This is a genomic window from Flavobacterium plurextorum, assembly GCF_024638035.1.
GTDB lineage: Bacteria > Bacteroidota > Bacteroidia > Flavobacteriales > Flavobacteriaceae > Flavobacterium > Flavobacterium plurextorum.
Window position 1 is genome coordinate 1 of sequence record NZ_CP100442.1, and the last position, 57,671, is coordinate 57,671.

The window sequence follows — 57,671 nt, forward strand, 5'->3', positions numbered from 1 at the left end:
ATGACTAAAACTGCTCAATCGGTATGGGAAAACTGTTTGTCCTTTATAAAAGACAATATTCAAGATCAAGCTTATAAAACTTGGTTCGAACCAATCAAATCAGTTGAGCTAACCGACAACGCATTATATATTCAGGTACCAAGTAAATTTTTCTACGAATGGCTCGAAGAGCACTACGTAAAATTATTGAAAGTTGCGCTTACCAAAGAACTGGGAAAAAACGCAAAGTTACTGTATAAAATTAAAATGGAGAACACTTATGGAAATAAACAGCCGTTTACCGAGCAGCTGCCAAGTTCCAACAGAGTGCCAATGAAACCGCAAGAGGTTGATGCTCCGTTTAAAAACTTAAATCCAGAGCTTAAAAATCCATTTGTAATTCCAGGAATTAGAAATTTAAAAATTGAGTCTCAGTTAAATCCTAACTATAGTTTTGATAATTTCCTTGAAGGAGATTCAAATCGTTTAGCTCGTTCTGCCGGTATGGCTGTTGCCAACAAACCTGGAGGAACTTCATTTAATCCTTTATTGATTTTTGGAGGAGTTGGTTTAGGAAAAACACACTTAGCACATGCTATAGGTGTAGAAGTAAAAGATAAATATCCAGAAAAAACGGTTTTATATATTTCTGCCGAGATTTTCACACAACAATATATTGATTCGGTTAAAAAGAATAATCGTAATGATTTTATTCACTTTTACCAATTAATCGATGTTTTAATTATTGATGATGTTCAGTTCCTATCAGGAAAATCAGGAACTCAGGATGTATTTTTCCATATTTTCAACTATTTACATCAAAACGGAAAACAGGTAATTTTAACTTCTGACAAAGCTCCTGTTGATATGCAGGATATTGAACAGCGTTTATTATCTCGTTTTAAATGGGGATTATCTGCTGAATTGCATCAGCCTGATTACGAAACTCGTATCTCAATCTTAAAAAACATTTTATATCGTGATGGAGTTGAAATGCCAGAAGATATTATTGAATATGTCGCTCGTAACATTAAATCTAATGTTAGAGAATTAGAAGGCGCGATCATTTCGTTAATTGCCCAATCTTCTTTCAACAAAAAAGAAGTTACTATTGAACTGGCAAAAAGCGTTGTTGAGAAATTTGTTAAAAACGTTAAGAGAGAAATCTCTATCGATTATATTCAAAAAATTGTATCTGACTATTTTCAACTTGATATCGAAACTCTTCAATCTAAAACACGAAAGAGGCACGTTGTTCAAGCGAGGCAGCTGGCTATGTTTTTTGCAAAAAAATTCACTAAAGCTTCTTTGGCAAATATTGGTTCACAAATTGGAGACCGTGATCATGCCACTGTTTTACATGCCTGCAAAACCGTTGACAATTTAGTTTCTACAGACAAACAATTCAAAAAATTTGTCGAAGACATCAACAAAAAACTAACGCTATAAACGCGAATCATGCCAGTAAAAATTTTAATGGTTTGCTTAGGGAATATTTGCAGATCTCCTTTAGCCGAAGGAATATTAGCTTCAAAATTGCCTAATGATAAATTCATCGTTGATTCTGCTGGAACAGGATCATGGCATGTAGGCCACTCACCAGACAAACGGTCTATTGCTGTTGCTAAAAAAAACGGCTTACGTATTGACAATCAAAAAGGAAGACAATTTAAAACTTCAGATTTTGACGAATTTGATTACATCTATGCAATGGACAGCTCAAATTTACGTGACGTCCTTCATCTTGCCAAAACTCCTGAGCACAAAAACAAAGTTCATCTTATTCTAAATGAATTATTTCCAGATGAAAATGTAGATGTTCCAGATCCTTTTTACGGAGCTGTTAACGGATTTGACAGTGTCTATGAAATGTTGAATGAAGCATCAGAAATTATTGCCCAAAAACTCATCAAAAAGCATTCATAATATAATTTGTATTTTAGTTATTTATAAATAATTAAAATACATTTTTTGTTTTAAACTATAAAATATCACAAAATGAAACTTCTAGGAAAACTATATTTAATTCCAACTACAATGGGCGAAAGCGACCCTATGGCTGTTTTACCTCAAACAGTTAGAAGAAGTATCGAACTTATAGATCACTATATTGTCGAAAATGACAAAACTGCAAGAAAATCCATAAAAGCAGTTTATCCTGAAAAAAAACAATCAGAATTAGTTCTTTTTACCCTTAATAAACGTACTGAACCAAGCGAACATTTAGACTTCATAAAACCTTTATTAGAAGGAAAAAACATGGGTTTAATGAGCGAAGCAGGATGTCCTGGTGTTGCTGATCCTGGTGCTGTCATTGTAAAATTGGCACATGAAAAAGGAATTCAGGTTGTTCCATTGGTTGGTCCTTCTTCTATTTTATTAGCGATGATGGCTTCGGGAATGAACGGACAAAGTTTTACTTTCAATGGTTATTTGCCCATTGATAAAGACGAGAAAAAATCGGCATTAAAACATTTTGAGAAATTATCTCAGGATAAAAACCAATCGCAGATTTTTATTGAAACCCCTTACAGAAATAATAAATTGATCGAAGATCTTGTACAGATTTTAAATCCATCAACACATTTGTGTATTGCTGCAGATATTACTTTGCCAACAGAATTTATTAAAACAATGAAAATTTCTGATTGGAAAAAATTAAAAGTAGATTTACATAATCGACCGACGATTTTCATTATTCATAAAATGTAAGTTAACCTTAAAGTCATCGTAATGAAAAAGCTTTTAACCCTGATTTTGCTATGCTGCCTGCAGACTGTGTTTTCTCAAAACACTAAACAAGTTTCTAAAACAAAAGCTTCAGAAACAAAAAAAGCAGAACCTGTTATAGTTGAAGATAAAGATCTTTATTTCGATTCACATTTAATTATTGACGAAAACGTTCCGACGAATAGTGATAAGACAATTTACAATACTGCAGGAATAGACATTAAACCAATTTTTCCGGGAGGCTTTGAGAAATTCTATAAATTTGTAGAAAATAATTTCAAAAATCCTGATGAAGGTATTGACTTCAAAGGAAAAAAAATCTACGTAACTTTTATAGTTGAGCAAGATGGCGCATTAACTGATATCAAAATCCTTAGAGATGCAGGCTTCAATACAGGAGCTGAAGCAATTCGAGTTTTAAAAAAATGCCCTAAATGGTCTCCAGGAGAAAAAGACGGTAAAAAAGTCAGAGTTTTATATTCACTCCCAATAACTTTAAAATAGTTAAATTCAATCCGTTTTTTATATCACACTCAACAGTTTTCCCAAATCAAACTTTATCATGAGTAAACTTCCAAACGTAACCACAAGCATTTTCACGGTAATGTCAAAAATGGCATCCGAATATAATGCAATAAATCTTTCTCAGGGATTCCCAAATTTTCCTGTTGATGAAAGGTTGACAGATATAGTGGCAAGATTATCAAAGGAAAACGTGCATCAATACACACCAATGGCAGGTTATCCGCCATTGATGAACAAAATTGCAAAGCTGACTCAGAGTTCTTACAACAGAACGATTAATCCTGATTTAGAACTTTTGATTACTGCGGGTGCAACACAGGGAATTTTTACATCGATTTTGGCTTTGGTAAAAGAAAATGATGAAGTAATCATTCTTGATCCAAGTTATGATTCGTACGAATCACCTGTTTTACTATGTAACGCAAAACCTGTTCGTGTGGCGCTAAACGATAATTATACGCCAAATTGGAAAACAATCGAAAAAGCGTGTTCGGATAAAAGCCGAATGATTATCATCAATAATCCGCATAATCCGACAGGAAAAATATTAAACGAAGCTGATTTTGATCAATTAGAAAAAATACTTTCAAAATTTCCAGATCTTTTGGTTTTATCTGATGAAGTTTATGAATACATTACTTTTGAAGAAAAACATATTTCAGCACATACCAAAAATTTCCTTTTAGATCGTTGTATTATAGTTTCCTCTTTTGGAAAATCATTTCATATTACAGGTTGGAAAATTGGCTACACCATTGCTCCTGAACATTTAATAAAAGAAATCAAGAAAGTACATCAGTTTTTGGTTTTTAGTGTAAACAGCATTTCGCAAGCTGCGATCAGCGAATATTTAGACGTTGTTGATGTAAATTTACTTGGAAAATTCTACCAAGAAAAAAGAGATTATTTCCAAAAACTACTTCAAAACAGTCGTTTCGAATTGAGACCATGCGAAGGAACTTACTTTCAAGTCGCTTCTTATGCTGCCATTTCAGATGAAGATGATGTAACTTTCTGTAAAAATTTAATTATTAATCATGGTGTCGCTGCGATTCCTATTTCAACTTTCTACTCTGATCATAAAGATCAGAAATTAATACGTTTTTGCTTCGCTAAAGACAATTTCACTCTAGAAGCTGCCGCAAAAAAACTGTGCGAAATATAAAGTTTATCAAAATTTTACAACTTTATTATGCGTGCATCCTATTTTTTTAATTAATATTGTAAAAAAAGAAAAGTATGAGCTATACAGATAAAATGTTACGTGATGACGCTTTGAAAGGAAAAGTTATCGTTGTTACAGGCGGCGGAAGCGGCTTAGGAAAAGCTATGACAAAATATTTTCTAGAATTAGGCGCTCAAGTCGCGATAACTTCTAGAGATTTAGAAAAGTTAAAAACAACTGCAGCAGAGCTTGAAAGTGAAACCGGCGGAAAATGTTTACCTCTTCAATGTGATGTTCGTCATTATGAAGAAGTAGAAAATATGCTTCAGGAAACCTTAAAAGTTTTTGGAAAAGTAGACGTTCTTTTAAACAATGCTGCTGGAAATTTTATTTCTCCAACAGAACGTTTGTCTGCAAATGCATTTGATACTGTTATAGACATTGTACTTAAGGGTTCTAAAAACTGCACATTGGCTTTTGGAAAACACTGGATCGACACTAAACAAACATCGGCAACGATTTTAAATATTGTAACGACTTATGCTTGGACTGGTTCTGCATATGTTGTTCCAAGTGCTACTGCAAAAGCAGGAGTTTTGGCAATGACAAGAAGTCTTGCTGTGGAATGGGCAAAATACGGAATTCGCTCTAATGCTATTGCACCAGGACCATTCCCAACAAAAGGTGCATGGGACAGATTATTACCAGGAGATCTTGCCGAAAAGTTTGACATGGCTAAAAAAGTGCCTTTGAAACGAGTTGGAGATCACCAAGAATTAGCCAATTTGGCGGCTTATTTAGTATCTGATTTCTCCGCTTATGTAAATGGAGATGTTATCACAATCGACGGAGGCGAATGGCTGAAAGGTGCGGGACAATTCAATTTATTAGAAGCAATCCCTGAAGATCTTTGGGATCAGCTTGAGATGATGATAAAAGCAAAAAAGAATAAATAATTACAAGTGCTTACTAAATTCAGAATATTTTATCAAATCTATACTGATTGCACAAAATCCCGAAGGTTTTACTTTCGGGATTTTTATTTTTTTTACTATATGAATGATATTAGTTCAATCAAGTAAGATTTTGTTTAAATATCTGTCGGCTTAAATTTACTTACATTACTTATATGGTTAAATTGCATAATATGTTTAGAACATCACTTAAATTATTATTTTTGTCGAACAAATTATAATATAAATTTTATGCTCATTATTGGACTTGCAGGAGGAACAGGAAGTGGAAAAACAACAGTAGTACACCAAATCATGACCGAATTACCAGACACTGAAGTTGGTGTAATTTCTCAAGATTCGTATTACAAACAAACCGATAATTTATCTTTCGATGAAAGAGCATTAATTAATTTTGATCATCCAAGATCTATTGATTTCGAACTTTTAGTAAAACATCTAAAAGCTCTAAAATCAGGAGAAACTATTGATCAACCAGTTTATTCTTTCATACAGCACAACAGAACAGATGATACTGTGTCAACACATCCTAGAAAAGTAATGATCGTTGAAGGGATTTTAATTCTAACAAATCCAGAATTACGTGAACTTTGCGATATCAAAATTTTCGTTCATGCCGATTCTGATGAAAGATTAGTTCGTCGTTTAAAAAGAGATATTTCAGAAAGAGGACGTGATATCGACGAGGTTTTAAACCGTTATCAAAACACTTTAAAACCTATGCATGAGCAATTTATAGAACCTTCTAAAGCTTTTGCTGATATTATTATACCTAATGACAAATACAATACTGTAGCAATTGATGTAGTTCGCGCTGTAATTAATCAGAGAATTTCATAATTTTTATTGTAAATTTAAACCATTAAAAAATGATCTGATCCTGATGTAATCGGGATCAGTATAATAGGTAATTAAAAGTAAAATGAAAAATCCTTATAAAGACAAAAAATGGTTTAAACTCCTAGGCAATAAATATGTTTGGGTACTTCTCTTTTTTGTTATCTGGATGTTGTTTCTAGATAATTATTCCTATTTTGATCATCGTTTTTTAGACCAACAGATCAATGAACTGCAAGACAATAAAAAATACTATCAGGACGAAATAAAAAAAGATCAAGAACAGATTAAGCAGTTAAAAAATCCTGAACAAATAGAAAAATATGCTCGCGAAAAGTATTTTATGAAAAAAGACAGCGAAGATATTTACATCATTCAATTTGAAGGAGATACTATTCAAGATAAAGAATAATCAGAAAAAAGCAACTAATGGCTAATACACTATTCAACGATTTTAATCCGATTTCATCCAAACAATGGAAACAAAAAATTCAGTTTGAATTAGATGGAGCTGATTATAATGAAACGATGATTTGGAATTCGCCTGAAGATATTCAGGTAAAACCTTTTTATCATCATGACGAGTTCACAAAAGCAGCATCGGTTACAACTCAAGCTTCTAATTTTCAAATCTGTCAAAATATCTTTGTACATGATATCGAAAAATCGATTAAACGTGCAATTGATACAATCGAAAGAGGCGCAGAAAGTCTTCGTTTTACTATTCAAAACGAAAATACTGATGTTCAAAAATTACTAGAAAATCTTCCTTTAGAAAATAAAACTGTTTACTTCAATTTAAGTTTTATCTCAATCGATTTCGTAAAATTATTAAACGCAATTTCTGTTGAGAAAAAAGCTGTTTTTTATTGTAATTTAGATCCTATCGGACAATTGGCCCGTGACGGAAATTGGTTTACAACTTCAGATAAAAATAATTTTGAAACACTTGAAAAAATTTCAAACGAGGCAAAAGATCTTTCATTGCTAAGTATTGATTCAGGTTTATACCAAAATGCAGGAGCAAATATTACGCAGCAAATTGCATATAGTTTAGCACACGCGAATGAATATTTAAATCGTTTACCAAGTATTACAAAACCAATAGTTTTTCAAGTTTCGGTTGGAACAAATTATTTTTTTGAAATTGCGAAACTTCGAGCTTTACGAATGCTTTTTAAATTAATTGCAGCTGAATACAGTTCTAATTTAGATTGTCATTTATTGGTTACACCAACGAAACGGAATAAAACTATTTACGATTATAATGTCAATATGCTTCGCACTACAACCGAATGCATGTCGGCAATCCTAGGCGGCGCAGATGCTGTTGCTAATTTACCTTATGATTCTTTGTACCATAAAGACAATGAATTTGGTGACCGAATAGCCCGCAATCAGCTTTTAGTTTTAAAACACGAAAGCTATTTTGACAAAGTAGATAATCCTGCTGACGGAAGCTATTATATTGAAAGTCTAACGATGCAGCTGGCTGAAAAAAGTTTAGCGCTTTTTAAAGATATTGAGGCTAATGGAGGCTTCTTAAAACTTCTAAACGACGGAACTATCAAAAAGAAAATTCAGGAAAGTGCCGCTAAGGAACAAGAACTATTCGACTCGAAAAAGGAAGTTTTATTAGGCACAAATAAATACCCTAATAAAGAGGACAAAATGAAGCATGATTTAGAATTGTTTCCTTTTGTAAAAATCAAGCCTAGAAAAACATTAATTACACCTATTATAGAAAAAAGATTAGCAGAAAAGCTGGAACAGGAAAGGCTTGAGGTTGAATAAATTTCTTTATCTGTAATTAATAAAACAATATAACGAAGCGTCTCCATGATAAGAAAAGACCTTAAACATATTAAATTAGATGTTAAAAGTGAGAAGTTAGACGAGCTAACGCGTAACTCTCAACCTATAACTCCTAACTTCACAACAGCCGAAGGAATCGAACTCAAAAAAAACTATTCTGAAAAAGAAATAGAAGATTTAGAGTTTCTTGACTTTGGAGCTGGTTTTGCACCTAATTTACGCGGACCATACGCTACGATGTATGTTCGTCGTCCTTGGACAATTCGTCAATACGCTGGATTTTCAACTGCAGAAGAAAGTAATGCTTTTTACAGAAGAAATCTTGCCGCAGGTCAAAAAGGGCTTTCAATTGCTTTTGATTTACCTACTCATCGTGGTTACGATTCAGATCACGAACGTGTTGTTGGAGATGTTGGAAAAGCAGGCGTTGCCATCGATTCTGTTGAAGATATGAAAGTATTATTCGATCAAATTCCGCTTGATGAAATGTCAGTTTCAATGACCATGAATGGTGCTGTTTTGCCTATTATGGCATTTTATATTGTTGCTGCTGAAGAACAAGGTGTTGAACTAAATAAACTTTCAGGAACTATTCAAAATGATATTTTGAAGGAATTCATGGTTCGTAACACTTATATATATCCACCGGCGCCATCCATGAAAATTATTGCTGATATTTTTGAGTTTACGAGCAAAAAAATGCCTAAATTCAATTCTATCTCTATTTCAGGATATCATATGCAAGAAGCTGGAGCAACGGCAGATATTGAATTAGCTTACACTTTAGCAGATGGATTAGAATATATTAGAACGGGGTTATCAACTGGAATGACGATTGATGAATTTGCTCCCCGCCTTTCTTTCTTTTGGGCGATTGGAATGAATCATTTTATGGAAATTGCAAAAATGAGAGCGGGTCGAATGATTTGGGCAAAACTGCTTCAACAGTTTAACCCGAAAAGCGACAAATCATTAGCATTAAGAACACATTGCCAAACCAGCGGATGGAGCTTAACGGAACAAGATCCTTTTAATAATGTAGCGAGAACTTGTATTGAAGCAACAGCAGCTGCGTTTGGAGGCACACAGTCTTTACACACAAATGCACTTGATGAAGCGATCGCATTACCCACCGACTTTTCGGCTAGAATTGCTCGCAATACGCAAATATATTTACAAGAAGAAACAAAAATAACCAAAACTGTAGATCCTTGGGGCGGCAGTTATTATGTAGAATCGCTTACAAATGAAATTTTAGAAAGTACTTGGAAACTGATTGAAGAAGTTGAAGAACTGGGCGGAATGACAAAAGCGATCGAAGCTGGAATTCCAAAATTAAGAATTGAAGAAGCAGCTGCTAGAAAACAAGCTAGAATCGACAGCGGTCAAGACATAATAGTTGGTGTTAATAAATTTAGATTAGATAAAGAAGATCCTTTACATATTTTGGATGTTGACAACCAAATGGTTCGTAAACAACAAATTGAACGACTTACTGAAATAAAAGAAAAAAGAGATTCACAAAAAGTAAATCAATCACTTGAAAAATTAACGCATTGCGCAAGAACCAAAGAAGGCAACTTATTAGAAATTGCCATCGAAGCTGCCAGAAATAGAGCTACTTTAGGCGAAATAAGTGATGCTCTTGAAAGTGTTTTTGGAAGGTTTAAAGCGCAAATTAAATCATTTAGCGGTGTGTATAGTGCAGCAATAAAGAATGACGAAAATTTCGAAAAAGCGAAACAGCTTGCTGATGCTTTTGCGAAGCAAGAAGGAAGACGTCCAAGAATTATGATTGCCAAAATGGGACAGGACGGTCATGACCGAGGTGCAAAAGTAGTTGCAACAGGTTATGCAGATGTAGGTTTTGATGTTGATATAGGACCTTTATTTCAAACTCCAGCGGAAGCTGCTAAACAAGCTGTTGAAAATGATGTTCATATATTAGGTGTTTCTTCTCTTGCTGCGGGTCATAAAACATTGGTTCCGCAAGTTATTGAAGAGCTTAAAAAACACGATCGTGAAGACATTATGGTAATTGTTGGCGGAGTAATTCCTGCACAAGATTATCAATTTTTGTTTGATGCAGGTGCCGCAGCAATATTTGGTCCCGGAACCAAAATAAGTGAAGCTGCCATTAAAATTCTAGAAATACTAATTGACTAGATTATAAAAAAAATATCCCGATTGCTCGGGATATTTTTTTTTAATGTTAATCGTTTATTGTTGCATTACTATCTGCTTCAATAAAAGAAAGATCATAGCCGCCAAAATCACGCATGTAACTTTTTAATGAAGTTCCAAAAGCATCTCTAAAATGTCTATTGCCATTATTTTTAAAAAAGTTTTTTACTGATCCAGCACCACCTAAATGCGCTGCCGCTAAAATACCTGATTCGGTAATTTGAATACCACTAACAACTTTTCCTTCATACTTTTCAATTTCATTACGCAAAATCCATTTGTTTTTAGATAATAATGCTAGAAAAGCTTTTTCCTGTAAGGCAGGATCTTTTAGAAATTCTTTTTCATTGCTGACTCCGATAGCACGTAATGCTTTAGAACCAAATTGATATTTTCCCATATATCCTAGAGAATTTACCATTCGGTATTTTCCTTGAGACTCTTTAAAAGCAACTGCTTCTTTAAAACCAATAAGACGATTTCCTGTATATGGGACGTTTAGACTAATTTTAGGATAATCATCCTTTTCTGTTGATGGAAATATATACTCAGATCCATCTGTTTTTTCTGTTAAAAACCAAGGTTTGGTTTCCAAAGTAAAGGGTTTAAAACCCAAACTTAAAAATGTAATAATAACGATCAAACTCGCATAAAAATACCACTTCTTTATCATAAATTGTTTTTCTTCAAAACGCTGTCACCTTTTTGAAATTTCTACGCTGCAAAGATAACGAATATTAAACAATGCTGCAAATCAGTACTTTACGAGTTTTTAAGATTTTTAAAATTTAGTCTAAACCCTTTAATCACGCATTATTAGAGCTTATTTTTTCAAAATGAATAAGACTTAAAAAAGGGGAAAAACTAATTCAATAAAACGTCATTTTTATCAAATTTTTATCAAATTTGTTAAAATAGACAGATTAAACTTACCATTTTATATAGTTTTTAACGTGAATAAAAACTTCAATTATAAAAATCGAGAAAAAATTATAGAGAAAAAATAAGATTTTCATCAGATAAATTTCAATTCTTGAAAAAACTATTTCAAATCTAATTTTAATGCTGTTTGCATCTAAATTTTACTAAAATTGTAATTTTAAAATAAGAAACTAATAATTCTGCATTTTAAACTCAAAAAACTTTAAATTGAAAAATTAGTTCTATTCAAAACATAAAAAAACCGAAGTAAAAACTTCGGTTTAATATCTTACATTTTATCAAAAAAAGTATTGTACTTATTTATCTGGTTACACCTTGACTTGCAATCCAGTCCGAATATTTTTTTGCGTTTACGTTATGTTCTGCTAAAGTTGAAGCAAATTCATGATAACCAAAACGATCGACACTAGCACAGAAATAAATGTAATCGTTTTTCTCAGGGTTCAAAACAGCTTCTAATGCTGTTATATCTGCCATTGCAATAGGTCCTGGAGGAAGTCCAGTATTTACATAAGTATTGTAAGGTGACTTCATAACCAAGTCATTATAAAAAACTCTTTTGATTACTTGATCAAAATTATTATCTCGCAGTTTTAAAGCATAAATAACTGTAGGGTCTGCTTGTAATGGCATATCTAAACGTAATCTATTTAAATAAACACCCGCAATACGTGGACGCTCATCTTTTTTAACTGATTCTTTGTGAACTATAGATGCTAAAATAGATACTTGAACTGGAGTTAAACCTTGTTTTTTAGCTTGTTCAATTCTTTCAGGAGTCCAAAAATTATGATATTCTTTAATCATTTTATCACGGAACTTTTCTGCAGATGTATTCCAGTATACTTCATATGTATTTGGAATAAACATAGCAAAAACATTATCCTCGTTGAATCCGTTTGCTGCTAGAAAAGTAGAGTCTTTAAATGCTTTCATTAAAGACAAACTATCTGCTTCAATTTCAGAGCCAACTCTTCCAGCAAAATTCTCTAAACGTTCTTGATTATTAAAAGCCAATTTTACAGGAACATTTGAACGCATAGCACGAACTAAGTCAATATTGTTCATGTCTTTTTTAAGAAGAAAACGTCCAGATTTTACATTCTCTGGGTAACTTCTTTTGTTTGCCACCATTTCAAAATTATCAAAGTTTTTGATATAGGGTTCTAATATCTTTTTTACATCAGTATAGTTTGCGCCAGTTGGAACGTAAACATAAACCTCTTTTTCTTGAAATTTTGTATTGGCGCTGAATATTTGGCTAATTAATATAAAACCGTAAACTATTAAAACAGAAATTACGGCTACAGCAGTTATTGTAATGATTTTCTTTAGATTCAAAGCTATAAATTTAAATGTTCTTTATTAATTAATTGAAAAATTGCTTCGTCATAATAGTGACTGTTTAACAAAATCCAATCTTTTTTAATTCCAATTTTCTCAAAACCAAATTTAGTAAAAAGAGCTATACTTGCGTCATTACTTGTACTAATATTTGCATAAAGCTGATGCAGATTCAAATTAAAAAAAGAATAATGAATCAGCAGTTCTAATGCCTCAGAACCAATGTTTTTACTTCTATTTTCATTTTTTTGAATCACAATACCTACTCCTGCTCTATTATTTTTTGGATCAAAATCGAATATATCGATCAAACCAATTGCTGGAAAATCTTCATCCTGACAAATTGCAAGACGCAATTGCTTTGCTTCATAAATATCTTGCTGAGCATTCTCGAGATATTGGCGAATTAAAAAACGACTATAAGGTGTATGGGTATTGCTGACTTCCCAGATACTCTGATCATTTTCCATAGCATATACAAACTCTAAATCATTAGGTTCTAATGCGCGCAGATAAATTGTATCGCCTTTGAGTGTAATCATTATAAGTTTTAGATTTCGATTGTTCCTTTAAAAACAAATTTTGCAGGTCCAGTTAAAAAAACATTTGTAAAATGCTCCCCTAGTTTATCAAAAGAAACATTTAATTTTCCTCCTTCAACATTTAAATCAATCGAAGTTTTATCAGTCTGACCAGTGGCATTCATTGCAATTGCAACTGCGGTGGCTCCAGTTCCACAGGCCAAAGTTTCGTCTTCAACTCCTCTTTCATAGGTACGAAGTGAAAAAGTTTGATCGTCAACTTTTTTTACAAAATTAACGTTGCTTCCTTTTTCTCCGTACAATTCTCCATAACGAATTGCTGCTCCGTTTTCTTTCACATTATAATGCTCTAAATCATCAACTAACTGAACATGATGTGGCGATCCTGTGTTTAAAAAAGTATAGGAATCGTTTTTTTTCACTTCATCAACATCAATCATTTGCAATGAAACAATTGCATCATTATTTACTGATGCATGGTGCAAACCGTCTGTTGCTATAAAGGTTGTTTTGTTATCTATTACTCCCAGTTGATTTGCAAAAGCTACTAGACAGCGTCCTCCATTTCCACACATTGAACTTTGGTTTCCATCAGAATTATAATAAACCATTCTGAAGTCAGTTTCTTGATCATTTTCTAACAAAATAAGACCGTCAGCTCCAATACCAAAACGTCTGTCGCATAAGCGTTCAATCAATTTTACATCGTCTTTTGGGAAAAAATTTGTACGATTATCAATCATGACAAAATCATTGCCAGTTCCTTGATATTTATAGAATTCTATTTGCATTTTTTAGTCATTAAGTAATACAAAAGTACGAACTAATAATTAATGAAATGTTAATCATTGTTAAAGAGCGTTAAACCACTTTACAAAATATTTTTTTGCTTTATTTTTACATTAAATAACTTAAACAAAATTGTAATTATGAAAAGATTTTCGTCCTTATTTTTAGTGTCACTTTTAAGTGGTGCTATTACCCTTGGAGCTTACAAGTTATTATTTGAGAGTAACAATTCTTTTTTTGGAAAAGGAAACTCTGTTGTTACACTTGCGCCCAATTCATTAGGAAAAAATGTCGCGCTCTCTGCTGAAACTGTAGATTTTACAGAAGCTGCGGACAAAACAATTCATACCGTTGTTCACGTTAAAAATGTCAGCAGGCGAACTGTAAGTAATCCTATGCTTGAATTTTTCTATGGTTATGGAGGGCAACAGCAGCAGGAACAAGTAGGAACAGGATCTGGTGTTATTATTTCTGAAGACGGCTACATTGTCACAAACAATCACGTTATTAAGAATGCTACTGAAATTGAAATAACATTGAACAATAAAAAGTCTTATAAAGCAAAACTTATTGGTACGGATTCTAAAATGGATATCGCACTTTTAAAAATTAATGCTGACGAAAAATTACCTTATACTCCTTTTGCAAATTCTGACAGTGTAAAAGTTGGCGAATGGGTTTTGGCAGTAGGAAATCCGTATAACTTGACCTCGACTGTAACTGCAGGAATTGTTTCGGCGAAAGCTAGAAATTTAGACCAAAGCGGTATTCAGTCCTTTATTCAAACCGATGCAGCAGTGAATCCAGGAAACAGCGGCGGGGCATTGGTAAACACAAGAGGTGAATTAATTGGAATTAATACTATGATTTCGTCGACAACAGGATCTTATGTAGGATATTCGTTTGCGGTTCCTTCTAATATTGCTCGAAAAATTATTGAGGATATAATGGAATTTGGAAATGTTCAAAGAGGGATTTTAGGCGTTGAAGGTGGAGAACTGAATAGTGCTGTGGCTAAAGAATTGGGAGTTAATGAAACTCAAGGTTTTTATATTAGTAAGGTTTCTAAAAATTCTGGAGCCGAAAAAGCAGGTCTTGGCAAAGGAGACATTATTATAAAACTTGATGAACAAAATATTTCAACTTATGCTGATCTATCAGGCTATATTAATACTAAACGTCCAAGTGATGTTATTAAAGTTACCTATATCAGAGAAGGAAAAACTAAAACTGTTCCCGTTACTTTAAGTAAAAATGAATTTTTTAGTACCGAATATAAAGGTATGGAATTAGAAAATATTGATGTTTCAGACAAAAAGAAATTCAGAATTGATTATGGTGTAAAGATTAAAAATATTACAAACGAGAATTTAATGCAGTACCAAAACGAGCTGCAGGGTAATATCATTTTAAGTATAGACAATGTAAAAGCAACAAATGTTGAAACTGTCTCTAAACTTTTGAATAAAAAAGACGAGGGACAAAGTGTAAGAATTGAAATGATAAACAAAAATGGTGAGATTTTTAGAATCATAATCTAAGTCTCAGTTAACAAAAATCACATTACTAAAAGCCATCTTAAATAATTAAGATGGCTTTTTTTTATTTAATGAAAAGAAAAAGCTATTATATTAATTTCAAAAATAAATGCTAAAATAGTTTACGAAATCGATTGAAATGGATACTTTTGCGCAAAATTTTAAAATAGTGAGCATTTTATTTTTTTAATTTAATCAATTATGAGCAAAAAATCTTTGTACCAAAAAGAGGTATCATTACAAGTCGACCGAAGAAGAGCTGGTGTCGAATTAATCAAAGTAATAAGTGATTTATGGTACGACAAATCCATTGAAATGGTTTTATTCAAAAACCAATTACTGGATAAAAATGTCAGTGACATTATCAATCTTCATCAATATGCAGGTGAATTTGTAGGCAAGCCGATCACAATTTTTGATTCGGTAGAAATCGCAAAAGTTGTTTTATCATTAGATCTTCCACCAGCAAAGATAGATCTTGGTAAACTTACCTATGAATATCGTTTAGAAGATGAAAAATATCCTGATGCAAGATATTTTGTTATCGAAAAATTAAAAAAGGCTAAATCATCAAAAGAAATTCAGCCTAAAGATGTTGTTCTATACGGATTTGGAAGAATCGGACGTTTATTAGCGAGAGAATTAATGTCTAAAACAGGAAAAGGAAACCAATTGCGACTAAGAGCAATTGTTACTCGTGATAAGAATGACGCATCAAGTTTAGAGAAGCGAGCTTCTTTACTTCGATACGATTCAATTCATGGTGATTTTCAAGGTTCCGTAATTGCTGATCCAAAAAATAATGCATTAATAATCAATGGAACTACAGTTCATATTATTACAGCTAATTCTCCTGAAGAAATTGATTATACTCAATACGGAATTAATGATGCTTTGGTAATTGATAATACTGGAGCGTTCACAACTGAAGAGGCTTTAAAAAGACATCTAACTTCTAATGGAGCAAATAAAGTTTTACTTACTGCGCCAGGAAAGGGAGTTCCAAACATTGTACATGGTGTGAATCATAATGAATATAATCCAGATGAAAATAATATTTTCTCTGCGGCTTCATGTACTACAAATGCAATTACACCAATTTTAAAAGTTGTTGAAGAAACTTTAGGTGTAGTAAAAGGTCATTTAGAAACTATTCACGCTTATACAAATGATCAGAATTTAGTTGATAACATGCATCGAAAATACCGTCGCGGCAGAGCTGCTGCGCTAAACATGGTAATTACCGAAACAGGTGCAGGAAGCGCAGTTGCTAAAGCTTTACCATCTTTAGAAGGAAAATTAACTTCAAATGCTATTCGCGTTCCTGTTCCTAATGGATCACTTGTAGTTTTAAATTTAGAGGTTAAAAAAGCCACTTCAATTGCTGCGATTAATAAAATCATGAAGAAATATGCACTTGAAGGAGAATTAGTTGAGCAAATAAAATATTCTTTGAATAATGAATTAGTTTCATCTGATATTGTTGGAACTTCTGCTCCTTCAATATATGACAGTAACGCAACTATTGTATCAAAAGACGGCAAAAACATCGTATTATATATCTGGTACGATAACGAATACGGCTATAGCCATCAGGTAATTCGTCTTGCAAAATATATAGCAAAAGTAAGACGATTTACTTACTATTAACTAAACCTAACCAAAACCAAATTTTCTAAAAACCATCAAGTTCTCTTGGTGGTTTTTTCTTTTTAAACTGGTAAAACTGTAGTGCTTTTGACTTCAGAAATAACAAAAACAGTATTTATCAGAGATACTTCCGGCAAGATAGAAAGTTTTTTTTGATGAAAATGATGATAGCTTTCCATATCTGGAATTATAATCTTTAGCATATAATCAAAATTTCCAGATACATAATTGCATTCCACCACTTCTGGCAGATTCAAAATTGATTGATTAAAACCTTCAGATGTATCATAAGTCTGTTTAGTGAGTGTCACTTGACAATAAACAGTCAAATTATTCCCCAGTTTTTTCTTATCTAATATAGTTACATATTTCTCTATAATTCCATCTTTCTCAAGTCGTTTCACTCGATCATGAACAGGCGTTAAAGACAAATTTATTTTGTTTGCAATATCTTTTAAAGTGTAATGTGCATCTACTTGTAAAAGACGTAAGATTTTTTTGTCTATTTCATCTAAAGCCATAACGAAAACGTTGTATTAAAATTTATGAAATTTAGTTTTTTTTTCTCTTTGAAGATTTAATCTATCATTTAAAAAGAATAATTTTCTGTAAAATTAAAAAATAAAATAATATTTTCTTATTTATTACCCTGTAAACCATAATTTATTCTCTATCTGTAGATTTGTAAAACAATTTCAATAAAAACAAAAAAATATAACAAAATGATAATAGGTGTTCCAAAAGAAATAAAAAACAACGAAAATCGTGTAGCATTAACTCCAGCAGGAGTTTCTGAAATGAAAAAACACGGACACGTTGTTTACGTTCAATCTACTGCAGGTTTAGGAAGCGGTTTTGCTGATGATGAATATACACAAGCCGGAGCGGTGGTTTTACCAACGATTGAAGAGGTATATGCTATTGCTGAAATGATTATTAAAGTAAAAGAACCAATTGCATCAGAATATCCATTAATCAAGAAAGATCAATTATTATTTACTTATTTCCATTTTGCTTCGTCAGAACCATTAACTCATGCTATGCTAGAAAAAGGTGCAGTATGTTTAGCTTACGAAACAGTTGAAAAAACAGACCGCAGTTTACCATTATTAGTACCAATGTCTGAAGTAGCAGGTCGTATGGCAATTCAACAAGGTGCAAAATATCTAGAAAAACCATTAAAAGGAAGAGGAATTCTTTTAGGAGGTGTTCCAGGTGTTCCGCCAGCTAAAGTATTAGTTTTAGGTGGAGGAATCGTAGGAACTCAAGCTGCAAAAATGGCTGCTGGATTAGGTGCTCAAGTAACAATTATGGACTTAAGTCTGCCTCGTTTACGTCAATTAGACGATATTATGCCTGCAAATGTAAATACAGAAATGTCTAACCATTATAATATTACAAGAGCAATTAAAGATGCAGACCTAATTGTTGGTGCGGTTCTAATTCCAGGAGCAAAAGCACCTCACTTAATTACTCGTGATATGCTTAAATTAATGCGCCCAGGAACTGTTGTTGTGGACGTTGCAGTTGATCAAGGCGGGTGTATTGAAACATGTACTCCAACTACTCACGAAAATCCAACTTTTATTATTGATGATATTGTTCATTACTGTGTAGCAAATATGCCAGGAGCAGTGCCTTATACATCTACTTTAGCTTTAACTAACGCTACTTTGCCTTATGCTGTACAATTAGCAAATAAAGGATGGGAAAAAGCTTGTGCAGAAAATGAAGAATTGAAAAAAGGTTTAAATATTGCAAACGGAAAAATCCTTTACAAAGGGGTTGCTGAAGCATGGAACCTTCCTTACAATGAAGAATTAGTATTGGCAAACGCATAGACCAATTTAAAAAAATACTTACTAAGCAATAAAGAAAAAAGGCTTTTCGTAATGAAAAGCCTTTTTTTAATCCTAAAAAAACCTTTTCTTTCAAAAACAGGTTTTTTTTATACTTTTTTATTAATTACTTTTTCTTTTCATCTAAAACTTCCTGTAAGACCTTTGCTTCAGTTCCGTTCGGAAAAGTAACCTTAATTTTTTGCGCAATTGTTGGTGCTATTTCGGTAATTGCTTTTTTATCGTAAGATTCTCCTTTTTTAATATGCCAGCCATAGAAAATAGCAGGTACATGAGTATCATAACTGTAAATCGTACCATGAGAAGTTCCTGTAGTAGAATATTCAATATCTCCAGGTTTGTCAACAATTACTAAATCTCCATTTTGAGTAACGTCATAACCTTTAGCTACAAAATTTAAAGAATAATCATTTCCTCCATTTGCTAAAATTTCCTCTTCAGTATAAACTTTTTTCACCTGAGGCTGCGAAATCAGAAACTCTTTAAAAGCTTGCTTAACTTTCGCTAATTCTAAACGTTTATCTTTTATGATTTGTCTATTAAAGAAAACATTAAAATTTGAATAATTTAAAATCAAATCAACTCCAAAAGTCTTTGTTGAGAAATCCTGTAAGCTTTTCTTAACTTGCTTAGAAGGATAATTATCTACATTATACTTACGATTTTTTAAATAAATAACATTTTCAGCACCAGCATGATCAGCCGTTAGAAAAAGTAAATAATTTCCTTTCCCAACTGTTTTATCCAAGTAAGCTAAAAAATCAGCAATAGTCTGATCCAATCTTAAATAAGTATCTTGAAGTTCCATTGATCTTGGTCCAAGTAAATGCCCAACATAATCAGTAGATGAAAAACTAACAGTTAAGAAATCAGTTATATTATCTTTTCCAAGTTCTTCTTTTTCAATTGCTCTTTTTGCAAACTCTGCTAAAAGATCATTTCCATAAGGAGTTGCACGAATAACACCAGCATCATTCTTCTCATACATTGATTTTAAATCATATGGAAAAACGGGAGCCGCACTTCCGTACAATTTCCCTTCATAAGGATTATTATCTGGAAGACTCTCATTATACACTGAAGCTGGCTTGTATAAATCCCAGCCTTTATTAATGTATTTTAAGTAGTTTTTTTCATTATTAAATTCAGAAACCCATTCTGGTAATTTCTCACCATAAAAAGTACTAGAAATAAAAGATCCTGTCTTACTATACCAAAATGCCCAATTAGCAAAATGTCCTGCAGGTAAAATTGCACCACGATCTTTAAGGCTCATCCCAATAACTTTTCCATTAAAATTGGTTGCCATTCTAACTTCATCAGTAATCGTAGTACTTTGAAGATTCTTAGGAGACATTGCTCCTTCATCTGCAGTTCCGTCACCAACAGTTTTCACGTCAGCGTCATCAGTACAATACATTTCTTTTCCAAGAGTTCTACTGAACCACTCGTTACCAACAATACCGTGTGTAGCAGGCGTTGTACCAGTATAAATTGAAGCATGCCCTGGAGCAGTATAAGTTGGCATGTAATTGTAATGCATATTCTGAAAAACATATCCATTATTCATTAATTTTTTAAAACCATTCGGGGAAAAATCATCAGAAAATCGATATAAATATTCCATTTTCATTTGATCAACTACTATACCTACAACTAATTTGGGACGTTGTTGTGCACTAAGATTTGTAATAACAAAAAGTGTCAACAGTAAAATACTTTTCTTCATGTTTAAATAAATAATTTAAAGACAAAAATACTCATTCAAATCCAAAAATTCTAAAGTATTAATACCTAAGACTAAACAAATAATCATAATTTAACAAAATTAAACTACACACTATCATTGAATAAAAGAAATACTTATTTAAAAACTCTGTTTTCTAGAATAAATAAAACATTATAAGAAGTAAATAAAGAACCTTACACTAAAACCAAAAAAATCCTCATCAAATAAATGATGAGGATTCTTAAAAGAAAGGCGACGACATACTCTCCCACATAACTGCAGTACCATCTGCGCAGGCGGGCTTAACTACTCTGTTCGGGATGGGAAGAGGTGAGCCCCGCCGCAATAACCACCTTAAGAAGTTATAATTGCTTTGGGCAACTTTTAATTGTTAATTATAAATTATTAATTATCAATTAAATAATATCTTAACATACTGAGATAAAGAAAAGTACTTTTATTTACTATTTTAGAAAGTTTCTTCCCCGCCGAAGCGGGGAAAAGGGTGTACATAAGCTTACGGATTATTAGTACTACTCGACTATGACATTACTGCCTTTACATCTATAGCCTATCAACGTGGTCATCTTCCACGATCCTTAAAAGAAATCTCATCTTGTGGTGGGTTTCGCGCTTATATGCTTTCAGCGCTTATCCCTTCCCAACGTAGCTACTCTGCGGTGCCCCTGGCGGGACAACAGATACACTAGAGGTTAGTCCAATTCGGTCCTCTCGTACTAGAATCAGATCCACTCAAATTTCTTGCGCCCACAGTAGATAGAGACCGAACTGTCTCACGACGTTCTGAACCCAGCTCGCGTGCCACTTTAATGGGCGAACAGCCCAACCCTTGGGACCTTCTCCAGCCCCAGGATGTGACGAGCCGACATCGAGGTGCCAAACCCCCCCGTCGATATGAGCTCTTGGGGGAGATCAGCCTGTTATCCCCGGCGTACCTTTTATCCTTTGAGCGATGGCCCTTCCATGCGGAACCACCGGATCACTATGCTCTACTTTCGTACCTGATCGACCTGTATGTCTCTCAGTCAAGCTCCCTTATGCCATTGCACTCTACGCACGGTTACCAAGCGTACTGAGGGAACCTTTAGAAGCCTCCGTTACTCTTTTGGAGGCGACCACCCCAGTCAAACTACCCACCAAGCAATGTCCCCCACAACGCGGGGTTAGGCCTCAGATAAACAAAGGGTTGTATTTCAACAATGACTCCACAACGCCTGGCGACGCCGCTTCATAGTCTCCAACCTATCCTACACATCATTTATCCAAGGTCAATACTAAGCTATAGTAAAGGTGCACAGGGTCTTTTCGTCCCACTGCGGGTAAACGGCATCTTCACCGTTACTACAATTTCACCGAGCTCATGGCTGAGACAGTGTCCAGATCGTTACACCATTCGTGCAGGTCGGAACTTACCCGACAAGGAATTTCGCTACCTTAGGACCGTTATAGTTACGGCCGCCGTTTACTGGGGCTTCAATTCAATGCTTCTCCGAAGATAACATCTCCTCTTAACCTTCCAGCACCGGGCAGGTGTCAGGCCCTATACTTCATCTTACGATTTTGCAGAGCCCTGTGTTTTTGATAAACAGTCGCCTGGACCTCTTCACTGCGGCCAGCATTGCTGCTGGCGACCTTTCTCCCGAAGTTACAGGTCTATTTTGCCTAATTCCTTAGCCATGAATCTCTCGAGCACCTTAGGATTCTCTCCTCAACTACCTGTGTCGGTTTACGGTACTGGTACTAATTACCTGAAGTTTAGAGGTTTTTCTTGGAAGCCCTTAGGCGCACTATCTCTTTGTCCGAAGACTCCGAGTACTATCGTATTTCACCATTCTCTACGGATTTGCCTATAGAGAATATAGCTAGGTACTTCAACGAACTATTCCGTCAGTTCGCGGCGCTTTCATCACTCCGTCACCCCATCACAGTAATTAGTAGTACGGGAATATTAACCCGTTAGCCATCGACTGTCCCTTTCGGGTTCGCCTTAGGACCAGACTAACCCACAGCTGATTAGCATAGCTGTGGAAACCTTAGTTTTTCGGTGTGCGGGTTTCTCGCCCGCATTATCGTTACTTATGCCTACATTTTCTTTTCTAACCAGTCCAGCATACCTTACGATACACCTTCAACCCTGTTAGAATGCTCCCCTACCACTTAGAGTAAACTCTAAATCCATAGCTTCGGTAATATGCTTATGCCCGATTATTATCCATGCTCGTCCGCTCGACTAGTGAGCTGTTACGCACTCTTTAAATGAATGGCTGCTTCCAAGCCAACATCCTAGCTGTCTGGGCAGACAAACCTCGTTCTTTCAACTTAGCATATATTTGGGGACCTTAGCTGATGGTCTGGGTTCTTTCCCTCTCGGACTTGGACCTTAGCACCCAAGCCCTCACTGTTAGTGAACATTATATAGCATTCGGAGTTTGTCAGGAATTGGTAGGCGGTGAAGCCCCCGCATCCAATCAGTAGCTCTACCTCTATATAACTTTATAACTAACGCTGCACCTAAATGCATTTCGGGGAGTACGAGCTATTTCCGAGTTTGATTGGCCTTTCACCCCTACCCACAGGTCATCCGAAGACTTTTCAACGTCAACCGGTTCGGTCCTCCACTGTGTGTTACCACAGCTTCAACCTGCCCATGGGTAGATCACACGGTTTCGCGTCTAACACTACTGACTAAAGCGCCCTATTCAGACTCGCTTTCGCTACGGATCCGTGACTTAATCACTTAACCTTGCCAGCAACGTTAACTCGTAGGCTCATTATGCAAAAGGCACGCCGTCACCCCACGAAAGGGCTCCGACCGCTTGTAAGCGTATGGTTTCAGGATCTATTTCACTCCGTTATTCACGGTTCTTTTCACCTTTCCCTCACGGTACTGGTTCACTATCGGTCTCTCAGGAGTATTTAGCCTTAGCGGATGGTCCCGCCAAATTCAGACAGGGTTTCACGTGCCCCGCCCTACTCAGGATACCACTATCTATTACATTTATTACCCATACGAGGCTATCACTCTCTATGGCCCGACTTTCCAGTCAGTTCTGGTTCTGCATGCATAAAATGTCGTGGTCCTACAACCCCAACATTGCCGTAACAACATTGGTTTGGGCTAATCCGCGTTCGCTCGCCACTACTTACGGAATCACTTTTGTTTTCTTCTCCTCCGCCTACTTAGATGTTTCAGTTCAGCGGGTTTGCCCACCTATCGGTGTACTATGTCTTCAACATAGTGGGTTGCCCCATTCAGGTATCTGCGGATCAATCGGTGTGTGCCCGTCCCCGCAGCTTTTCGCAGCTTATCACGCCTTTCATCGCCTCTGAGAGCCTAGGCATCCCCCATACGCCCTTATTTTGCTTATTGTACCAATCATAAAATTAATTATGACCGTTTTTTTTTGTCTTTTATTATTCGTATTACTACTATAACAAAAAACGCTTTCTACTTTTTATTATTTTCTTATCTCAATATGTCAATGAACTTTATTTCGTTTAATCGTTAAACCGTAAATTCGGTTAACCGCTTAAACAAATCAACGATTAAACGTTGAATTGTGGAGAATAACGGAGTCGAACCGTTGACCTCCTGCGTGCAAGGCAGGCGCTCTAGCCAGCTGAGCTAATCCCCCATTTTAATTAAAAATCAAAAATCGTGAATTAAAAATTATGAACTTTTTGATTCTTAATCTTTCAACTTCTAAAATTTCCTTGTAATTAAGTTAAAAGAGTAGTCCCGGGCAGACTCGAACTGCCGACCCCTACATTATCAGTGTAGTACTCTAACCAGCTGAGCTACGAGACTCTGTTTTACTTAATTTTCATTTTTTTTTAAATTAACAGCAAAAGTAATACAATCTCCAATTCAGAATCCTATAAATAATCATCTTGTTTCCTCAACGTGTGCAAGCACTAACATTTGAGGCTCTAGAAAGGAGGTGTTCCAGCCGCACCTTCCGGTACGGCTACCTTGTTACGACTTAGCCCTAGTTACCAGTTTTACCCTAGGCAGCTCCTTGCGGTCACCGACTTCAGGCACCCCCAGCTTCCATGGCTTGACGGGCGGTGTGTACAAGGCCCGGGAACGTATTCACCGGATCATGGCTGATATCCGATTACTAGCGATTCCAGCTTCACGGAGTCGAGTTGCAGACTCCGATCCGAACTGTGACCGGTTTTATAGATTCGCTCCTGGTCGCCCAGTGGCTGCTCTCTGTACCGGCCATTGTAGCACGTGTGTAGCCCAAGGCGTAAGGGCCGTGATGATTTGACGTCATCCCCACCTTCCTCACAGTTTGCACTGGCAGTCTTGTTAGAGTTCCCGACATGACTCGCTGGCAACTAACAACAGGGGTTGCGCTCGTTATAGGACTTAACCTGACACCTCACGGCACGAGCTGACGACAACCATGCAGCACCTTGTAAATTGTCTTGCGAAAGATCTGTTTCCAAACCGGTCAATCTACATTTAAGCCTTGGTAAGGTTCCTCGCGTATCATCGAATTAAACCACATGCTCCACCGCTTGTGCGGGCCCCCGTCAATTCCTTTGAGTTTCATTCTTGCGAACGTACTCCCCAGGTGGGATACTTATCACTTTCGCTTAGCCACTGAGATTGCTCCCAACAGCTAGTATCCATCGTTTACGGCGTGGACTACCAGGGTATCTAATCCTGTTCGCTCCCCACGCTTTCGTCCATCAGCGTCAATCAATTAGTAGTAACCTGCCTTCGCAATTGGTATTCCATGTAATCTCTAAGCATTTCACCGCTACACTACATATTCTAGTTACTTCCTAATAATTCAAGTTCAGCAGTATCAATGGCCGTTCCACCGTTGAGCGATGGGCTTTCACCACTGACTTACTAAACCGCCTACGGACCCTTTAAACCCAATGATTCCGGATAACGCTTGGATCCTCCGTATTACCGCGGCTGCTGGCACGGAGTTAGCCGATCCTTATTCTTACGATACCGTCAAGCTGCTTCACGAAGCAGTGTTTCTTCTCGTACAAAAGCAGTTTACAATCCATAGGACCGTCATCCTGCACGCGGCATGGCTGGATCAGGCTTGCGCCCATTGTCCAATATTCCTCACTGCTGCCTCCCGTAGGAGTCTGGTCCGTGTCTCAGTACCAGTGTGGGGGATCTCCCTCTCAGGACCCCTACCCATCGTTGCCTTGGTAAGCCGTTACCTTACCAACTAGCTAATGGGACGCATGCTCATCTTTTACCGTTGTGACTTTAATAGTACTACCATGCGGTAGAGCTATACTATGAGGTATTAATCCAAATTTCTCTGGGCTATCCCTCTGTAAAAGGTAGATTGCATACGCGTTACGCACCCGTGCGCCGGTCTCTATATCCGAAGACATATACCCCTCGACTTGCATGTGTTAAGCCTGCCGCTAGCGTTCATCCTGAGCCAGGATCAAACTCTTCATCGTATATTTTAATATTATATTGCGATGATGATCTATCGGTTCTTTTCGAATCTTACGATTCTATTACTCTTATTCTTTTGTTTTGAAATCTCTTTCAAAACGGCTGTCAATTCAATATGTCTACGAACGTGTATTTCTTTATTTTCTACGCCTTAATTTGTTTCTCAAAGCGGGTGCAAAACTAAAAATTTATTTTGTTTCCTGCAAGAAAAATTTAAAAAATTTTGAAACTTTTTTTTCGTCTCATTTTCTCATTTTCCTTACCAGTCTTTCAAATAACTTTCCGCATTTTGCGGGGTGCAAATGTAATATCCGTTTTCCATTCTCACAAGCTTTTCGCAATATTTTTTTGAAAATTTCTTCTCTGCTTATTTGCCTTGCTTGTCAGTATTTCGGTGAACGTTTATCGCTGTTGCGGGTGCAAAAGTACACAACAATTCCACTTAAACAAGCCTTTTTAGAAAGTTTTTTTATTCTTTTTTTACTTTATTTCTTAACTAACTGATAACGGATTCTTTACAAAGCAGCTTTTCACAATCTATTGTAAGGGTTTTCTCCATTACAGTGCCGTTTCTTTATTTTACACGCTTTTAAACCCCCTGCTTTTGCAGAGTTTTCAGCGTTTTTCTTATTCTATAGTGAAGAATCTAAGATTTACAATCTCTTTTTAAAGCTTATTGGCTCTTTAAAAGAACTTATTTCTTCTTTTCCTCCTCTTATTTCCTTTAATAGCTCATTCTCCAGCCCCGATAGAAGTGGAAATCCCTTTATTTGGGGGTTCAAAATAAAAGATTGAAACGAATAGCGGGAAAAAGCTGCCAAAAAATACAAAACCTAAATATCTTTTGACTGCTATCCCTTTTTTTACTCTTATATAGTATAGCAGCATTTTCAATTTACAAAACACAACACTAAACCTTACTTATATATAATAGCAATCTTATACATATATATATTGTATGTATTTTTGTAATCACTTATATTTGCATTCACAAAATTATAAACAATGATCAAGATTACTTTACCCGATGGGTCAATTAGAGAGTTCGCTCAAGGCGTAACTCCAATGGAGGTCGCTAAAAACATTAGCGAAGGTTTTGCACGAAATGTGATTTCTGCATCTTTTAATGGTACAACTATTGAAACCGAGACTCCATTAACGACGGATGGTAATCTTATATTATATACCTGGAATGATGCTGAGGGAAAAAAAGCTTTCTGGCATTCGACTTCACACGTAATGGCCCAAGCTCTTGAGGAATTGTATCCTGGAATTAAACTAACTCTTGGACCTGCAATTGCTAATGGATTTTATTATGATGTAGATTTTGAAGATCAAAAGATCTCTGAGGCTGATTTTAAAAAGATCGAAGATCGTGTTCTTGAAATTTCAAGAGGAAAACACGAATTTAAAATGCGACCTGTTAGTAAAGCTGACGCATTAGAAATGTACAAAGACAATGTTTACAAGACTGAATTAATCTCTAATCTTGAAGACGGAACTATTACTTTTTGCGATCATTCTACTTTTACTGATTTATGTCGTGGAGGCCACATTCCGAATACTGGAATTATCAAAGCCATGAAAGTGATGAGTGTTGCTGGTGCTTATTGGAGAGGTGACGAAAAAAACAAGCAATTAACTCGTGTTTACGGAACTTCTTTCCCTAAGCAAAAAGATTTAACAGAGTATCTTGAACTTCTTGAAGAAGCGAAACGTCGTGATCATCGTAAACTAGGAAAGGAATTAGAATTATTTGCTTTCTCACAAAAGGTTGGTCAAGGTTTACCTTTATGGTTACCAAAAGGCGCAGCACTAAGAGAACGTTTAGAGCAATTTTTAAAGAAAGCTCAAAAGAAAGCAGGTTACGAGCAAGTTGTAAGTCCGCATATTGGTCAAAAAGAACTTTATGTTACTTCTGGTCACTACGCTAAATACGGAGCTGATAGTTTTCAACCAATTCATACTCCAGCAGAAGGTGAAGAATTTTTATTAAAACCAATGAACTGCCCTCACCACTGCGAGATTTACAATGTTAGACCTTGGTCTTACAAAGACTTACCAAAGCGTTATGCTGAATTTGGTACAGTATATAGATATGAGCAATCTGGTGAATTACATGGTTTAACTCGCGTAAGAGGTTTTACTCAGGATGATGCACATATTTTCTGTACTCCGGAACAATTGGATGAAGAGTTCAAAAAAGTAATTGACTTAGTATTATATGTATTTGGTTCGTTAGGTTTTGAAAACTTTACAGCTCAGATTTCTTTAAGAGACCAAGAAAATAGAGAGAAGTACATTGGTACAGATGAAAACTGGGAAAAAGCAGAAAACGCTATCATCAATGCTGCTGCAGACAAAGGATTAAATACTGTTGTTGAATATGGTGAAGCTGCATTCTACGGACCTAAGCTTGACTTTATGGTTAAAGATGCCTTAGGAAGACAATGGCAACTAGGAACTATTCAGGTAGATTACAACCTGCCAGAACGTTTTGATTTAACATACAAAGGTGCTGATAATGAATTACATCGCCCAGTTATGATTCACCGAGCTCCTTTTGGATCTATGGAACGTTTTATAGCAATTTTACTAGAGCACACTGCAGGAAATTTCCCGCTTTGGCTTATGCCAGAACAGGCTATTATCTTGTCTTTGAGCGAGAAATACGAAAATTATGCTAAAAAAGTTTTAGATTTGCTAGAAAATCACGAAATTCGCGCCCTAATTGACAACCGAAATGAAACTATCGGTAAGAAAATTAGAGATGCAGAAATGCAAAAAATCCCGTTTATGCTGATTGTGGGCGAGGAAGAGGAGAAAAACGGTACAATTTCTATACGTCGCCATGGACAAGAAGGAAAAGGTAATATTACAGTTTCTATTGAAGAATTTGCTTCTATAGTAGACGAAGAAATAAAAAAGACACTAAAAGTATTTACAGTTTAACTTAAATTATAAAGTCATAGCAATAAAAAGTAACAGAGGTTTTCAACCTCGAGTAGAAAAAAAAGATGCACACAGAATAAACAATAATATTCGTGGTGTACAAGAAGTAAGGTTAGTAGGCGAAAACATCGAACCAGGTGTATTTAAGCTTGCAGAAGCTTTACGTCTAGCAGATCAGTTCGAATTGGATTTGGTTGAAATTTCGCCAAATGCTGAGCCGCCGGTTTGTAAAATCATGGATTACAAGAAATTTGTTTACGAACAAAAGAAACGTGATAAAGCATTAAAAGCTAAGTCTTCACAAGTTGTTGTAAAGGAAATTCGTTTTGGTCCTCAAACAGATGAGCATGATTATGAATTTAAAAGAAAGAATGCTGAGAAGTTCTTAAAAGAAGGTTCTAAGTTAAAAGCATTCGTTTTCTTTAAAGGGCGTTCAATCATCTATAAAGATCAAGGACAAATTTTATTATTACGTTTGGCTACGGATCTAGAAGAACATGGTAAAGTTGAAGCTATGCCAGTTCTTGAAGGAAAGAGAATGATTATGTTCATTGCTCCTAAGAAAAAGAAATAAGTCTTAAAGTCGAAAGCCTTAAAGTCGAAAGTCTTAAACTGACTTTTGACTTTTGACTTTTGAACTTTCTGACTCAAGATATAAGTAAGTAAGAATAAATTAAAACACTAGGAAAAATGCCTAAAATGAAAACTAAATCTAGCGCTAAGAAACGTTTTAAAGTTACTGGTTCTGGAAAGATTAAAAGAAAGCATGCTTTTAAAAGTCACATCTTGACTAAAAAATCTAAAAAACGTAAATTAGCTTTGACACACTCAGCGCTAGTTCACTCAACAGATATGAAAAGCATCAAACAACAATTAAGAATTATCTAATAATTCTTTAGGTTAAAAAATTATTTATATAACCTTGGAGTATGGCTTTGAAGTTCCTTTGATTTAATTCAGGACGCCTGCTACAAAAACACATTAAAATTATGCCAAGATCGGTAAATTCAGTTGCTAAAAGAGCAAGAAGAAAAAAAATAATGAAGCAAGCCAAAGGTTTCTTTGGTAGACGTAAAAACGTTTGGACAGTTGCTAAGAACGCGGTAGAGAAAGCAATGAGCTATGCTTACCGTGACAGAAAACAGAACAAAAGAAATTTCCGTTCATTATGGATTCAACGTATTAACGCTGGAGCTAGATTAGAAGGAATGTCTTATTCTCAATTCATGGGGAAAGTTAAAGCTAACGGAATCGAATTGAACCGTAAAGTTCTTGCTGATTTAGCTATGAACCACCCAGAAGCTTTCAAAGCAATACTTAATAAAGTAAAATAAACGTTTTATAAACTCAATTTAGATTACTTACTTATCATAAAGAAACCATTCGTTAATTCGGATGGTTTTTTGTTTTTACAACAATCTGCTTTACCTTTAAGACTCTTTTAAAAAACAACCACAAAATGTTTACTCCTCTATTTGACCACATACAGAAATTTGTAACACTTGAGCCTTCAGAAATTGACACCCTTGAATCATGCTTGAAACTCTCGAAAATAAAAAAGAAAGAACATCTATTACAAGAAGGGCAAGTTTGCAATACACTATATTTTATAATAAAGGGCTTTGCAAGGCAATACATAATTAACTCAAAAGGTACGGAACAAACTTTGCAATTTGCAATTGAAAATTGGTGGATCACTGATTATTTAAGTTATCACAACACTACTCCATCACACTTCTACATCCAGACAGTTGAAAACAGCGAACTAATTGCTATTGAAAAAAGTACTTTAGAATCTCTATTAATCGAAATTCCGAAGTTGGAACGATACTTTCGAATCGTTTCTCAAAAATCATTTGGAGCTGCGCAAATGAGAATTAAATTTCTATTTACAATGTCGGCGGAAGAGAGATACCATCATTTCAATAATCTAAACCCTGATTTTGTACAACGTGTTCCTCAGTATATGCTTGCCTCCTACCTAGATTTTTCAGCTGAATTCATGAGTAAAATCAGAGCAGGAAAAGTATAAACCAAATTTCTTGAAGTAGTTCAAGTTTTTTAAAGCATTCATTACTGACCTTTGTATTGAACTTTAAAACATATAAAATGAAATCAAGAATCCTTATCCCAGAAGTTGCCCCGCAAGCATATCAAGCATTACTAAATTTAGAAAAATACATCTCAACGACTTCATTAACATCAACTCATAAAGAGCTAATCAAAATTCGTGCATCACAAATAAATGGCTGTGCTTTTTGTATTAATATGCATACTGCAGATGCAAGAAAACAAGGTGAAACTGAACAACGTATCTATTTAACCAGCGCTTGGCGCGAAGCTGATGTTTACACTGAAGAAGAAAAAGCAATTTTAGCTTTAACTGAAGCTGTAACCTTAATTGGAAATCATGTTTCGGATGAAGTGTATCAAAATGCGGCAAACCTATTTGACGAAAAATACTTAGCTGAAATTATTCTTGCAATCATCACAATTAACTCTTGGAATAGATTAGCAATTACAACAGGATTAAGAGCAGTCTAGTTTTACAAAGATAAATCCTGCAAAATTATCATAGCCAAAAGCCCTCTGTCTTGAGGGCCTTTTTGTATATGATTGCAAATGAGAAATAGAAAATTAGTTTTATTCTAAGTTTTAAAAATACCGTATATATACTCTTTCAAGGGGATTTATTTTTTTTATTTTTGGCGCATGAAACAAAAATACAAGATAATATCCCTTTACATAATTCTAATATTTATTATTTTATTTTCGTGTCAAAAACAAGAATCTTTTAAAGCTGTTACTAATAATACTAAGGAAAAAACCGAAAAACTAATTGCATTAGGAGATCGTTTCTATGATAATCAAAATTTTGACAGTGCCTTTTTTTACTATAATAAAGCAAAATTTATTTGCAACCCAAAAACTGAAACTGAAATCTTTGTCAGCACATTAAATTCTATGGCTGAAATCCAAAGATCGCAAGGAGACAATACTGGCAGCGAATCAACTCTTACGGAAGCTTTGCCTTACCTTAAGCACATAAAAAATCCCAACTACATTTGGAACACTTATATAGAATTAGGCACCAATTATCTGCTTACTTATGATTACAACAATGCTTTATCCTACTATAAAAAAGCATTAAGTTTAAATACAAGCGAAGGGAGAAAATTAAGCACTCAAAACAATATAGCACTGGTTTTATTAAAACAGGGCAAATACAATGAAGCTTTAAAAATTTTCATTTCTTTGACTGACAAAAAAGAAATTCTTGAAAATCGAGAAAGTTTTATAAAAATACTAGACAATATAGGTTTTTGCTATTTCAAAATTGGAGACGACCGCGCACTTTCATACTTTACTAGAGCATTAAAAACAGCGGACGAAACAAAAGATTATCTTTCTAGCACTAAGATTCATCTGCATTTGGCCGAATTTTATGAAACAAAAAATCCTTCGTTATCAAAAAAATATGCACAACTTAGTTATAAAAACTCAGCTCTCAAAAATTATTCAGAAGGCAGAATGTCTGCTCTAAAATTACTAATAAACAGTTCTGCAAACAACGAGCTAAAAAATTACTCTCTTTTATATATTAAACTTAATGATAGTCTAACCGAAATACGACAGAAAGCAAAAAATCAATTTGCCCGAATTAAGTATGACACAAAAAAAGAGCGGAACGAAAACCTAAAACTGAAGACCAATAAAATTGAAAATGAGCTGCAGTTAGAGCGACAAAAAAATCGAAATATAATCTCTTACATCATTATTATATTAAGTTTAAGTTTAATATTAACGTTGTACTTTCATTTAATATCTAGTGCAAATAAAGAAAAAATTGAAGCAACTTATAAGAGTGAAACAAGAATTGCTAAAAAACTGCATGACGAGTTAGCAAATGACATCTATCATGCAATGGCTTTTGCCGAAAACAGAAACCTTTCTGTATCCGAAAATAAAGAACAATTGATCAAAAATCTAGATGTAATATATGCTCGAACTTGGGATATATCAAAAGAAAACGGCCCAATTATAACATCTGAAAAATATATTTTATTTTTAAAAGAAATGATCACAGGCTTTAATACTCCCAATATTAATCTTCTACTAAATGGCATTGAAAACATTCCTTGGAATGAAGTTGAAAAGAACAAAAAAACAACGACTTATAGGGTGTTACAAGAATTACTTGTAAACATGAAAAAACATAGTAACGCTACACTAGTTGGTATTAATTTAAAAAAAAGTGATAGAAATATTACGGTTACTTATACCGATAATGGAAAAGGCGTCAATTTAAATTCTATGACTTTTAAAAATGGCCTTTCTAATGTAGAGAATAGGATTAACTCAATAAAAGGAGAAATTAAATTTGATTCCTCACTTAACAATGGGTTTAAAGTAATCTTTAAATTCTCAATTTGATTACAAAAGCAATGAAGTTCATTAAGAATCGATTTTTCTTAAAATATTTTTTAATATTCTTAACAATATTAATAGTTGGGGCAATATTTCTATTGCAATCTAAGAGAAACAAAAATGCTGAATCTCAGCAAAAGACAAAGGATAACGCTGTAGAAATTAAAAGCATAATAGATAAAGCAGATCTGTACTTTGACGACGACAATAGAGAACTGGCAATTCTAACATATAATAAGGCTATAAAACTCTGTGATCCAGAAATCAATACAACAGATTATGTGTATTCACTGTATTGTATCGCAGATCTACACTACTCAAGCTCTGATTATATTTCCAGCGAAATTGCAGCTACAAAAGCATTACCATATTTAAAGTTAATTAAGAACCCCAGATATTCTTGGCTTATTTACAATGTACAAGGACAAAATTACTTAAGTACTTATGACTTTACCAACGCGGAACTTTATTTTAAAAAAGCGCTAAGACTAAAAACAAGTTTATGGAGAAAGCGTGTTGCTTTAAATAATATCGCGGCTACTTATAAAAACAAAAATGAATATGACAAAGCAATAGAGATTTATCAAATCCTTGCTTCTAATGTCCACGCTTCTAAGCATAAACATTTAGACGATAGCAATTATGCTTTTGTACTAGACAATATGGGATACTGCTATTATAAAAAAGGAAATAATGACGAAGCTCTAAAATGTTATTACAAGGCTCTAGAAATTCGTTTACACCCAAAAAGCAGTGAGGGTTTAGTGAACAGCTATCGTCATCTTTCTACATATTTTCAAAAAAAAGATCCTCAATTAGCAAAAAAATATGCCACAGAAGCATTAAAAACGGCTACAAAGATGAAATCTGTAACGGAAATTGTTCTCAGCTTATCTGTCGCAATAGAATCCAGCGAAGGAAATGAACTAAAAAAACATATCAAAAAGTACATTCATCTTACAGACAGTATAACAAAAGCAGGGAAAATGAATAAAAATCAATTTTCCACAATGAGATATGAATCTAAAGTAGATAAAGAGCAAAATTTACAACTCAAAGCAGAAAAAACAGAAAATGAACTGCAATTAGAACGACACAAAAATCGGAACATCATTTCGTATATTGTAATTGTTTTCATAATAGGATTTTTTGTAATTCTAGTATTTTACTTATCTCTAAAGGGAAAAAAAGAAAAAAAAGAAGCTGTGTTTGAAAGTGAAAAAAGAATTTCAAGAAAATTACATAACAAACTTGCTCTTCAAGTCTACAATACTTTGTCTTATGTTAAAGAAACCGACCTAGAAACTGTCGAAAATAAAAACAAACTATTGAACAATCTTGAAAAAATTTATTCTCAAACACGTACGATTTCGAGAGAAAACAGCATTATAGAGACAAATGAGAAATATGAATCTGGTCTTAAAGAAATGATTTCAGGTTTTAAAACATCTCAAATAAGTATTTTAACAAATGGCTTGAATGACATTAATTGGACCAAAATCGATAGAAATAAAAAAATAATTGTTTATCGCATTTTACAAGAGTTGTTTCAAATCATGAAAAGCAGCAGTAATGTTTCTCTAGTAATAGTTTCCTTCAAAATAATCCAAAAAAATATTACTGTTACCTATAGTGATAACAGGGTTGAAACTGAAAACGAAAAAACAATTTTAAAAAATACGCTGCAAAATGTGGAAAACCGTATTAAAACAATAAATGGAACTATTAATTTTGACCATAATCTAGAAAAAGGTTTCAAGATAAATTTCACTTTCCCTTTATAAAGTAAAGTATTATGTTTAAAAAAGTTTTAGTTGCAGAAGATCTAGACAGTATAAGTATAGCGGTTATTCAGGCGCTTGAAGATTTACAGATACCCACAATTCATCATGTAAAATACTGTGATGACGGATTATTAAAAATAAAGAAAGGTTTAAAAGATAAAGAACCATATGATTTGCTAATTACGGATTTATCTTTTAAAATAGATCATCGCGAAACTATTTTAGAAAGTGGAGATGATCTTATAGAGGCAATTAATACAATACAACCTAATATAAAAAAAATCGTATTCTCGATAGAAGACAAACCTTACCGAATTAAAACTCTTTTTAATGATTTAGGAATTAATGCTTATGTTTCGAAAGGAAGAAACAGTATTCATGAATTAAGAAATGCTATTGAAAAAACGTATAACGATGAAGAAAAAATACTATCATCAGATTTAAACTTTAGTTTTAATGACAAATCGTTGATAGAAATTGAGTCTTATGATATTTCAATTCTAAAACTTCTAGCTCAAGGTCATATATTAGAAAGTATTTCAAATGAGTTTAAAGTAAATGCAATAACTCCTAATGGAACGAGCAGTATTGAAAAACGAATAAATAAATTAAAAATTTATTTCAAAGCAAACAACAATGTACATTTAATTGCTATTGCGAAAGATTTTGGACTAGTTTAATTTTCCTGTTCTTTTTACGGATTCCCGTAAGGAAATGCATTTTTATAGACATAAGTTTGCTATAACCTACGAATCTACCCAATGAAACCAAAATACAAATTCAATTTATTTGCAAAAATAAATACAACCAATAATAAAATTATTATGAAAACTATGATCTTGTGCCTATTTCTTTCCCTGACTTTTGCTCTAGTTTCCGAGAAAACAGGATGGCTTGAAGTTGATTGGAAAATTGTCTTTATACCTGCGCTTCTTGTTTTACAAATAATTATTATTGGAACTGCATTGAAAAACAGATATAAAAAACACTAAGCTCATTAGAACAAAATAATATCTAAATTGAAGTTATTAAAAGTGAGAGAAAAACTCAATTGCTTATATTTGATATTTTATATAAGCAAATGAAAAACATTCTAATATACGTTCTCTTACTATTTACAGCTCAATCATTTTCTCAAACCAAATTTCTTTCTTGGAATTTGGAAAATTTCGGCAAATCAAAAACTCAATCCAGCTTAAATTTCATCGCTTCTACCGTTCAAGATTATGACATTATTGCAATTCAAGAAATTGTTGCAGGATATGGAGGTGCACAAACTATTGCTAAACTATCACAATTATTAAATGTAAAAGGTTCAAAATGGGATTATACCATTAGTGAACCAACCAGCGGTACAAGTTACAAAACAGAACGTTATGCTTTTCTTTGGAAAACCAGCAAAGCTAAACTAATAGGAAAGCCTTGGCTTGAAAAAAAATATTCACTTGAGATTGACCGAGAGCCTTATTTTGCAACATTTGAAATTGATAAAAAAACAGTAACTCTTGTTAATTATCATGCAATTACAAAAAAGAAACAACCTGAAACTGAAATTAAGTATTTTAAATTTCTACCTCAAGAATATCCAAATTTAAACTTAGTTTTTGCAGGCGATTTTAATTGTCCTGAATCACATACCGTTTTCAATCCGCTAAAAAAGGCTGGATACTCACCCATATTACAAAAGCAAAAAACCACTTTAAAACAAAAATGCAAACATGACGAATGTTTAGCGTCTGAATTTGATAATATTTTCTACAGTACAGCGAAATTTAAAAATACTCGATCAGGAGTAATTTTGTTTTACAAAAAATTCGATTCTCTTCAAGAAGCTAGAAAAATATCAGATCATATTCCGATTTGGTTCGAATTTTCACTCAATTAAGTTTTTAGTTTTTTCTTTTTTGCGGCAGGAAATAAAACATTGTTTAAAATTAAACGATACCCAGGAGAATTCGGATGTAAATCTAAAACTGTAGGTGGATCGCCAACTTGATGCTGGTAATCTTCAGGATCGTGACCTCCAAAAAAAGTAAACATTCCTTTTCCTTTTTCACCATGAATGTACCTGGCTTCACCATTTATTTCACAAGTTCCCATAACCAGAACATTTGATTTTACCAAAGTTTCATTAAACGAAGTTGTCTGTCCCATAAAACCTTTTACCAATTGGGTATGATTCTGGCATAACATACTAGGAATTGGATCCCACTTTGCCGAAAATTCCATTAAAGTAAAATAATCTTTATCCATAGGAACTCGGCGTACTGATGTCATATCAATATCAGAAAACTCATAAACTTCTGGTCTTCGTTCTAAAATGAAGTTTTTGAATGCAAATGAATTCCCGTAATTTAATTTTGATTGATAATTAGATTCACTTGGATCTCCATCAAACATGGTTTCACAAATATCAACTCCGTCAGCGGCAAGAGCAATATCAAAACTATCAGTAGCTGAACACATTGCAAACATAAAGCCGCCGCCAATTACAAAATCTCTAATTTTTTTTGCAACTGCTCCTTTTTCTACTGAAACTTTAGGATAACCAAGTTTCGCAGCTAAGGCTTCGGCATCTTTCTTTTGTTCAATATACCATGGCGTATTTTTATAAGCAGTATAAAATTTTCCATATTGCCCGGTAAAATCCTCATGATGCAAATGAAGCCAATCATAAAGCAATAATTGATCACTTAAAACTTCTTCATCATAAATTGGTGTAAATGGAATTTCGGCATAAGTCAAAACCAGTGTTACAGCATCATCCCATGGCTGTTTCCCTTTTGGAGTATAAACTGCAATTTTTGGTGCTTTTTCAAGAATAACCGATTCCATATTTTGAGATGGACTCGAAATATCATTTAATATAGAAGCCTCTTCACTATCAGAAAGTATCTCAAAACTTACGCCTCTAATTTTACATTCTTTCCTAATTTCCTCCGCATCAGGCAATAAAAATGAACCACCTCGATAATTAAGCAGCCAGCTTGCTTTATAATCTTTACTTAAACACCAATATGTAATCCCGTATGCTTTTAAGTGATTCTGCTGAGTGGTTTCATCCATTGGAAGCAGTATAAATGAAGCTTTAGCTTGAAATGACAGCAGCACAATAAATATATATAGGAAGTTTTTTTTCATCAGAAAATTATTTTAGTAAAGATATAAGGATACGTGCAAAAACACAAAAGATATAAATGTTTTATAATTAAATAAAACGTTAAAAATCAATATACAAAAATGAATTACAGTAATAGAAAAACACGTATAAACACGTACTCTTTAAATGAAAAAACTACTTACATTTGAAATCCCAAATCATCAAACTAATCAATGTAAAACCATAGCCATGAAGTTTAATGATAGTAACAACCAACCAAAAGGACTTAATGTAATACAAAAAATAGGTCTTTGTTTACTTGTATTTACAATAATACTATATTACGTATTATCAATTCATTTTTTAACCAGCTAAAATTTATGGGGTCAAAACTGCGATTTCGTTTTGAATAGCGTATACTACTAAACCAGCAATATTTCTAGATTCTGTTTTTAGCAGTAAATTGTTGCGATGCCCTTCTACCGTTCTCGGACTTAAAAAAAGATGCTCTGCAATTTCTGTAGTTGTTTTTTGTTGACAAATAAGCTGAAGAATTTCAATTTCACGAGGTGAAAGAAAACTCGTTTCTAAACTTCCTTTAGAATTTTTCGAAGAAACAATTGTTTCTTGAATTGTTTTTAGAACACTTTCGTTATAATAAAATCCTTTTGCATAAACTTCATTAATGGTTTTAATTAAATCTTTTGGAGTAGTATTTTTAATTAAATAAGCAACGGCTCCAACCTGAATCATATTTGCAATGAATGATTTAGAGTCATAACTCGTAAGTGCAATAATTTTTATTTGAGGGAAAGATTTTCGAATAATTTTTGTTGCTTCAACACCATTTAAAACAGGCATTTTCAAATCCATGATGATAATATCTGGTGTATTATCATTCTCTTCCAGCTTTGAAATTAATTCTTCGCCATTTGAGGATTCAAAAACAATTTCAATATTAGCTTCTCTTTGCAATAAAAAAGCTATTCCTTTTCGAAACAAAACTTCGTCATCGACTAAAGCAATTTTTATAACGGGATTCATTTTTTCTGTTTTTGGTCATTTGGTTTCCCGAAATTACAAAATTTGAACCAAAAAAAGCTCTAAACGCCTATTAAATTGGTTAAAATCTAGTTTTAAAACACTATCCCCAACTAAAAAGTAAAAACAACAGCAAGTCCTTTACCAATTTCAGACTTTAATTTAATTGTTCCGTTCAAGAAAGATATTCGAGAATCAATATTTTTCCAACCAAGTCCCTTTTGATTTTCGGCATTCTTGCTGTCAAACCCTACTCCATTGTCTTCATAAAAACAAGTTGGAATTTCATCAACTAACTTAAAGCTAATCCAAATTTCAGCAGCTTTTCCATGACGGACAGAATTATTCATTAACTCTTGTAGAATTCTAAAAACATGCAAGTGACGATCAATATCATTCTCGTCAAAATCAATCTCGTTTTCATAATGCGTCTGCACCGATTTTCCACTTTCAAATTCTTCACATAATTCTTCAACTCCTGCATTAAGTCCAAACTTTTCAAAAACTGGAGGCAATAAATTATGCGTTATTTTTCTAGAATTCTCGAGTGCCTTTGCCGTCAGTGAAATTATATTATCGGTTATTTCACTTATCTCCTGTTCAGTTAAATTTGGAGAAGTAAGCAAATGACTATTTAGTGAAACTATATTCAGCTTAGAACTGATATCGTCATGTAAATCCTGAGCAATTCGTTTTCGTTCTTCTTCTTGAGTAACAATTATTGCATGCAGTTGGTCTTTTTGATGTTGAATTTCTAGATTTTTATTTTCAATTTCTTTTTGAATAATTTTCTTTCTAGAGAAGTAAAAGAATATAATCAACACAACTGCAACAATTATAAAGAAAAGTGAAATATATAAAATTATGGCAACAAGTTCTTTTTCAGGAATTGAGTTCGTTCTCATATTAAGTTAATCTTTATCGCAAGTTTTTCAATTAAACTAATGAACCTTTTTTTGGATTGCTTTTAATCCAATCGTATAAAATAAAAAGCTGATAAACTACGATTAAAAAAGCATTCAACATCCATGTTATATATTTTAGATCTAAACTTAATTCGGACGAAAGATTACCTACCAAAAACAGTACTGTACTGGTTAGCAAATAAAAAACAATCCCAATGCTGATATAATAGTATTCTTTATTATCTGTCAGCATATTATAGAAATGAATTAGAGCAAAAACAACAATCAGCAAGGATGTTAATGTGATTTCGAATAAATTAAATTTAAAAAATTGATTTGGATCCATAATAAATTGTACTCCTAAAACCAATAAAGCAATTATCAAACTAGTTTTTACAAATAACTTTTGTGTTTTTATGTGCATTAATGAATTATAAAATAACCCTAATAATATCATTTGTCCTACAAAGAATATATTAATAGCAAGCAAATTATTCCCTCTTAGGAAATAAATAATCTCCATATAGATTTGCAGTAAAAATGAAAAAGCTAAATAAGAAACAAAAAAAACATTAGCTTTTTCCTTTCGGAAAAAGCTATATGAATATAATATAAGATTTAATAATAAAATCAAATAAGCTGAATAAATTAAAAAATCATCCACTTTGTAGTTTTTTTAAAATCAATATGGAGGGCAAGGGCGAGCACCATCATAAGCATCTTCATCTTCACCTGGACCTGAATCTTCGGCATTTTTTGGCTGAACAGGAGGCCCATAAACATCTACATAGGTATCTGTTTCTTTATCATATCTTGCTCCAACAAAAATTAACGTCCTTTCGTTTTGATCATTAATTCCAATATGTGCACGAACAGCAACAGTATTAAGCTTTAATACCATTTCTAAACTTTCTCTTGGTATTAAAAAAGCTTTTACTTTTTTATTACTGTCTTCAATTGTGGTATCTTTTTGATATTTTTCCTCCCATTTTTCAGCAGTCGCTTTTGTAATTTTAATAGGTCCTGGAAAGTCTTCTTCTCTCATGGTTTTTCGATTTAAATTAGTTAATAGTATTTAATTTGTTAATTGGATTTGCTAAACTACCGAATTAATTTTATATAAGAAATATTATTAAGCAAAATTGCAGATCGTTAAGGAACTGCTGAACAAAAAAAAATCTTCATAAGTATTTAACTTACAAAGATTTATTTATTTTATTGTCTCTTTTTTGAATTAAAAAGGAACATCACTATCATCATCATCGTCATTCAAATTACTTCCAAAAGCTTCATTTGCCGAAGGTAGATTTTTAGTAATAAACGGATTATCATCATGATTCATTTTTGATGGTAAATCATCATAACCACCTGAAAAATCATCAAGGTTGTCAAATTTACCTAAATGTCCAATAAATTTCAATCGAATGTTTTCAATACCACCATTACGGTGTTTTGCGATCATAATTTCTGCCTGACCTGTTGTTGGCGATGCTTCATCATCATCCCATTCTTCAATTTTATAATATTCTGGTCGGTATAAAAATGAAACAATATCAGCATCCTGCTCAATAGCTCCAGATTCACGAAGATCCGAAAGCAACGGACGCTTACTTGATCCACGCGTTTCAACGGCACGTGACAACTGCGAAAGTGCAATTACGGGAACATTTAACTCTTTTGCTAAGGCTTTTAAGTTTCGGGAAATTGTCGAAATTTCCTGCTCACGATTTCCTCCTCCTTTATTATTTCCTCCAGCAGTCATCAATTGCAAATAATCAATGATTATAATTTTGATACTATGTTGAGAAACCAAACGACGGCATTTTGCACGTAAATCGAATATCGAAAGTGAAGGTGTATCATCAATAAACAAAGGTGCTTTTTCCAAATCTTTTACTTTAGTACTCAGCTGTTCCCATTCGTGTTTTTCTAATTTTCCTGTTCTTAGTTTTTCCGATGACAATCCTGTTTCTGAAGAAATAAGCCTTGTAATCAACTGAACTGATGCCATCTCCAAAGAGAATAAAGCTACTCCATGTCCGTATTGAATAGCAATATTTCTCGCCATCGAAAGTACAAATGCTGTTTTTCCCATCGCAGGTCTCGCCGCAATAATAATTAAATCGCTGGGCTGCCATCCTGAAGTTAGTTTATCCAGATTATGAAAACCGGTTTCAACACCACTCAAACCTTCTTTACCAGCAATTTCCTCGATTTTTTTCTTTGCTTGCAAAACTAAACTCTGAGCTGTTTCGGAACTACGTTTAATATTTCCTTGTGTTACTTCGTATAATTTTGACTCGGCTTTATCCAACAAATCAAATACGTCAGTACTTTCGTCATATGATTCTTCGATAATTTCAGACGAAATTCTAATCAAACTTCTTTGAATAAATTTTTGAAGAATAATACGGGAGTGAAATTCGATATGGGCAGAAGACGCAATCTTTTGAGTAAGCTGAATTAAATAAAAATCTCCTCCTGCTAATTCTAATTTTCCATTTTTCTTTAACTGACTCGAAACCGTTAACAAATCTATTGGCTGCGTTTCTGTAAAAAGCTGTAAAATAGCCTCGAAAATATGTTTATGCGACTCTTTGTAAAAAGCATCGGGCTGTAAAATATCAATTACATCATCAACTCCTTTTTTATCTATCATCATTGCCCCAAGAACCGCTTCTTCCATCTCTATTACTTGTGGCGGTAACTTACCTTTTTCCAGATTAATAATAGTGGTTTTATCGACTTTTATAGGGTTTACGTTTTTGAAATTTTCCATATAGCGAAAGTAACAAAATTTAAAAAAAAATTGTTATCTAGTTATAACTATTGTGTGTTTATAAATAAGTTTTTTTTGTTGATAACCAAAAAAAAATCCGAAACCGCAGGGCTTCGGATTTAAAATAATATTTTAGGAATTTACTCTTTATACTCACCCATATTGCTGTATTTGTCCATTCTTTGGGCAATTAGCTCAGCTGTTGATAAGTCTTTCAATTCATTATATCCTTTGGTAATATATTCTGCTACTGTTTTAAAAGTAGTTTCTCTGTCGTAGTGTGCTCCACCAAGTGGTTCAGGAATAACATCATCAACTAATTTTTGTTTTTTCATATCAGATGAAGTCAATTTCAAAGCTTCAGCAGCACGTTCTTTGTACTCCCAGCTTTTCCATAAAATAGACGAACATGATTCTGGTGAAATTACAGAATACCAAGTATTTTCTAACATATAAACTTTGTCTCCAACACCAATTCCTAAAGCACCTCCAGAAGCACCTTCACCAACAATAATTGTGATGATTGGCACTTGTAAACGAACCATTTCGAAAATATTTCTAGCGATAGCTTCTCCTTGTCCGCGTTCTTCAGCTTCAAGTCCTGGATAAGCACCCGGAGTATCTACTAAAGTTACAACTGGAATTCCAAATTTCTCTGCCATTTTCATTAAACGCAAAGCTTTACGGTATCCTTCAGGATTTGCCATACCAAAATTACGGTATTGACGTGTTTTAGTATTAGTTCCTTTTTGTTGACCAATGATCATATACGACTGTCCGTTTATTTTGCCAAGACCGCCAACCATTGCTTTATCATCTTTAAAGTTTCTGTCTCCATGAAGCTCTAAAAAAGTATCACCGCAAATTGCTCTGATATAATCTAAAGTATAAGGCCTATTTGGATGTCTTGACAATTGTACACGCTGCCAAGCAGTAAGGTTTTTGTATATTTCTTTCTTAGTCTCTACTAATTTCTTGTTGATTTCTTTACAAGTAGGCGTAACATCAACGTCAGATTCTTTTCCAATTATAACGCACTTTTCTAACTGTTCTTCAAGTTCTTTTATTGGAAGCTCAAAATCTAAATATTCCATGGATTTTTGAATTTTGTTTTTAAATCGAACCGCAAATATAAAAATATTATATCATTGGCGTAGTTAATTGTTATTAAAGTATCAAATTGTAATTTAAAAATAAGTAAAACTTTACAGTTTTTTCTTGTTTTGGTAATGTTTAAAAACGCCGTTTAAAATAACTGTAATTACAATTATTAAAGCGCCAATATAAAATTCTGTACTCATTTTTTCTTTTCCTCCAAGAATAAAATAAGCCAGCATAATTCCGTAAACAGGCTCTAAATTAGTCGTTAACATTACCGTATAAGGCGTTAATCGCTGCATCACTTTCACCGAAGCTGTAAATGCATAAGCAGTACAAACGGAAGCTAAAACCAATAATAAAACCCAATTGTTTAATGACATTACAAAAAAGTCAGCATTGAATTTTCCTAAAACCAAAAAATAAATTGTGATAAAAAAAACTCCAGCCCCAAATTCATAAAATGTAATTAAAGATGGTTCATGATCTGATATAAGTTTGCCATTCATTAGAGTGAACAAAACTCCTAAAATTATTGATATTAAAGCATAATAAACGCCCGTTAGGTACTTTATTTCTACTTGAAGTATTAAGGCCAAACCTGCGATAATAACTAATCCAAAGAAAACCTCATACCACAGAATTTTACGTCCATAAAAAAGCGGTTCTAATAAAGAAGCAAAAAAAGCTCCGAGCGAAAAAATAGACAATGTTATTGAAACATTAGAAACATGAATCGCTTTGAAGAAAAAAATCCAGTGAAGCGCTATCAATAATCCAACAAAAATGAGCTTAGCAAAAGATTGTGCAGATATAGCAAAAGACTGTTTTTTGTAGACAATAAATCCGCCCAGAAAAATTCCAGCTATCAACATTCTAAACCATACTAAATTCTCGGCATCAATCGTTATTAAGGCGCCTAAAATGGCCGTAAATCCCCAGATAAAAACAATTAAATGAAGATTTAGGTAACTTTTTAAATTATCGTTTCGCATTACGTAATAAGTACACTGCTAAAATTCCGAAAACAATATTCGGGAACCAAACAGCTAAAAATGGTGAGAAAGTAGATTTTTCGGCAAGTGTACCAAATATTTTATCAAAAAATACAAATGAAAAGGCAATTGCAATTCCAATCGCAAGATTCGTTCCCATTCCACCACGACGTTTCATAGAAGAAACTGCAACCGCAATAATAGTTAGGATAAAGGCCGAAACCGGTACACTGTATTTTTTATAAAGAACTACTAAATATATATTAATATTACCAGAACCTCTCTTTTTCTCTTTGTCGATAAAATCAATCAGCTTTCCTAAAGTAAGTGTTTCTGCTATATAAACTACAGGAGTTAAATCTGCTAGTTCAAATTTGAATTTGACATTCTTTTCAGGAACCTTTTCGATTACATCATTCAATTCGCCTAAAGTTCTTTTTGTATAATCATACAAAATATAAGTTTTCAGTTTTGGATCCCACTTAATACGACTGGCAGTAATTTTATAAGTCAATTTCTCTTTCTCAAAGTGCTCTAATGTAAAATTAAATGCTGTTTTTGACTCCTCATTAAAACTATTTACAAATATAAAATCATGATCATTTATCTGTCTGTAAACATTTGTATTTTCACCCCGCATAAGTTCTTTACCATTTCCTTTTAAATAAGTATACCTAAAATTATTATAGCCTTCACTTGCAGCAGGAACAATGAAAAAACCCATTAACAAAACAAAAATGGAAACAATTGTAGCACCAATAATATAAGGACGCAAGAATCTTGTATACGAAATACCTGAACTTAAAATCGCAATAATCTCTGTATTATTTGCCAATTTTGACGTAAACCAAATTACGGACAAAAACAGGAATATCGGAAATAAGGAATTTATAAAGTAAATAGTAAAATTGTAATAATAGAGCGCAATATCCATAAACGGAATCTTGTTTTCCAGCATCTTATTAACTTTCTCAGATACATCAATTACAATTCCAATTGGCGCAAACAAAAGCAGCATCACAGAAAAAGTTCCAAGATATCTTTTTAAGATGTATTTATCTATTATTGTTAACATATAAATTTTGTTTCAAATTTAAAAACTTCAGGTTTCACGTTTCAAGTTTCAGGTTGCTATTCGAAACTTGAAACTAATAAAACTTGAAACTCTTTATTTATAGTCTTTGACTCATGTTTTTAACCATCATTTCTTTCCATGGTCTAAAATCGCCGGCTAAGATATGTTTTCTAGCTTCACGAACCAACCACATGTAAAAACCAAGATTATGAATCGTCGCAATTTGTTTTCCTAAATATTCGTTAGCTGCAAATAAGTGACGTAAATATGCTTTTGTGTATTCTGTATCTACAAAAGTATGTCCCATTTCGTCGATAGGAGAAAAATCAGCCTCCCACTTTTTATTTTTAATATTGATTGTTCCATTTGCAGTAAACAACATTCCGTTTCTCGCGTTACGCGTTGGCATAACACAGTCAAACATATCAATACCTAACGCAATATTTTCTAATATATTTATTGGAGTTCCAACTCCCATTAAATAACGTGGTTTATCTTCTGGAAGTATTTCACAAACTACTTCAGTCATTGCATACATTTCCTCTGCAGGTTCCCCAACTGACAATCCTCCAATTGCATTTCCCTGTTGACCAGCGTTTGCAATGTATTCTGCAGACTGGCGACGTAGATCTTTATATGTACTTCCCTGAACAATTGGAAAAAATGTCTGCTCGTAGCCATATTTATATGGCACTTTATCCAAATGATTAATACAACGATCTAACCAACGGTGTGTCATATGCATTGATCTTTGTGCATATCTATAATCGCAAGGATACGGAGTACACTCATCAAAAGCCATAATAATATCAGCACCAATTGTACGCTGAATTTCCATTACACTCTCTGGTGAAAAAAAGTGATATGAACCGTCGATATGCGATTTAAACTTTACTCCTTCTTCCTTAATTTTTCGATTGTTCGAAAGAGAATATACTTGATATCCACCAGAATCGGTCAAAATATTACGATCCCAATTCATGAATTTATGTAATCCACCAGCTTTTTCAAGAATTTCTGTCTGTGGACGTAAATATAAATGGTATGTATTTCCAAGAATAATATCTGGATTAATATCATCTTTCAATTCACGCTGATGCACTCCTTTTACAGAAGCCACCGTTCCAACAGGCATAAAAATAGGCGTTTCGATTACGCCGTGATCTGTAGTTATACTTCCCGCTCTCGCTTTAGACTGCGGATCTTTTTGTAATAAATCGAACTTCATTTGTTTCTTTTTTCAGTCGGCAAAGATAGGCTAATTTCAGGAAAATTTAATTAATTCGATAATTAGAAAATTTGACCATTCGATAATAAAGCAAAACCAAACAGACTGAAACAAAAAGATGTGACATTTTAATAAGATTTTTTTAAATTTGAATAAAACCCAGAAATAAAACACTGCTTAATCTGCATCTCGACAACAATCGCGACTATACACAAAAAAAACAAATTAATGAACTTAGCTCAAAAACTTGGATATCCCGAAAACACCAAATTATTAATCATTCATGCCGACGATGCCGGATTATCACATTCCGAAAATCAAGCCACTATAAAAGCACTTCAAGATGGATCTGTAAACTCCTACAGTATAATGGTGCCATGTCCATGGTTTCATGAAATGGCGACATTTGCTAAAAACAACCCAAATTATGATTGCGGAATTCATTTAACACTGACTTGCGAATGGGAAAATTACAAATTCGGACCAGTTCTTCCCATATCTGAAGTTTCAAGTTTAGTTGATCAAAATGGATACTTTTACAAAACCAGAAAAGATTTCCAAAACAACGCAAAACCTTCTGAAATTAAAAAAGAGCTTACTGCTCAAATTGAAAAAGCCTTACAATTTGGCATTATTCCCACACATCTAGATTCACATATGTGCAGCGTTGGCGTAACTCCCGAAATTTTAGAAATTTACAAAGAGTTAGGAAAAACATACAACTTACCTGTTTTCATTAATAAAGACTTTGTAGAATCAATTAGTTTATCAAATGAAAAGTATGATTTCACAAATACTCTTCTAGCAGATAATCTCCTAATTGGATACTACACAGATTTTGAAAAAGGAGAACTCAGAAAATCATATAAAAAAGCTTTAGACAACGTTATTCCGGGATTTAATGTTTTCTTACTTCATCCCGCTTTTGATGATTTTGAAATGCAGGGCATTACAATTAATCATCCCAATTTTGGATCAGAATGGCGCCAAATTGACTTTGATTTTTTTACTAGTGATGAATGCAAATTAAAGCTTAAAGAAAACAACATTCAATTAGTCACATGGAAAGAGATTAGCAAAATCATATAGTTTATCAACTTTTGGCCATCCTATAATCATTTCTATTTGCATCGAAAATTTCACACACGATCTTAAAATTTTTCTATTTCATACTTTATCTGGAAAAAAGCGGTATAATTTAACAATTGCGACAAACTAAAGCAAAAAATCATTTGTCAGCCCGCAAAATAAAAATTACTTTTGCTCCAGTTTAACTTTTACATATAAAATGAAGCCTAACACACAACAATTAAGCGATTTAACGATCCAAGTAAGAAGAGACATTCTTAGAATGGTACATGCTGTCAACTCAGGTCACCCAGGTGGTTCATTAGGTTGTACTGAATTTTTGGTAACTCTATACCAAAACATTATGGATCGTAAAGAAGGTTTTGACATGGATGGAATTGGAGAAGACATCTTCTTTTTATCAAACGGTCACATCTCGCCAGTATTTTACAGCGTTTTAGCTCGAAGCGGTTATTTCCCAATCTCAGAACTTGCTACTTTCAGATTATTAAACTCTCGTTTACAAGGACACCCAACAACTCACGAAGGATTACCTGGAGTTCGTATGGCTTCTGGATCATTAGGACAAGGTTTATCTGTAGCTCTTGGTGCTGCTCAGGCTAAAAAATTAAATAACGACAATCATTTAATCTATACTCTTCACGGAGACGGAGAATTACAAGAAGGTCAAAACTGGGAAGCTATCATGTATGCTTCTGCTAAAAAAGTAGACAACCTTATTGCAACAATCGACGTTAACGGAAAACAAATTGACGGAACAACTGATGAAGTTCTAGCAATGGGAAGTCTTCGTGCCAAATTCGAAGCTTTTGACTGGGATGTTCTTGAGATCAAAGAAGGAAACAATATCGATGCAATAATCGCTGGTTTAACTGATGCAAAATCAAGAACAGGAAAAGGAAAACCAGTTTGTATTTTATTACATACAGAAATGGGTAACGGGGTTGACTTTATGATGCATACACATGCATGGCATGGAAAAGCACCAAACAATGATCAATTGGCAAGTGCTTTAGCTCAAAACATTTCAACTTTAGCAGACTATTAAATTAATTGATTGATGAAAAAACATTTTGCATCTTTATTTTTTTTAATTCTGTTTCAAAATGTTTTTTCTCAAGAATATCATTTTGATTATTACACCCTTTACAAATTTGACAAGGATTCTTTAACTGGTAATAATAGTCAATTCGAATACAATTATTCTAATTCAAAAGACAGCACATATATCCTTAAAATAACCAAAATTAAAGATACTATATCAAGTGCCATATTGGTTGATCTAGCAAGAGGGAAAAATTTCATATATAAAGATGAGTCTCATAAAAACACAGTAAATGATATAAGTTTATTATCCAGCTCCATTTCTTTTCCTTATAATACTGATTATTGTAAATTGCAAAAAAATGGATATTTCTATGAAGTTTTATATTTTTTGAAAGACAATGTAAAAAACATCAACATCAAACAATTCAAAAACGATAGAAAAAGAAAATTAGTTAATGAATCATTTTATGAAACTGCCTCATCTGAAATTTCAAAAAATCAACATTTTAATTTCAGAATCCTAGCATCTCCTTTATGGTGTCAAAAATTTAGATTAAAAAATAATGAAGTTATAACTAGCTCTTATTTTATTGAAAAAGGAAAGAAAATATATTTTCGTAAACTTTTAAAAATTGAAGAAATAGATTTTAGCTTAGACATTAAAAACAAAAATATTACAGCAAATTAAAGCTATGAAAAAATACGAAAATACAGGAAGTAAAGATACTCGTTCTGGTTTTGGAGCGGGAATGACTGAACTAGGTCAGAAAAACGAAAACGTTGTGGCATTATGTGCCGATTTAATTGGATCATTAAAATTTGATGATTTCAAGAAAAATCATCCTGAGCGTTTTTTCCAAATTGGAATCGCTGAAGCTAACATGATCGGAATTGCTGCTGGTTTAACAATTGGAGGTAAAATTCCTTTTACAGGAACTTTCGCTAACTTCTCAACAGGAAGAGTTTACGATCAAATCCGTCAATCTGTTGCTTATTCTGATAAAAATGTAAAAATCTGTGCATCTCATGCTGGTTTAACATTAGGAGAAGACGGTGCAACTCACCAAATTCTAGAAGACATCGGATTAATGAAAATGCTGCCAGGAATGACTGTAATTAACACTTGTGACTACAACCAGACGAAAGCCGCTACTATTGCATTAGCAGATCACCACGGACCAGCTTATTTACGTTTTGGACGTCCAGTCGTAGCTAACTTTACTCCTGCTGACGAACCATTCGTAATTGGAAAAGCAATTTTATTAAACGAAGGAACTGATGTAACAATCGTTGCAACAGGTCACTTAGTTTGGGAAGCACTAATTGCTGCTGAAGCTTTAGAAGCAAAAGGAATTTCTGCTGAAGTAATCAACATCCACACGATCAAACCTCTTGACGAAGAAGCTATTCTTAAATCGGTTGCTAAAACGAAATGTATAGTTACTGCTGAAGAGCACAACTATCTTGGAGGTCTTGGAGAAAGCATTTCAGGAGTATTAGCTTTAAACAATCCTACTCCACAAGAATTTGTAGCGGTACAGGATAGTTTTGGTGAATCTGGAACTCCAGAGCAGCTAATGGAAAAATACAAACTAAACAATCAAGCAATTGTTGAAGCTGTAGAAAGAGTTATCAAAAGAAAATAATTTTCAATTTTCTTAAACATAAAAAAAGCCTCGAAATTTACATTTCGAGGCTTTTTTATATGTACTTATTACAGATTTAATTCTTTTAACATTGTAAGTTTATCTAAAAAAAAAATCAGTCTTGAATTCACTCTATAATCATCTTCAATAGATTTTCTTGAATTATTATATGACTGAAAAGTAATTCTTAATTCCCTTGAACATAAAAAAAACCTCGAAATTCACATTTCGAGGTTTTTCATATATTTCAATAAATCTAATTCTTTTGATATGGATAAGTTTTATCCAAATAAATTCTTAATCTTGGATTTGCCTTATAATCGTCTTCAATAAATTTTCTAGGATTATTAATTGATTCCGGTTTCGAAGGATCTGTAAGCGCTCCTGTTGGCCTTCTAGGCACACCATAAAGCTCCGTTTCATCTACATTTGGTGTAGCAGGATCATCTCCAATAGGATTCCAAGGATAATACTTACTTATACCTGTATTAGGAGCATCTGCTGGTTTCGTAACCTCAAATCTAGTACTAAAACCATCTCCATCATCATCAAGATCTAAGAAATCAGAAATTCCATCACCATCTGTATCATCAGCAAAATTAGCTGGAGGATTAGGATATCTTACTTTATCTCTAACATCATAAAGATAACCATCACCATTAAGATCTTCTAAATAATCTGGAACACCATCACCTACAGTAACTGTTGTACCATTTGATAAAGTTGTGTACTCATGATCCAACCTTTGAAGATCATATAATTTAAAACTAAAAACTAAAGGAGCATATGCTGGTATTTTTCCTGAAGCAGGAGGATTGGCATAATACGCAAGTCCTGAAGGCAAAAACATAACTCCTGCACCATAATTTTCATACGTAACAACACCTTGATCAGACGTTTTTGAAGTACCCGTTTTAAACTGAGGAAAAATTTCACCCCAGCCATCGATAGGAGCTCCTAAGGCTTGATACAAGTACAACTCAAAATCTCTTGCAAGCCCATAAGAATCATCAAAAACAGTTCCATTTAACAAACTACCTCTATAAGCGGTAAAAATTTTATCGGTATTACATGGCGCTTGACCTGTCCCTTTTCTTAAACTTAAATAATAAACAGTGTAATTAACATCACGATTATAAACAGGTCTAGTTTGCAAAGGATACTCTTTTTGATCCCAAATAGACACTTGTGTCCCTCCTGCTGGAATTTTTTTAATTGTAATATCCAAATCAGGTGTTACATTATCAATATAATTAGTCTTTAAATATTTAATAATAGAATCATTATCTGCTTTATACTGTTCAGCATAATCTCTTACTGGCACCACCACCACATCCTCATCATCGTCCTTTTTAGAACAGGAAACCAAAGAAATACCTGCAAGCAATAAAATAAAATAATATTTAAATTTGTTCATTATTGTCATTTTTTTAGGTGCGCAAGATACAATATTGATTTATTTTTGTAAAGAATTTAACTTTGATTTTAGAAAAATTATGCGAATAGATAAATACCTGTGGTGCGTTCGGTATTACAAGACCAGAAATATGGTTACCGAGGCCTGCAAAAAGAACCATATTACTGTAAATGGGCAGGTTGCAAAGCCTTCTAAAGAAGTTTTTCCTACTGACCGAATTACCTTTAGAAAGGATCAAATCACTCAAATTATAACTGTACTTGATATTCCTGAAAATCGTGTTGGAGCAAAACTAGTCGATATATATCGTAAAAACGAAACTCCTCCCGAAGCTTACGCTCATCTTGAACTGTTAAAACTCTCCAAAGAGCATTACCGAAAAAGTGGTACAGGAAGGCCAACCAAAAAAGACAGAAGAGACATTGACGAATACGGAAATGACATTATTGATGAAGATGAGGAAAATTAAATTCTCATTTTTTGGAATTTCAAATTCCAAAATTTACTTCCTATAAAACCATACTATATAAACTCAAAACCTCAACCATGTAATTTAAAACTTCCTTTCACAAAATTGGAATTTGGATCTTTTATATTGGACTTTAAATTAATTATATTAGCAAAAAAAATAAATCATGAGCAAAAACATCATTTTAACCAATCAGGAAATCGAACATAAAATAAAACGTATCGCATATCAAATTTACGAGACATTTGTTGACGAAAATGAAGTTGTTATCGCCGGTATCGCATCTAACGGATCTATTTTTGCTCAAAAAATTGCTTCAGCTCTAAGTGAGATTTCAACACTAAAAGTTTCTCTATGCGAAGTTAAAATCAATAAACAAAATCCGCAGTTACCTATTCACACTTCTTTATCAAAAGAAGAATACGAAAATAAAGGACTAGTATTAGTTGATGACGTTTTAAATTCGGGCACAACTTTAATCTACGCTGTTCGCCATTTCTTAGACGTTCCATTAAAAAAATTCAAAACAGCCGTCTTAGTTGATCGAAATCACAAGAAGTATCCTGTAAAGGCAGATTTTAAAGGAATATCACTATCTACTTCTTTACTGGAGCACGTTCAGGTTGTTTTTGACGAGAACAACGGCGATTCAGCCTTTTTAAGCTAGAATCTTCAAAATATCCTCAACAGTTTCTTCGACAGTTTTATCATCAACCACAACCTTAAATTGCGCGTGGTTGTAGTAAAAACTTCTATCGAACAAATGTTTTGCGATAAACTCTTTCATTTCCCCTTCATTCATATCAGCTATCAAAGGGCGTTTACTCTTATTATGTACTAATCTATTATGCAAAGTATCTATAGACGCCTTTAAATAAATTGAAACAAGATCCTGATTCTGCAATAATAAATGATTATTCGCATAACATGGAGTTCCTCCACCCAAACCTATAATATAATTTTCTGGCGATTGCAGCAATTCTAAGAACATTTCATGCTCTAATTTTCGAAAATAAATTTCTCCATGCTGCTCAAAAATCTCTTTTATAGACAAATTTGCCTTTTTTTCGATGCAAACATCTAAATCTAAAAACGGAATTTCTGTAATTTTTGATAAGTTTTGGGCAATTGTTGACTTTCCGCAACCCATATATCCTAATAATACAATCTTTTTCATTTTAATAATAACCTATAAATTAAGGCGTTGTAAATTTTGATTAAAAAAAGACAAATTTATAATAAAAATGCTTGCAAATAATAAAATAAACTCCTTATATTTGCACCCGCATTCAAGGAAAGAATATGACTCGATAGCTCAGTTGGTAGAGCACATCACTTTTAATGATGGGGTCCTGGGTTCGAGCCCCAGTCGGGTCACAAACTTTGTGATTTAACAAAACACTTTCCTTGATAGCAATGACTCGATAGCTCAGTTGGTAGAGCACATCACTTTTAATGATGGGGTCCTGGGTTCGAGCCCCAGTCGGGTCACAAAAAAGGTCGAGTATTAATTTACTCGACCTTTTTTCATTTTAGGCCATGTGGAGAAACGGTAGACTCGCCATCTTGAGGGGGTGGTGCTCGCAAGGGCGTGAGGGTTCAAATCCCTCCATGGTCACAAGAAAATTAAAAAGCCTGTAAAATATTGATTTTACAGGCTTTTTTATGGTTTCTCCTAAATCACCCATAGATTTGCTTTATCAAAAGAATATTGTATTTTTTGAATCCATTACTTCAAATCATTTATTTTTAACTTAGATGCTATGTTATGAAATATCTACGAGTATTTACTATATTCAAAATTTAAAAAAGACTTTAAGACAGCTTCTTTTTTAGTCAACACCCGTTTTCGTTACATGGCTTTATTTTACTTTAATTACAACTTTACCCTTCGTACGACCAGATTCAACATATAACATTGCATCGTTGGTTTGTTCAAAAGAAAATATCTTATCAATAACCGGTTCTATAGCCCCAGATTCGATTAACTGGGTAATTTGCTTTAACTGACTTCCTTCAGCTCTCATAAACAAGAATTTAAACATTGTATTTGTCTTCTTTGCTTTTTTCTTAGCACTGAAACTTAATAACTTTGTTACTAATTTTAAATACCACGGCAAACCTATTTCTTCTGCAAACTCAGGAGTAGGCGGTCCAACCAGAGAGATTAATTGTCCGCCGGATTTTAATACCGCGAGTGATTTTTCAAGAATTTTCGGGTCACGATTGCTATGTAACACCAAATCGTAATCTTTCAATTTTGTTTCAAAATCTTCTTTTTTGTAGTCAATCACTAAATCAGCACCTAGCCTTTTTACTAAATCTATATTAGTTGTACTCGTTGTTGTTGCCACAAAAGCTCCCAAATACTTCGCTAATTGAATTGCAAAAGTGCCTACACCTCCAGAGCCAGCTTGAATGAAAACTTTTTGTCCTTTTTTAATATTACCAATTTCAACAAGAGCCTGCCAGGAAGTTAATCCAACTAATGGAATAGAAGCGGCTTCCTCCATTGTCAAATTTTTTGGCTTAATTGCTAAATCACTTTCATGTACAGAAATATATTCAGCAAAAGTACCTATTCTATAATCATCGACTCTTGAATAAACTTCATCTCCAATCTTAAAATTCTTCACACCCGAACCAACTCCAACCACAGTTCCCGCCATATCATGCCCGTTTATGAGCGGAGTTTTATAAGGCAAAAAGATTTTAAATTCTCCTCGTTTTATCATAGAATCTAAAAGATTGACACCTGCTGCGTGAATTTGCACCAAAACTTCATTTTCTTTTGCAATTGGCTTCGATACTTCGGTAAGTTGCAGTTTTTCTTTTTTACTGTATTTTTTTATAATAAATGCTTTCATTTGTTTTGGCTGTAGTTAGAAAAATTATTTAAAATTTTGCCTTATTTATATTCTTTATGATAGCTTTTTCAAAAGTTTTATATGCGAAAAGCTGCAACCCAACTAATATTGATGCTCCTTTTCCAACGGGATGACTAAACTTCGGATCTTTATCGCTAACCAATTTTAGTATAGCATTTATAACAGGAGTCGGCTCAGGCGCTTTATCGAATAAATCTTTAGTATATGCTTCAAGTTTGCTTCGGTATGTGTTGTAATCACTTATTTTATTTGAAGCAATTCTAGAGTTTGTAACTATATTACTTTTGAAACCCATTGGCTCTACTAAAGATACCTTTATATTAAACTCATTAAGTTCAAAACGTAAAGATTTAAAATAACCTTCAAGAGCATGCTTGGAAGCACCATAGTAAGCACCGCCAGGAAGACTGATTAATCCCATGATAGAACCAACTGTGATTATTTTGCCAAAGCGTTGTTTTCTAAATTGAGGTAACAGCTCATTTGTAAGTTTTACAGTTCCCCAAAAATTTGTTTCCAATTGTTTCCTTCCTTGCTCAATAGTTGTTTCTTCAGCAAGTCCTGACAAATAAAAACCAGCATTGTTTATCAATACATCTAATTGACTAATATGATTGAATAATTCCTTGCCAAAAGAGTAAATTGATTTATCGTCATCAATATCTAGTTTTAGCAGTTTAAATGGAACTTTTGATTGAAATTTTTCTGGATTCCTGCTTGTACCAATTACTAAATTACCACTTTCATGGAGTTTATTAGCCAACAGAAGCCCAAAACCTGATGATGCGCCTGTTATCAAAATTGTTTGCTTCATTTTATCTGTATTAAAAACTTATTTGTAAATTTGCTTGCGTTTTGCAAGTACAAATATATTATTTACTTGCAAAATACAAGTAGTTTTTAAAATTATTTTTATGAAAGAAGTAAAAAAAAGGTCAGAATGCCCTATTAGCTGTACTTTAGACGTGTTTGGAGATAAGTGGTCGTTTCTAATTATTAGAGATTTGATGTTTGCAAAAGAGTGTACTTATGGAGATTTTTTAAAATCTGCTGAAGGAATTGCTACAAATATATTGGCCAGCAGATTGCTTATGCTGGAGGAGAATAAGGTAATTGAAAAATTAGAGCATCCAAAAAGTAAAGCAAAAGTATTATACAAACTGACAAGAAAAGGAATTGATCTGCTGCCCGTACTAATTGAAATGCATTTGTGGTTTGAAAAACATTTCCCTATTTCAGAAGAAAAAAAAGCAATGCTTGAAATAATAAAAAAAGATAAAACTGGGTTTATAGAGAATCTTACTAAAAATCTTGAAAGTTGATAGTAGATTAAACAATTTATTATACTCATCTCGAATAAGCGCTTAAGTGGAAATGACTTTTATAATTAACCCGTTGGACGTAATTAGGTTTTAAAGTTAAATTTTCGTCAGTTTGAGTGATTTAAAAAAAAATATATGGAGAAGTAAAAAATTTAGCACTAAAAACTGGTTCTCAATCTATTTTTTATCCCATTTCATTAGACAAAAAAAACTTAAACAGACGGTTTTAATAATAACTCCCAACGACTTATAATTACATTAATATTGTACTCAAAAGATTCAAATCTTCTAACAAGAGGATTGAATTCTGTATCGTGAAGATCACTTAAAAAAGTAAAA

The 57,671-nt window shown here is 33.5% G+C and carries 52 protein-coding genes, 5 tRNA genes and 3 rRNA genes (1 of these 60 running past the window's edge); 34 read left to right on the forward strand and 26 right to left on the reverse strand.

All coding sequences use genetic code 11. From position 1 onward, the window contains the following. The 10 genes from dnaA (at position 1) to scpA (ending at position 10,191) form a co-directional block, all read left to right on the forward strand. Complete coding sequence (dnaA, locus tag NLG42_RS00005; RefSeq protein WP_065451227.1) at positions 1-1,428, forward strand: chromosomal replication initiator protein DnaA; 1,428 nt, start codon at positions 1-3, stop codon at positions 1,426-1,428. Between the two features lie 9 nt (positions 1,429-1,437). Then, positions 1,438-1,905 (forward strand): low molecular weight protein-tyrosine-phosphatase, encoded by a 468-nt coding sequence (locus NLG42_RS00010; RefSeq protein ID WP_089059438.1) that lies wholly within the window; start codon positions 1,438-1,440, stop codon positions 1,903-1,905. A 72-nt stretch (positions 1,906-1,977) separates the two neighbouring features. Further along, positions 1,978-2,691, forward strand: a complete 714-nt coding sequence (locus NLG42_RS00015) for an SAM-dependent methyltransferase (protein ID WP_257682672.1) — start codon at positions 1,978-1,980, stop codon at positions 2,689-2,691. 21 nt (positions 2,692-2,712) lie between these two features. Then, the gene (locus NLG42_RS00020; RefSeq protein WP_257682673.1) at positions 2,713-3,213 is read left to right on the forward strand and encodes an energy transducer TonB; all 501 of its coding nucleotides are present in this window, start codon (positions 2,713-2,715) and stop codon (positions 3,211-3,213) included. Between the two features lie 58 nt (positions 3,214-3,271). Beyond that, positions 3,272-4,399: a methionine aminotransferase gene (locus tag NLG42_RS00025; RefSeq protein ID WP_257682674.1), complete on the forward strand. Its 1,128-nt coding sequence runs from the start codon at positions 3,272-3,274 to the stop codon at positions 4,397-4,399. Between the two features lie 74 nt (positions 4,400-4,473). Continuing rightward, the gene (locus NLG42_RS00030) at positions 4,474-5,355 is read left to right on the forward strand and encodes an SDR family oxidoreductase (RefSeq protein ID WP_257682675.1); all 882 of its coding nucleotides are present in this window, start codon (positions 4,474-4,476) and stop codon (positions 5,353-5,355) included. A 249-nt stretch (positions 5,356-5,604) separates the two neighbouring features. Beyond that, positions 5,605-6,213 (forward strand): uridine kinase, encoded by a 609-nt coding sequence (gene udk / locus NLG42_RS00035; RefSeq protein WP_089052866.1) that lies wholly within the window; start codon positions 5,605-5,607, stop codon positions 6,211-6,213. A gap of 82 nt (positions 6,214-6,295) precedes the next feature. Then, on the forward strand, positions 6,296-6,622 hold the full coding sequence (locus NLG42_RS00040; RefSeq protein WP_099719538.1) for an FtsB family cell division protein: 327 nt from the start codon (positions 6,296-6,298) through the stop codon (positions 6,620-6,622). 17 nt (positions 6,623-6,639) lie between these two features. Further along, on the forward strand, positions 6,640-8,004 hold the full coding sequence (locus tag NLG42_RS00045) for a methylmalonyl-CoA mutase subunit beta (RefSeq protein WP_257682676.1): 1,365 nt from the start codon (positions 6,640-6,642) through the stop codon (positions 8,002-8,004). A gap of 45 nt (positions 8,005-8,049) precedes the next feature. Beyond that, complete coding sequence (scpA, locus tag NLG42_RS00050; RefSeq protein WP_257682677.1) at positions 8,050-10,191, forward strand: methylmalonyl-CoA mutase; 2,142 nt, start codon at positions 8,050-8,052, stop codon at positions 10,189-10,191. A 46-nt stretch (positions 10,192-10,237) separates the two neighbouring features. Here scpA and NLG42_RS00055 read toward each other — a convergent pair whose 3' ends face one another. The 4 genes from NLG42_RS00055 to dapF form a co-directional block, all read right to left on the reverse strand. Next, positions 10,238-10,882 carry a peptidoglycan-binding protein LysM gene (locus NLG42_RS00055; RefSeq protein WP_089059432.1) on the reverse strand — a complete coding sequence of 215 codons (645 nt, stop codon included), beginning with the start codon at positions 10,880-10,882 and terminating at the stop codon, positions 10,238-10,240. A 569-nt stretch (positions 10,883-11,451) separates the two neighbouring features. Then, the gene (gene mltG / locus NLG42_RS00060; RefSeq protein WP_089058509.1) at positions 11,452-12,492 is read right to left on the reverse strand and encodes an endolytic transglycosylase MltG; all 1,041 of its coding nucleotides are present in this window, start codon (positions 12,490-12,492) and stop codon (positions 11,452-11,454) included. A 2-nt stretch (positions 12,493-12,494) separates the two neighbouring features. Next, the gene (locus NLG42_RS00065; RefSeq protein WP_089058508.1) at positions 12,495-13,037 is read right to left on the reverse strand and encodes a GNAT family N-acetyltransferase; all 543 of its coding nucleotides are present in this window, start codon (positions 13,035-13,037) and stop codon (positions 12,495-12,497) included. A gap of 8 nt (positions 13,038-13,045) precedes the next feature. After that, positions 13,046-13,828 carry a diaminopimelate epimerase gene (gene dapF, locus NLG42_RS00070; RefSeq protein ID WP_089058507.1) on the reverse strand — a complete coding sequence of 261 codons (783 nt, stop codon included), beginning with the start codon at positions 13,826-13,828 and terminating at the stop codon, positions 13,046-13,048. Positions 13,829-13,966: 138 nt separating this feature from the next. On the opposite strand from dapF, the gene NLG42_RS00075 reads away from it, so the two are divergent. Both NLG42_RS00075 and NLG42_RS00080 read left to right on the forward strand, forming a co-directional pair. After that, positions 13,967-15,367: a Do family serine endopeptidase gene (locus tag NLG42_RS00075; RefSeq protein ID WP_089058506.1), complete on the forward strand. Its 1,401-nt coding sequence runs from the start codon at positions 13,967-13,969 to the stop codon at positions 15,365-15,367. 198 nt (positions 15,368-15,565) lie between these two features. Then, the gene (locus NLG42_RS00080) at positions 15,566-17,014 is read left to right on the forward strand and encodes a glyceraldehyde-3-phosphate dehydrogenase (protein ID WP_099719544.1); all 1,449 of its coding nucleotides are present in this window, start codon (positions 15,566-15,568) and stop codon (positions 17,012-17,014) included. A 62-nt stretch (positions 17,015-17,076) separates the two neighbouring features. Here NLG42_RS00080 and NLG42_RS00085 read toward each other — a convergent pair whose 3' ends face one another. Further along, complete coding sequence (locus NLG42_RS00085; protein WP_089052857.1) at positions 17,077-17,535, reverse strand: Lrp/AsnC family transcriptional regulator; 459 nt, start codon at positions 17,533-17,535, stop codon at positions 17,077-17,079. A 201-nt stretch (positions 17,536-17,736) separates the two neighbouring features. Between NLG42_RS00085 and ald the strand changes: the two genes are divergently transcribed. Then, a complete protein-coding gene (gene ald / locus NLG42_RS00090; protein ID WP_257682678.1) occupies positions 17,737-18,855 on the forward strand; it encodes an alanine dehydrogenase in 1,119 nt (372 codons plus the stop codon). 124 nt (positions 18,856-18,979) lie between these two features. On the opposite strand, the gene pafA is transcribed toward ald, so the two are convergent. From pafA to NLG42_RS00120, 6 genes are all read right to left on the reverse strand, one after another. Continuing rightward, positions 18,980-20,602: an alkaline phosphatase PafA gene (gene pafA / locus NLG42_RS00095; protein WP_257682679.1), complete on the reverse strand. Its 1,623-nt coding sequence runs from the start codon at positions 20,600-20,602 to the stop codon at positions 18,980-18,982. A 247-nt stretch (positions 20,603-20,849) separates the two neighbouring features. Beyond that, positions 20,850-20,959: ribosomal RNA gene (rrf, locus tag NLG42_RS00100) — 5S ribosomal RNA — on the reverse strand. A 150-nt stretch (positions 20,960-21,109) separates the two neighbouring features. Then, a 23S ribosomal RNA gene (locus NLG42_RS00105) occupies positions 21,110-23,993 on the reverse strand. Positions 23,994-24,184: 191 nt separating this feature from the next. After that, a tRNA-Ala gene (locus NLG42_RS00110) sits at positions 24,185-24,258 on the reverse strand. A gap of 99 nt (positions 24,259-24,357) precedes the next feature. Then, positions 24,358-24,431 (reverse strand) — tRNA-Ile (locus NLG42_RS00115). Between the two features lie 126 nt (positions 24,432-24,557). Continuing rightward, a 16S ribosomal RNA gene (locus tag NLG42_RS00120) occupies positions 24,558-26,071 on the reverse strand. Together the 16S, 23S and 5S rRNA genes with 2 tRNA genes alongside form the textbook arrangement of a ribosomal RNA operon. A 1,003-nt stretch (positions 26,072-27,074) precedes the next feature. On the opposite strand from NLG42_RS00120, the gene thrS reads away from it, so the two are divergent. The 11 genes from thrS to NLG42_RS00175 all read left to right on the forward strand — a co-directional run bounded on the left by thrS (position 27,075) and on the right by NLG42_RS00175 (position 37,118). Further along, entirely contained in the window at positions 27,075-29,021 is a 1,947-nt protein-coding gene (gene thrS / locus NLG42_RS00125; RefSeq protein WP_089057239.1) for a threonine--tRNA ligase, read from the forward strand. A 22-nt stretch (positions 29,022-29,043) separates the two neighbouring features. Beyond that, entirely contained in the window at positions 29,044-29,595 is a 552-nt protein-coding gene (gene infC, locus NLG42_RS00130) for a translation initiation factor IF-3 (protein WP_089054229.1), read from the forward strand. Positions 29,596-29,711: 116 nt separating this feature from the next. Further along, positions 29,712-29,909 carry a 50S ribosomal protein L35 gene (rpmI, locus tag NLG42_RS00135; RefSeq protein WP_007810722.1) on the forward strand — a complete coding sequence of 66 codons (198 nt, stop codon included), beginning with the start codon at positions 29,712-29,714 and terminating at the stop codon, positions 29,907-29,909. A 101-nt stretch (positions 29,910-30,010) separates the two neighbouring features. Next, entirely contained in the window at positions 30,011-30,355 is a 345-nt protein-coding gene (rplT, locus tag NLG42_RS00140; RefSeq protein ID WP_008464948.1) for a 50S ribosomal protein L20, read from the forward strand. A gap of 125 nt (positions 30,356-30,480) precedes the next feature. Further along, complete coding sequence (locus tag NLG42_RS00145; RefSeq protein WP_099720658.1) at positions 30,481-31,053, forward strand: Crp/Fnr family transcriptional regulator; 573 nt, start codon at positions 30,481-30,483, stop codon at positions 31,051-31,053. A 77-nt stretch (positions 31,054-31,130) separates the two neighbouring features. Beyond that, positions 31,131-31,565 carry a carboxymuconolactone decarboxylase family protein gene (locus NLG42_RS00150; protein WP_257682680.1) on the forward strand — a complete coding sequence of 145 codons (435 nt, stop codon included), beginning with the start codon at positions 31,131-31,133 and terminating at the stop codon, positions 31,563-31,565. Positions 31,566-31,733: 168 nt separating this feature from the next. After that, positions 31,734-33,455: a tetratricopeptide repeat-containing sensor histidine kinase gene (locus NLG42_RS00155; RefSeq protein WP_257682681.1), complete on the forward strand. Its 1,722-nt coding sequence runs from the start codon at positions 31,734-31,736 to the stop codon at positions 33,453-33,455. Positions 33,456-33,466: 11 nt separating this feature from the next. Then, positions 33,467-35,233 carry an ATP-binding protein gene (locus tag NLG42_RS00160; protein ID WP_257682682.1) on the forward strand — a complete coding sequence of 589 codons (1,767 nt, stop codon included), beginning with the start codon at positions 33,467-33,469 and terminating at the stop codon, positions 35,231-35,233. Between the two features lie 11 nt (positions 35,234-35,244). Then, on the forward strand, positions 35,245-35,913 hold the full coding sequence (locus NLG42_RS00165) for a DNA-binding transcriptional response regulator (protein WP_089057244.1): 669 nt from the start codon (positions 35,245-35,247) through the stop codon (positions 35,911-35,913). Positions 35,914-35,994: 81 nt separating this feature from the next. Further along, a complete protein-coding gene (locus NLG42_RS00170; protein ID WP_089057245.1) occupies positions 35,995-36,225 on the forward strand; it encodes a hypothetical protein in 231 nt (76 codons plus the stop codon). A gap of 89 nt (positions 36,226-36,314) precedes the next feature. Further along, entirely contained in the window at positions 36,315-37,118 is an 804-nt protein-coding gene (locus NLG42_RS00175) for an endonuclease/exonuclease/phosphatase family protein (protein WP_257682683.1), read from the forward strand. On the opposite strand, the gene NLG42_RS00180 is transcribed toward NLG42_RS00175, so the two are convergent. The 10 genes from NLG42_RS00180 to tgt form a co-directional block, all read right to left on the reverse strand. Further along, positions 37,115-38,374 carry an asparagine synthetase B gene (locus NLG42_RS00180; RefSeq protein ID WP_257682684.1) on the reverse strand — a complete coding sequence of 420 codons (1,260 nt, stop codon included), beginning with the start codon at positions 38,372-38,374 and terminating at the stop codon, positions 37,115-37,117. The two genes, NLG42_RS00175 and NLG42_RS00180, sit on opposite strands and share 4 nt — an antisense overlap. Before the next feature lie 337 nt (positions 38,375-38,711). Further along, the gene (locus NLG42_RS00185; RefSeq protein WP_257682685.1) at positions 38,712-39,377 is read right to left on the reverse strand and encodes a response regulator transcription factor; all 666 of its coding nucleotides are present in this window, start codon (positions 39,375-39,377) and stop codon (positions 38,712-38,714) included. 110 nt (positions 39,378-39,487) lie between these two features. Then, the gene (locus tag NLG42_RS00190; protein WP_257682686.1) at positions 39,488-40,279 is read right to left on the reverse strand and encodes a sensor histidine kinase; all 792 of its coding nucleotides are present in this window, start codon (positions 40,277-40,279) and stop codon (positions 39,488-39,490) included. Between the two features lie 31 nt (positions 40,280-40,310). After that, entirely contained in the window at positions 40,311-40,802 is a 492-nt protein-coding gene (locus NLG42_RS00195) for a hypothetical protein (protein WP_257682687.1), read from the reverse strand. 159 nt (positions 40,803-40,961) lie between these two features. Next, complete coding sequence (locus tag NLG42_RS00200) at positions 40,962-41,324, reverse strand: hypothetical protein (RefSeq protein ID WP_257682688.1); 363 nt, start codon at positions 41,322-41,324, stop codon at positions 40,962-40,964. A 189-nt stretch (positions 41,325-41,513) separates the two neighbouring features. Then, on the reverse strand, positions 41,514-43,058 hold the full coding sequence (gene dnaB, locus NLG42_RS00205; protein ID WP_089057252.1) for a replicative DNA helicase: 1,545 nt from the start codon (positions 43,056-43,058) through the stop codon (positions 41,514-41,516). A gap of 140 nt (positions 43,059-43,198) precedes the next feature. Beyond that, positions 43,199-44,152, reverse strand: a complete 954-nt coding sequence (locus tag NLG42_RS00210; RefSeq protein WP_099720663.1) for an acetyl-CoA carboxylase carboxyltransferase subunit alpha — start codon at positions 44,150-44,152, stop codon at positions 43,199-43,201. A gap of 111 nt (positions 44,153-44,263) precedes the next feature. Further along, positions 44,264-45,151 carry a DMT family transporter gene (locus NLG42_RS00215; protein WP_089054214.1) on the reverse strand — a complete coding sequence of 296 codons (888 nt, stop codon included), beginning with the start codon at positions 45,149-45,151 and terminating at the stop codon, positions 44,264-44,266. Beyond that, positions 45,138-46,226 (reverse strand): LptF/LptG family permease, encoded by a 1,089-nt coding sequence (locus NLG42_RS00220; RefSeq protein ID WP_089057254.1) that lies wholly within the window; start codon positions 46,224-46,226, stop codon positions 45,138-45,140. The genes NLG42_RS00215 and NLG42_RS00220 overlap by 14 nt, the downstream gene beginning before the upstream one ends. A 97-nt stretch (positions 46,227-46,323) precedes the next feature. Further along, on the reverse strand, positions 46,324-47,454 hold the full coding sequence (tgt, locus tag NLG42_RS00225; RefSeq protein WP_089057255.1) for a tRNA guanosine(34) transglycosylase Tgt: 1,131 nt from the start codon (positions 47,452-47,454) through the stop codon (positions 46,324-46,326). 228 nt (positions 47,455-47,682) lie between these two features. Between tgt and NLG42_RS00230 the strand changes: the two genes are divergently transcribed. From NLG42_RS00230 to NLG42_RS00245, 4 genes are all read left to right on the forward strand, one after another. Then, positions 47,683-48,543 (forward strand): polysaccharide deacetylase family protein, encoded by an 861-nt coding sequence (locus tag NLG42_RS00230; RefSeq protein WP_257682689.1) that lies wholly within the window; start codon positions 47,683-47,685, stop codon positions 48,541-48,543. A 199-nt stretch (positions 48,544-48,742) separates the two neighbouring features. Then, the gene (locus NLG42_RS00235; protein ID WP_089057257.1) at positions 48,743-49,591 is read left to right on the forward strand and encodes a transketolase; all 849 of its coding nucleotides are present in this window, start codon (positions 48,743-48,745) and stop codon (positions 49,589-49,591) included. 12 nt (positions 49,592-49,603) lie between these two features. Next, a complete protein-coding gene (locus NLG42_RS00240; RefSeq protein WP_257682690.1) occupies positions 49,604-50,278 on the forward strand; it encodes a hypothetical protein in 675 nt (224 codons plus the stop codon). Positions 50,279-50,282: 4 nt separating this feature from the next. Further along, complete coding sequence (locus NLG42_RS00245; RefSeq protein WP_089054235.1) at positions 50,283-51,236, forward strand: transketolase family protein; 954 nt, start codon at positions 50,283-50,285, stop codon at positions 51,234-51,236. Positions 51,237-51,492: 256 nt separating this feature from the next. On the opposite strand, the gene NLG42_RS00250 is transcribed toward NLG42_RS00245, so the two are convergent. After that, the gene (locus NLG42_RS00250; RefSeq protein ID WP_089057259.1) at positions 51,493-52,653 is read right to left on the reverse strand and encodes an FKBP-type peptidyl-prolyl cis-trans isomerase; all 1,161 of its coding nucleotides are present in this window, start codon (positions 52,651-52,653) and stop codon (positions 51,493-51,495) included. A 79-nt stretch (positions 52,654-52,732) separates the two neighbouring features. Between NLG42_RS00250 and NLG42_RS00255 the strand changes: the two genes are divergently transcribed. Both NLG42_RS00255 and NLG42_RS00260 read left to right on the forward strand, forming a co-directional pair. Then, on the forward strand, positions 52,733-53,122 hold the full coding sequence (locus NLG42_RS00255; RefSeq protein ID WP_089057296.1) for an RNA-binding S4 domain-containing protein: 390 nt from the start codon (positions 52,733-52,735) through the stop codon (positions 53,120-53,122). Between the two features lie 166 nt (positions 53,123-53,288). Beyond that, entirely contained in the window at positions 53,289-53,789 is a 501-nt protein-coding gene (locus NLG42_RS00260) for a phosphoribosyltransferase family protein (protein ID WP_089057260.1), read from the forward strand. Here NLG42_RS00260 and NLG42_RS00265 read toward each other — a convergent pair. Next, positions 53,781-54,299, reverse strand: coding sequence for a shikimate kinase (locus NLG42_RS00265; protein WP_257682691.1), 519 nt, complete (start codon positions 54,297-54,299; stop codon positions 53,781-53,783). The two genes, NLG42_RS00260 and NLG42_RS00265, sit on opposite strands and share 9 nt — an antisense overlap. A 127-nt stretch (positions 54,300-54,426) precedes the next feature. Here NLG42_RS00265 and NLG42_RS00270 point away from each other — a divergent pair. From NLG42_RS00270 to NLG42_RS00280, 3 genes are all read left to right on the forward strand, one after another. Next, a tRNA-Lys gene (locus NLG42_RS00270) sits at positions 54,427-54,499 on the forward strand. A gap of 41 nt (positions 54,500-54,540) precedes the next feature. Next, positions 54,541-54,613 (forward strand) — tRNA-Lys (locus NLG42_RS00275). Between the two features lie 44 nt (positions 54,614-54,657). Further along, positions 54,658-54,740 (forward strand) — tRNA-Leu (locus NLG42_RS00280). A gap of 244 nt (positions 54,741-54,984) precedes the next feature. Here the strand turns inward: NLG42_RS00280 and NLG42_RS00285 are convergent. Continuing rightward, positions 54,985-55,989, reverse strand: a complete 1,005-nt coding sequence (locus tag NLG42_RS00285; RefSeq protein ID WP_257682692.1) for an NADP-dependent oxidoreductase — start codon at positions 55,987-55,989, stop codon at positions 54,985-54,987. 28 nt (positions 55,990-56,017) lie between these two features. Then, a complete protein-coding gene (locus NLG42_RS00290; RefSeq protein ID WP_257682693.1) occupies positions 56,018-56,824 on the reverse strand; it encodes an SDR family NAD(P)-dependent oxidoreductase in 807 nt (268 codons plus the stop codon). A gap of 100 nt (positions 56,825-56,924) precedes the next feature. On the opposite strand from NLG42_RS00290, the gene NLG42_RS00295 reads away from it, so the two are divergent. After that, entirely contained in the window at positions 56,925-57,332 is a 408-nt protein-coding gene (locus NLG42_RS00295) for a winged helix-turn-helix transcriptional regulator (RefSeq protein ID WP_257682694.1), read from the forward strand. A gap of 212 nt (positions 57,333-57,544) precedes the next feature. Here the strand turns inward: NLG42_RS00295 and NLG42_RS00300 are convergent, their stop codons facing one another. Continuing rightward, positions 57,545-57,671: the 3' portion of a hypothetical protein gene (locus NLG42_RS00300; RefSeq protein WP_257682695.1), read on the reverse strand. 80 nt of this gene lie beyond the right edge of the window; only the last 127 of its 207 coding nucleotides appear in the window; its start codon lies beyond the right edge, outside the window; it ends in the stop codon at positions 57,545-57,547.

Excerpts from the sequence above, each read along its gene's own strand:
- dnaA (WP_065451227.1), top strand. The coding sequence starts at position 1 with ATGACTAAAACTGCTCAATCGGTATGGGAAAACTGTTTGTCCTTTATA.
- NLG42_RS00010 (WP_089059438.1), top strand. The coding sequence starts at position 1,438 with ATGCCAGTAAAAATTTTAATGGTTTGCTTAGGGAATATTTGCAGATCT.
- NLG42_RS00015 (WP_257682672.1), top strand. The coding sequence starts at position 1,978 with ATGAAACTTCTAGGAAAACTATATTTAATTCCAACTACAATGGGCGAA.
- NLG42_RS00020 (WP_257682673.1), top strand. The coding sequence starts at position 2,713 with ATGAAAAAGCTTTTAACCCTGATTTTGCTATGCTGCCTGCAGACTGTG.
- NLG42_RS00025 (WP_257682674.1), top strand. The coding sequence starts at position 3,272 with ATGAGTAAACTTCCAAACGTAACCACAAGCATTTTCACGGTAATGTCA.
- NLG42_RS00030 (WP_257682675.1), top strand. The coding sequence starts at position 4,474 with ATGAGCTATACAGATAAAATGTTACGTGATGACGCTTTGAAAGGAAAA.
- udk (WP_089052866.1), top strand. The coding sequence starts at position 5,605 with ATGCTCATTATTGGACTTGCAGGAGGAACAGGAAGTGGAAAAACAACA.
- NLG42_RS00040 (WP_099719538.1), top strand. The coding sequence starts at position 6,296 with ATGAAAAATCCTTATAAAGACAAAAAATGGTTTAAACTCCTAGGCAAT.
- NLG42_RS00045 (WP_257682676.1), top strand. The coding sequence starts at position 6,640 with ATGGCTAATACACTATTCAACGATTTTAATCCGATTTCATCCAAACAA.
- scpA (WP_257682677.1), top strand. The coding sequence starts at position 8,050 with ATGATAAGAAAAGACCTTAAACATATTAAATTAGATGTTAAAAGTGAG.
- NLG42_RS00055 (WP_089059432.1), bottom strand. The coding sequence starts at position 10,882 with ATGATAAAGAAGTGGTATTTTTATGCGAGTTTGATCGTTATTATTACA.
- NLG42_RS00065 (WP_089058508.1), bottom strand. The coding sequence starts at position 13,037 with ATGATTACACTCAAAGGCGATACAATTTATCTGCGCGCATTAGAACCT.
- dapF (WP_089058507.1), bottom strand. The coding sequence starts at position 13,828 with ATGCAAATAGAATTCTATAAATATCAAGGAACTGGCAATGATTTTGTC.
- NLG42_RS00075 (WP_089058506.1), top strand. The coding sequence starts at position 13,967 with ATGAAAAGATTTTCGTCCTTATTTTTAGTGTCACTTTTAAGTGGTGCT.
- NLG42_RS00080 (WP_099719544.1), top strand. The coding sequence starts at position 15,566 with ATGAGCAAAAAATCTTTGTACCAAAAAGAGGTATCATTACAAGTCGAC.
- NLG42_RS00085 (WP_089052857.1), bottom strand. The coding sequence starts at position 17,535 with ATGGCTTTAGATGAAATAGACAAAAAAATCTTACGTCTTTTACAAGTA.
- ald (WP_257682678.1), top strand. The coding sequence starts at position 17,737 with ATGATAATAGGTGTTCCAAAAGAAATAAAAAACAACGAAAATCGTGTA.
- pafA (WP_257682679.1), bottom strand. The coding sequence starts at position 20,602 with ATGAAGAAAAGTATTTTACTGTTGACACTTTTTGTTATTACAAATCTT.
- thrS (WP_089057239.1), top strand. The coding sequence starts at position 27,075 with ATGATCAAGATTACTTTACCCGATGGGTCAATTAGAGAGTTCGCTCAA.
- rpmI (WP_007810722.1), top strand. The coding sequence starts at position 29,712 with ATGCCTAAAATGAAAACTAAATCTAGCGCTAAGAAACGTTTTAAAGTT.
- rplT (WP_008464948.1), top strand. The coding sequence starts at position 30,011 with ATGCCAAGATCGGTAAATTCAGTTGCTAAAAGAGCAAGAAGAAAAAAA.
- NLG42_RS00145 (WP_099720658.1), top strand. The coding sequence starts at position 30,481 with ATGTTTACTCCTCTATTTGACCACATACAGAAATTTGTAACACTTGAG.
- NLG42_RS00150 (WP_257682680.1), top strand. The coding sequence starts at position 31,131 with ATGAAATCAAGAATCCTTATCCCAGAAGTTGCCCCGCAAGCATATCAA.
- NLG42_RS00155 (WP_257682681.1), top strand. The coding sequence starts at position 31,734 with ATGAAACAAAAATACAAGATAATATCCCTTTACATAATTCTAATATTT.
- NLG42_RS00160 (WP_257682682.1), top strand. The coding sequence starts at position 33,467 with ATGAAGTTCATTAAGAATCGATTTTTCTTAAAATATTTTTTAATATTC.
- NLG42_RS00165 (WP_089057244.1), top strand. The coding sequence starts at position 35,245 with ATGTTTAAAAAAGTTTTAGTTGCAGAAGATCTAGACAGTATAAGTATA.
- NLG42_RS00170 (WP_089057245.1), top strand. The coding sequence starts at position 35,995 with ATGAAACCAAAATACAAATTCAATTTATTTGCAAAAATAAATACAACC.
- NLG42_RS00175 (WP_257682683.1), top strand. The coding sequence starts at position 36,315 with ATGAAAAACATTCTAATATACGTTCTCTTACTATTTACAGCTCAATCA.
- NLG42_RS00180 (WP_257682684.1), bottom strand. The coding sequence starts at position 38,374 with ATGAAAAAAAACTTCCTATATATATTTATTGTGCTGCTGTCATTTCAA.
- NLG42_RS00185 (WP_257682685.1), bottom strand. The coding sequence starts at position 39,377 with ATGAATCCCGTTATAAAAATTGCTTTAGTCGATGACGAAGTTTTGTTT.
- NLG42_RS00190 (WP_257682686.1), bottom strand. The coding sequence starts at position 40,279 with ATGAGAACGAACTCAATTCCTGAAAAAGAACTTGTTGCCATAATTTTA.
- NLG42_RS00195 (WP_257682687.1), bottom strand. The coding sequence starts at position 40,802 with ATGGAGATTATTTATTTCCTAAGAGGGAATAATTTGCTTGCTATTAAT.
- NLG42_RS00200 (WP_257682688.1), bottom strand. The coding sequence starts at position 41,324 with ATGAGAGAAGAAGACTTTCCAGGACCTATTAAAATTACAAAAGCGACT.
- dnaB (WP_089057252.1), bottom strand. The coding sequence starts at position 43,058 with ATGGAAAATTTCAAAAACGTAAACCCTATAAAAGTCGATAAAACCACT.
- NLG42_RS00210 (WP_099720663.1), bottom strand. The coding sequence starts at position 44,152 with ATGGAATATTTAGATTTTGAGCTTCCAATAAAAGAACTTGAAGAACAG.
- NLG42_RS00215 (WP_089054214.1), bottom strand. The coding sequence starts at position 45,151 with ATGCGAAACGATAATTTAAAAAGTTACCTAAATCTTCATTTAATTGTT.
- NLG42_RS00220 (WP_089057254.1), bottom strand. The coding sequence starts at position 46,226 with ATGTTAACAATAATAGATAAATACATCTTAAAAAGATATCTTGGAACT.
- tgt (WP_089057255.1), bottom strand. The coding sequence starts at position 47,454 with ATGAAGTTCGATTTATTACAAAAAGATCCGCAGTCTAAAGCGAGAGCG.
- NLG42_RS00230 (WP_257682689.1), top strand. The coding sequence starts at position 47,683 with ATGAACTTAGCTCAAAAACTTGGATATCCCGAAAACACCAAATTATTA.
- NLG42_RS00235 (WP_089057257.1), top strand. The coding sequence starts at position 48,743 with ATGAAGCCTAACACACAACAATTAAGCGATTTAACGATCCAAGTAAGA.
- NLG42_RS00240 (WP_257682690.1), top strand. The coding sequence starts at position 49,604 with ATGAAAAAACATTTTGCATCTTTATTTTTTTTAATTCTGTTTCAAAAT.
- NLG42_RS00245 (WP_089054235.1), top strand. The coding sequence starts at position 50,283 with ATGAAAAAATACGAAAATACAGGAAGTAAAGATACTCGTTCTGGTTTT.
- NLG42_RS00250 (WP_089057259.1), bottom strand. The coding sequence starts at position 52,653 with ATGAACAAATTTAAATATTATTTTATTTTATTGCTTGCAGGTATTTCT.
- NLG42_RS00255 (WP_089057296.1), top strand. The coding sequence starts at position 52,733 with ATGCGAATAGATAAATACCTGTGGTGCGTTCGGTATTACAAGACCAGA.
- NLG42_RS00260 (WP_089057260.1), top strand. The coding sequence starts at position 53,289 with ATGAGCAAAAACATCATTTTAACCAATCAGGAAATCGAACATAAAATA.
- NLG42_RS00265 (WP_257682691.1), bottom strand. The coding sequence starts at position 54,299 with ATGAAAAAGATTGTATTATTAGGATATATGGGTTGCGGAAAGTCAACA.
- NLG42_RS00285 (WP_257682692.1), bottom strand. The coding sequence starts at position 55,989 with ATGAAAGCATTTATTATAAAAAAATACAGTAAAAAAGAAAAACTGCAA.
- NLG42_RS00290 (WP_257682693.1), bottom strand. The coding sequence starts at position 56,824 with ATGAAGCAAACAATTTTGATAACAGGCGCATCATCAGGTTTTGGGCTT.
- NLG42_RS00295 (WP_257682694.1), top strand. The coding sequence starts at position 56,925 with ATGAAAGAAGTAAAAAAAAGGTCAGAATGCCCTATTAGCTGTACTTTA.